Source organism: Thioclava sp. DLFJ5-1, assembly GCF_002020115.1.
Lineage (GTDB): Bacteria > Pseudomonadota > Alphaproteobacteria > Rhodobacterales > Rhodobacteraceae > Thioclava > Thioclava sediminum.
This window is the reverse complement of the sequence record NZ_MPZU01000001.1, coordinates 1233467-1288303: the sequence shown is the minus strand read 5'-3', so window position 1 is coordinate 1288303 and position 54837 is coordinate 1233467. Positions and strand designations below refer to the sequence as shown.

General features: G+C 65.3%; 58 protein-coding genes, 2 tRNA genes and 2 pseudogenes (2 of these 62 only partly in view). 44 read left to right on the top strand and 18 right to left on the bottom strand.

The window, feature by feature from the left end; all coding sequences use genetic code 11:
* The 9 genes from BMI86_RS06140 to BMI86_RS06100 all read left to right on the top strand — a co-directional run.
* Positions 1–260, top strand: partial view of a replication-associated recombination protein A gene (locus BMI86_RS06140; protein WP_078540197.1) — the 3' portion only. 1057 nt of this gene lie to the left of the window's left edge; 260 of the gene's 1317 nt are visible here — the last part of the coding sequence; its start codon lies beyond the left edge, outside the window; its stop codon occupies positions 258–260.
* Positions 261–304: 44 nt separating this feature from the next.
* Positions 305–682: a fluoride efflux transporter CrcB gene (crcB, locus tag BMI86_RS06135; RefSeq protein ID WP_078521781.1), complete on the top strand. Its 378-nt coding sequence runs from the start codon at positions 305–307 to the stop codon at positions 680–682.
* Positions 679–1719: an RluA family pseudouridine synthase gene (locus BMI86_RS06130; RefSeq protein WP_078540196.1), complete on the top strand. Its 1041-nt coding sequence runs from the start codon at positions 679–681 to the stop codon at positions 1717–1719. The genes crcB and BMI86_RS06130 overlap by 4 nt, the downstream gene beginning before the upstream one ends.
* Positions 1716–2381, top strand: a complete 666-nt coding sequence (locus BMI86_RS06125; RefSeq protein ID WP_078540195.1) for an HAD-IA family hydrolase — start codon at positions 1716–1718, stop codon at positions 2379–2381. Before BMI86_RS06130 ends, BMI86_RS06125 begins: the two co-directional genes overlap by 4 nt.
* Positions 2378–3088 (top strand): ATP12 family protein, encoded by a 711-nt coding sequence (locus BMI86_RS06120; protein ID WP_078540194.1) that lies wholly within the window; start codon positions 2378–2380, stop codon positions 3086–3088. Before BMI86_RS06125 ends, BMI86_RS06120 begins: the two co-directional genes overlap by 4 nt.
* 219 nt (positions 3089–3307) lie before the next feature.
* On the top strand, positions 3308–4324 hold the full coding sequence (locus tag BMI86_RS06115) for an amino acid ABC transporter substrate-binding protein (protein ID WP_078521773.1): 1017 nt from the start codon (positions 3308–3310) through the stop codon (positions 4322–4324).
* A gap of 137 nt (positions 4325–4461) precedes the next feature.
* On the top strand, positions 4462–5724 hold the full coding sequence (locus BMI86_RS06110; protein ID WP_078540193.1) for an ABC transporter permease subunit: 1263 nt from the start codon (positions 4462–4464) through the stop codon (positions 5722–5724).
* A 1-nt stretch (position 5725) separates the two neighbouring features.
* Positions 5726–7045, top strand: a complete 1320-nt coding sequence (locus BMI86_RS06105; protein WP_078540192.1) for an amino acid ABC transporter permease — start codon at positions 5726–5728, stop codon at positions 7043–7045.
* Between the two features lie 16 nt (positions 7046–7061).
* Positions 7062–7853, top strand: a complete 792-nt coding sequence (locus tag BMI86_RS06100; RefSeq protein WP_078540191.1) for an amino acid ABC transporter ATP-binding protein — start codon at positions 7062–7064, stop codon at positions 7851–7853.
* A gap of 130 nt (positions 7854–7983) precedes the next feature.
* Here the strand turns inward: BMI86_RS06100 and BMI86_RS06095 are convergent, their stop codons facing one another.
* The 4 genes from BMI86_RS06095 to argB all read right to left on the bottom strand — a co-directional run bounded on the left by BMI86_RS06095 (position 7984) and on the right by argB (position 11098).
* Complete coding sequence (locus tag BMI86_RS06095; protein WP_078540190.1) at positions 7984–8967, bottom strand: malate dehydrogenase; 984 nt, start codon at positions 8965–8967, stop codon at positions 7984–7986.
* 106 nt (positions 8968–9073) lie between these two features.
* On the bottom strand, positions 9074–9592 hold the full coding sequence (locus BMI86_RS06090) for a histidine phosphatase family protein (RefSeq protein WP_078540189.1): 519 nt from the start codon (positions 9590–9592) through the stop codon (positions 9074–9076).
* Positions 9589–10227 carry a ferredoxin gene (locus BMI86_RS06085; protein ID WP_078540188.1) on the bottom strand — a complete coding sequence of 213 codons (639 nt, stop codon included), beginning with the start codon at positions 10225–10227 and terminating at the stop codon, positions 9589–9591. The genes BMI86_RS06090 and BMI86_RS06085 overlap by 4 nt, the downstream gene beginning before the upstream one ends.
* A complete protein-coding gene (gene argB / locus BMI86_RS06080; protein ID WP_078521759.1) occupies positions 10220–11098 on the bottom strand; it encodes an acetylglutamate kinase in 879 nt (292 codons plus the stop codon). The genes BMI86_RS06085 and argB overlap by 8 nt, the downstream gene beginning before the upstream one ends.
* A gap of 149 nt (positions 11099–11247) precedes the next feature.
* On the opposite strand from argB, the gene BMI86_RS06075 reads away from it, so the two are divergent.
* A complete protein-coding gene (locus tag BMI86_RS06075; RefSeq protein ID WP_078540187.1) occupies positions 11248–11979 on the top strand; it encodes an SDR family oxidoreductase in 732 nt (243 codons plus the stop codon).
* 18 nt (positions 11980–11997) lie between these two features.
* Here the strand turns inward: BMI86_RS06075 and plsY are convergent, their stop codons facing one another.
* From plsY to BMI86_RS06055, 4 genes are read right to left on the bottom strand one after another with little or no spacing between them, the layout of a single operon-like run.
* Entirely contained in the window at positions 11998–12606 is a 609-nt protein-coding gene (plsY, locus tag BMI86_RS06070) for a glycerol-3-phosphate 1-O-acyltransferase PlsY (RefSeq protein WP_078540186.1), read from the bottom strand.
* Positions 12607–12625: 19 nt separating this feature from the next.
* On the bottom strand, positions 12626–13906 hold the full coding sequence (gene pyrC / locus BMI86_RS06065) for a dihydroorotase (protein WP_078540185.1): 1281 nt from the start codon (positions 13904–13906) through the stop codon (positions 12626–12628).
* 10 nt (positions 13907–13916) lie between these two features.
* A complete protein-coding gene (locus tag BMI86_RS06060) occupies positions 13917–14402 on the bottom strand; it encodes a hypothetical protein (protein ID WP_078540184.1) in 486 nt (161 codons plus the stop codon).
* Positions 14395–15360, bottom strand: a complete 966-nt coding sequence (locus BMI86_RS06055) for an aspartate carbamoyltransferase catalytic subunit (protein ID WP_078540183.1) — start codon at positions 15358–15360, stop codon at positions 14395–14397. The genes BMI86_RS06060 and BMI86_RS06055 overlap by 8 nt, the downstream gene beginning before the upstream one ends.
* Positions 15361–15458: 98 nt before the next feature.
* Here BMI86_RS06055 and BMI86_RS06050 point away from each other — a divergent pair, with 98 nt between their 5' ends.
* The 3 genes from BMI86_RS06050 to BMI86_RS06040 all read left to right on the top strand — a co-directional run bounded on the left by BMI86_RS06050 (position 15459) and on the right by BMI86_RS06040 (position 21276).
* Entirely contained in the window at positions 15459–16283 is an 825-nt protein-coding gene (locus BMI86_RS06050) for a uracil-DNA glycosylase (protein WP_078540182.1), read from the top strand.
* Positions 16284–16445: 162 nt separating this feature from the next.
* Entirely contained in the window at positions 16446–17906 is a 1461-nt protein-coding gene (locus tag BMI86_RS06045; RefSeq protein WP_078540181.1) for an HlyD family efflux transporter periplasmic adaptor subunit, read from the top strand.
* Between the two features lies 1 nt (position 17907).
* On the top strand, positions 17908–21276 hold the full coding sequence (locus BMI86_RS06040; RefSeq protein ID WP_078540180.1) for an efflux RND transporter permease subunit: 3369 nt from the start codon (positions 17908–17910) through the stop codon (positions 21274–21276).
* A gap of 25 nt (positions 21277–21301) precedes the next feature.
* On the opposite strand, the gene BMI86_RS06035 is transcribed toward BMI86_RS06040, so the two are convergent.
* Positions 21302–22159: a protein-disulfide reductase DsbD domain-containing protein gene (locus tag BMI86_RS06035; RefSeq protein WP_078540179.1), complete on the bottom strand. Its 858-nt coding sequence runs from the start codon at positions 22157–22159 to the stop codon at positions 21302–21304.
* Positions 22160–22332: 173 nt separating this feature from the next.
* On the opposite strand from BMI86_RS06035, the gene BMI86_RS06030 reads away from it, so the two are divergent.
* Entirely contained in the window at positions 22333–22893 is a 561-nt protein-coding gene (locus tag BMI86_RS06030) for a YqgE/AlgH family protein (RefSeq protein WP_078521749.1), read from the top strand.
* A gap of 75 nt (positions 22894–22968) precedes the next feature.
* Here BMI86_RS06030 and BMI86_RS06025 read toward each other — a convergent pair whose 3' ends face one another.
* Positions 22969–23931, bottom strand: coding sequence for an L-threonylcarbamoyladenylate synthase (locus BMI86_RS06025; protein WP_078540178.1), 963 nt, complete (start codon positions 23929–23931; stop codon positions 22969–22971).
* A gap of 114 nt (positions 23932–24045) precedes the next feature.
* Here BMI86_RS06025 and BMI86_RS06020 point away from each other — a divergent pair, with 114 nt between their 5' ends.
* The 3 genes from BMI86_RS06020 to BMI86_RS06010 are packed head-to-tail and all read left to right on the top strand — an operon-like array spanning position 24046 to position 27157.
* On the top strand, positions 24046–25737 hold the full coding sequence (locus BMI86_RS06020) for an acyl-CoA dehydrogenase (protein ID WP_078540177.1): 1692 nt from the start codon (positions 24046–24048) through the stop codon (positions 25735–25737).
* A complete protein-coding gene (locus BMI86_RS06015; protein ID WP_246831641.1) occupies positions 25734–26786 on the top strand; it encodes an MBL fold metallo-hydrolase in 1053 nt (350 codons plus the stop codon). Before BMI86_RS06020 ends, BMI86_RS06015 begins: the two co-directional genes overlap by 4 nt.
* Positions 26783–27157, top strand: coding sequence for a hypothetical protein (locus tag BMI86_RS06010; protein ID WP_078521745.1), 375 nt, complete (start codon positions 26783–26785; stop codon positions 27155–27157). Before BMI86_RS06015 ends, BMI86_RS06010 begins: the two co-directional genes overlap by 4 nt.
* A 24-nt stretch (positions 27158–27181) precedes the next feature.
* Here the strand turns inward: BMI86_RS06010 and BMI86_RS06005 are convergent, their stop codons facing one another.
* Positions 27182–28459 (bottom strand): RNA-guided endonuclease TnpB family protein, encoded by a 1278-nt coding sequence (locus tag BMI86_RS06005; protein WP_078521744.1) that lies wholly within the window; start codon positions 28457–28459, stop codon positions 27182–27184.
* Between the two features lie 36 nt (positions 28460–28495).
* On the opposite strand from BMI86_RS06005, the gene tnpA reads away from it, so the two are divergent.
* From tnpA to BMI86_RS05990, 4 genes are all read left to right on the top strand, one after another.
* Entirely contained in the window at positions 28496–28897 is a 402-nt protein-coding gene (tnpA, locus tag BMI86_RS06000) for an IS200/IS605 family transposase (RefSeq protein ID WP_078522116.1), read from the top strand.
* 67 nt (positions 28898–28964) lie between these two features.
* Positions 28965–29087 carry a hypothetical protein gene (locus tag BMI86_RS21550; protein WP_256376240.1) on the top strand — a complete coding sequence of 41 codons (123 nt, stop codon included), beginning with the start codon at positions 28965–28967 and terminating at the stop codon, positions 29085–29087.
* Positions 29088–29148: 61 nt separating this feature from the next.
* Positions 29149–29283: an aa3-type cytochrome c oxidase subunit IV gene (locus tag BMI86_RS05995; RefSeq protein WP_078521743.1), complete on the top strand. Its 135-nt coding sequence runs from the start codon at positions 29149–29151 to the stop codon at positions 29281–29283.
* A gap of 52 nt (positions 29284–29335) precedes the next feature.
* Positions 29336–29971, top strand: a complete 636-nt coding sequence (locus BMI86_RS05990; RefSeq protein ID WP_246831640.1) for a hypothetical protein — start codon at positions 29336–29338, stop codon at positions 29969–29971.
* Between the two features lie 8 nt (positions 29972–29979).
* On the opposite strand, the gene BMI86_RS05985 is transcribed toward BMI86_RS05990, so the two are convergent.
* Entirely contained in the window at positions 29980–31014 is a 1035-nt protein-coding gene (locus BMI86_RS05985) for an AbrB family transcriptional regulator (protein WP_246831639.1), read from the bottom strand.
* A gap of 308 nt (positions 31015–31322) precedes the next feature.
* Between BMI86_RS05985 and BMI86_RS05980 the strand changes: the two genes are divergently transcribed.
* The 5 genes from BMI86_RS05980 (at position 31323) to BMI86_RS05960 (ending at position 37897) form a co-directional block, all read left to right on the top strand.
* On the top strand, positions 31323–32273 hold the full coding sequence (locus BMI86_RS05980) for a TAXI family TRAP transporter solute-binding subunit (RefSeq protein ID WP_078521742.1): 951 nt from the start codon (positions 31323–31325) through the stop codon (positions 32271–32273).
* A 72-nt stretch (positions 32274–32345) separates the two neighbouring features.
* A complete protein-coding gene (locus BMI86_RS05975) occupies positions 32346–34427 on the top strand; it encodes a TRAP transporter permease (protein ID WP_108722363.1) in 2082 nt (693 codons plus the stop codon).
* The gene (locus BMI86_RS05970) at positions 34424–34807 is read left to right on the top strand and encodes a DUF1850 domain-containing protein (protein ID WP_078540176.1); all 384 of its coding nucleotides are present in this window, start codon (positions 34424–34426) and stop codon (positions 34805–34807) included. Before BMI86_RS05975 ends, BMI86_RS05970 begins: the two co-directional genes overlap by 4 nt.
* A 22-nt stretch (positions 34808–34829) precedes the next feature.
* Positions 34830–36593 carry an ATP-binding protein gene (locus BMI86_RS05965; RefSeq protein ID WP_078540175.1) on the top strand — a complete coding sequence of 588 codons (1764 nt, stop codon included), beginning with the start codon at positions 34830–34832 and terminating at the stop codon, positions 36591–36593.
* A complete protein-coding gene (locus BMI86_RS05960; RefSeq protein WP_078540174.1) occupies positions 36590–37897 on the top strand; it encodes a sigma-54 dependent transcriptional regulator in 1308 nt (435 codons plus the stop codon). Before BMI86_RS05965 ends, BMI86_RS05960 begins: the two co-directional genes overlap by 4 nt.
* Before the next feature lie 28 nt (positions 37898–37925).
* On the opposite strand, the gene BMI86_RS05955 is transcribed toward BMI86_RS05960, so the two are convergent.
* Positions 37926–38000: transfer RNA gene (locus BMI86_RS05955), tRNA-Thr, on the bottom strand.
* Positions 38001–38118: 118 nt separating this feature from the next.
* Here BMI86_RS05955 and BMI86_RS21210 point away from each other — a divergent pair.
* The 6 genes from BMI86_RS21210 to BMI86_RS05930 all read left to right on the top strand — a co-directional run bounded on the left by BMI86_RS21210 (position 38119) and on the right by BMI86_RS05930 (position 42474).
* Positions 38119–38289 carry a hypothetical protein gene (locus BMI86_RS21210; RefSeq protein ID WP_165756964.1) on the top strand — a complete coding sequence of 57 codons (171 nt, stop codon included), beginning with the start codon at positions 38119–38121 and terminating at the stop codon, positions 38287–38289.
* Position 38290: 1 nt separating this feature from the next.
* Positions 38291–39559 carry a UDP-N-acetylglucosamine 1-carboxyvinyltransferase gene (gene murA, locus BMI86_RS05950; RefSeq protein WP_078540173.1) on the top strand — a complete coding sequence of 423 codons (1269 nt, stop codon included), beginning with the start codon at positions 38291–38293 and terminating at the stop codon, positions 39557–39559.
* A gap of 51 nt (positions 39560–39610) precedes the next feature.
* Complete coding sequence (locus BMI86_RS05945; RefSeq protein WP_078540172.1) at positions 39611–40090, top strand: DUF2948 family protein; 480 nt, start codon at positions 39611–39613, stop codon at positions 40088–40090.
* Between the two features lie 137 nt (positions 40091–40227).
* Positions 40228–41541, top strand: coding sequence for a histidinol dehydrogenase (hisD, locus tag BMI86_RS05940; protein ID WP_078540171.1), 1314 nt, complete (start codon positions 40228–40230; stop codon positions 41539–41541).
* The gene (locus BMI86_RS05935) at positions 41541–42017 is read left to right on the top strand and encodes a UPF0262 family protein (protein ID WP_078540170.1); all 477 of its coding nucleotides are present in this window, start codon (positions 41541–41543) and stop codon (positions 42015–42017) included. Before hisD ends, BMI86_RS05935 begins: the two co-directional genes overlap by 1 nt.
* 4 nt (positions 42018–42021) lie before the next feature.
* Positions 42022–42474 (top strand): low molecular weight phosphatase family protein, encoded by a 453-nt coding sequence (locus BMI86_RS05930; RefSeq protein ID WP_078540169.1) that lies wholly within the window; start codon positions 42022–42024, stop codon positions 42472–42474.
* On the opposite strand, the gene BMI86_RS05925 is transcribed toward BMI86_RS05930, so the two are convergent.
* Entirely contained in the window at positions 42475–42849 is a 375-nt protein-coding gene (locus BMI86_RS05925) for a helix-turn-helix domain-containing protein (protein WP_078540168.1), read from the bottom strand.
* 111 nt (positions 42850–42960) lie between these two features.
* On the opposite strand from BMI86_RS05925, the gene BMI86_RS05920 reads away from it, so the two are divergent.
* From BMI86_RS05920 to BMI86_RS05870, 12 genes and pseudogenes are all read left to right on the top strand, one after another.
* Positions 42961–43791, top strand: a complete 831-nt coding sequence (locus BMI86_RS05920; protein ID WP_078540167.1) for an NAD(P)H-binding protein — start codon at positions 42961–42963, stop codon at positions 43789–43791.
* 76 nt (positions 43792–43867) lie between these two features.
* Positions 43868–44200 (top strand): annotated as a pseudogene (locus tag BMI86_RS05915) (nuclear transport factor 2 family protein); the annotation flags it as partial.
* A gap of 51 nt (positions 44201–44251) precedes the next feature.
* Positions 44252–44887 carry an IS607 family transposase gene (locus BMI86_RS05910; RefSeq protein WP_078540451.1) on the top strand — a complete coding sequence of 212 codons (636 nt, stop codon included), beginning with the start codon at positions 44252–44254 and terminating at the stop codon, positions 44885–44887.
* Positions 44877–46148 (top strand): RNA-guided endonuclease TnpB family protein, encoded by a 1272-nt coding sequence (locus BMI86_RS05905; protein ID WP_210402697.1) that lies wholly within the window; start codon positions 44877–44879, stop codon positions 46146–46148. Before BMI86_RS05910 ends, BMI86_RS05905 begins: the two co-directional genes overlap by 11 nt.
* Positions 46149–46156: 8 nt before the next feature.
* Positions 46157–46237 (top strand): annotated as a pseudogene (locus BMI86_RS20935) (isopropylmalate/homocitrate/citramalate synthase); the annotation flags it as partial.
* Positions 46237–46818: a GNAT family N-acetyltransferase gene (locus tag BMI86_RS05900; protein WP_143594730.1), complete on the top strand. Its 582-nt coding sequence runs from the start codon at positions 46237–46239 to the stop codon at positions 46816–46818. The pseudogene BMI86_RS20935 and the gene BMI86_RS05900, both read left to right, overlap by 1 nt.
* 8 nt (positions 46819–46826) lie before the next feature.
* Positions 46827–47720, top strand: a complete 894-nt coding sequence (locus tag BMI86_RS05895) for a carbon-nitrogen hydrolase family protein (RefSeq protein WP_078540449.1) — start codon at positions 46827–46829, stop codon at positions 47718–47720.
* 82 nt (positions 47721–47802) lie between these two features.
* Positions 47803–48021 (top strand): translation initiation factor IF-1, encoded by a 219-nt coding sequence (gene infA / locus BMI86_RS05890; RefSeq protein ID WP_010397442.1) that lies wholly within the window; start codon positions 47803–47805, stop codon positions 48019–48021.
* Entirely contained in the window at positions 48018–48587 is a 570-nt protein-coding gene (locus BMI86_RS05885; RefSeq protein WP_078540164.1) for a Maf family protein, read from the top strand. The genes infA and BMI86_RS05885 overlap by 4 nt, the downstream gene beginning before the upstream one ends.
* A complete protein-coding gene (locus BMI86_RS05880) occupies positions 48587–49639 on the top strand; it encodes a ribonuclease E/G (RefSeq protein WP_078540163.1) in 1053 nt (350 codons plus the stop codon). The genes BMI86_RS05885 and BMI86_RS05880 overlap by 1 nt, the downstream gene beginning before the upstream one ends.
* A complete protein-coding gene (gene yacG, locus BMI86_RS05875; protein ID WP_078540162.1) occupies positions 49636–49827 on the top strand; it encodes a DNA gyrase inhibitor YacG in 192 nt (63 codons plus the stop codon). The genes BMI86_RS05880 and yacG overlap by 4 nt, the downstream gene beginning before the upstream one ends.
* A gap of 98 nt (positions 49828–49925) precedes the next feature.
* Positions 49926–50001 (top strand) — tRNA-Phe (locus BMI86_RS05870).
* A gap of 112 nt (positions 50002–50113) precedes the next feature.
* Here the strand turns inward: BMI86_RS05870 and BMI86_RS05865 are convergent.
* From BMI86_RS05865 to BMI86_RS05850, 4 genes are all read right to left on the bottom strand, one after another.
* Complete coding sequence (locus tag BMI86_RS05865) at positions 50114–50818, bottom strand: hypothetical protein (protein WP_078540161.1); 705 nt, start codon at positions 50816–50818, stop codon at positions 50114–50116.
* 133 nt (positions 50819–50951) lie between these two features.
* Complete coding sequence (locus BMI86_RS05860; protein WP_078540160.1) at positions 50952–53306, bottom strand: Tex family protein; 2355 nt, start codon at positions 53304–53306, stop codon at positions 50952–50954.
* A 180-nt stretch (positions 53307–53486) separates the two neighbouring features.
* Positions 53487–54455, bottom strand: coding sequence for an oligopeptide/dipeptide ABC transporter ATP-binding protein (locus BMI86_RS05855; RefSeq protein ID WP_078540159.1), 969 nt, complete (start codon positions 54453–54455; stop codon positions 53487–53489).
* On the bottom strand, positions 54452–54837 hold the 3' portion of the coding sequence (locus BMI86_RS05850) for a dipeptide/oligopeptide/nickel ABC transporter permease/ATP-binding protein (RefSeq protein ID WP_078540158.1). It continues 1501 nt past the right edge of the window; the window shows 386 of its 1887 coding nt (coding positions 1502–1887); its start codon lies off the right edge, out of view — the gene reads right to left on this strand; its stop codon occupies positions 54452–54454. Before BMI86_RS05850 ends, BMI86_RS05855 begins: the two co-directional genes overlap by 4 nt.

Below are 54837 nucleotides of genomic sequence, written 5' to 3'. Positions count from 1 at the left end.
GGGCGCAGGCGCAGAAGACCGGATCGGAGCCGCCGCCCAAACATATCCTCAACGCCCCGACCAAGCTGATGTCCGAACAGGGCTATGGCGCGGGCTATGCCTATGACCACGACGCAGAGGACGGTTTCTCCGGGCAGAACTATTTCCCTGACACGATGAAGCGCCCGGTCCTCTATCAGCCCGTCGAGCGTGGCTTCGAGCGCGAGTTGAAAAAGCGGGTCGACTGGTTTGCCAAGCTGCGTGAACAGCGCAAATCTTGACATTCAGGCCTGTGAACGCTCTTAGGGCGCCAAAGGAGACAGCGATGCTTTCTACGATCTTGCAGGTCGCGCTAGGCGGCGCGATGGGTGCATCGGGGCGCTACCTCGTTGGCGTCGGAATGATGCGCAGCTTCGGCGCGCAGCCTTTCCCGCTGGGCGTCATCACCGTGAATATCCTCGGCTCGTTCCTGATGGGCGCGCTCGTGGTGTTCCTCGGTGACAAGCAGCTGACCCATTGGAATGCCTTCCTCGCGACCGGCTTTCTTGGCGGCTTCACCACCTTCTCCTCCTTCTCGCTCGAAGCCTATCGCTTGATCGAGAAAGGCGATGTCACATTGGCAGTCAGCTATATCGGACTGTCGGTCGGCGCGGGGCTTCTGGGCCTCGTCGCGGGCGTTCTATTGATGAGGGCCATGCTATGAGCGGCGTCCAGCATATCACCGTCACCGAGGACGAGGGCGAACAGCGCCTCGACCGGTTCCTCAAAAAGCGGTTTCCGCACCTGTCCCAAGGCATGATCGAGAAGTTCTGCCGCAAGGGCGATCTGCGCGTGGATAAAGGCCGGGTGAAGGCCAATTCGCGCGTCGCGCCGGGGCAGGAAATCCGGGTGCCGCCGATCCCGGACTCCGCGCCCGCACCGAGGACCGAGGGCATCTCGGAGGAGGATGCGAAATTCATCCAGAGCTGCGTGCTGTGGAAGGATGAGCATATCATCGCGCTCAACAAACCGCCGGGGCTGCCCTCGCAGGGCGGCTCGGGGCAGGGCAATCGCCATGTCGACGGGCTGAGCGAGGCGCTGACATTCGGCTACAAGGACAAGCCGAAGCTGGTGCATCGCCTGGACAAGGACACCTCCGGCGTTCTGCTGCTCGCGCGCACCGACCGCGTCGCGCGCCGCCTGTCCGAGGCGTTCCGCGGCAAGACCACGCGCAAGATCTATTGGGCGGCCGTCGCAGGCGCGCCCGAGCCCAAGACCGGCACGATCCGCTTCGGTCTCGTGAAAGCGCCGGGTCACGGGCGCGGTGGCGAGGGGGAGAAGATGCTCTGCGTGCATCCCGCCAAGGTCGACAAGACCGAGGGCGCCAAACGCGCGACCACCGATTACTTCACGCTGCACATCCTCGGCCAGCGGGTCAGCTGGGTCGCGCTGGTGCCGATCACCGGGCGCACGCATCAGCTGCGCGCGCATATGGCCGAGATCGGCAGTCCCATCATCGGCGACGGCAAATATGGCGGTTCGAGCCAGGAGAACATGGGCGATGGATGGGGCGCGCAGCTGGGCGGCGAGATTTCCCGCAAGCTGCACCTGCATGCCCGTCAGATCAGCTTCGACCATCCGATCAGCGGCAAGCGTATCACGCTGACCGCGCCGCTGCCCGAGCACATGAAGCGGACCTGGGACCTGCTGGATTGGCACGAAAAAGACGTGCCCGCCGACCCGTTCGAGGATCTCGCATGAAGCTCGCGATCTTCGATGTCGATGGCACGATCTCGGACAGCCAGAACCACATCACCCACGCGATGACGATTGGGTTCGAGGCGGCGGGTCTGCCGGCCCCGTCGGCCTCCGCCGTGTTGCAGATCGTCGGTCTGTCGCTGCCGCTCGCGGTGGCGCGGCTTGCGCCGGAGCACGATGCCGAGACGCAGGCGCGCATCGTCGAGGGCTACAAGCAAAGCTACAAGACCGCCCGCGCGGCCTCGCCCGCGCCGCTCTATCCCGGGGCCGAGGCGCTGCTGCGCAAGCTCGCCGCGCGCGACGACATGCTTCTGGCGGTCGCTACGGGTAAATCCCGCCGCGGACTGCGGGCACTGATCGAGTATCACGGTCTGGAAGGTCTCTTCGTCAGCCAACAGACCGCCGACGATCACCCGTCGAAGCCGCACCCGTCGATGATCGGCGCGGCGTTGAGCGAGGCGGGTGTGGACGCGCGCGACGCGGTAATGATCGGCGATACCAGTTTCGATATCGAGATGGGCCGCGGCGCGGGCGTCGCGACCATCGGCGTGCGCTGGGGCTACCACGCGCCGCACCTGCTCGAAGCGGCGGGCGCGCATCAGATGGTCGATGATTTCGACGGGCTGGAAACGACACTTCTGGATCTGTGGGAGATGAGCGCATGAGCGAATGGGCGGCGAAGCGGTTCTGGAAAGAAACCACCGTCACCGAGCACCCCGAGGGGTTCGGCGTGGCGCTGGACGGGCGTGCGGTGAAGACGCCGGCGAAAGCCGCGCTGACCGTGCCGACCCGTGCCTATGCCGAGGCTATCGCGGCGGAATGGGACGCGCAGGACGGCGCAATCAAGCCCCATACGATGCCCGTCACCCGCTCTGCCAATGCGGCGATCGACAAGGTGGCGCATCAGCATCCCGAGGTCGTCACCCATGTCTCCGAATTCGGCGGCACCGATCTTCTGTGCTACCGCGCCGAGGCTCCGACGGAACTGGTCGAGCTTCAGAGCGCGAAATGGGATCCGCTGCTGGAATGGGCAGCGCAAACCTATGGCGCGGAGCTGAAGGTCACGACGGGAATTCTTCCGGTGGATCAGCCTGCCGACCATCTGGCGCGGCTGGAGGCGGAGGTTGCAAACCTCGACCCCTTCGCGCTGGCGGCTCTGCATGATCTCGTGGGCATCACGGGCTCCCTCGTGCTGGGGCTGGCCGTCACCCGCGGCAGGCTCTCGGCCGAGGAAGCGTGGGAGCTCTCGCGGCTCGACGAGGACTGGCAAATCGCTCAATGGGGCGATGACGAAGAGGCGGCGGAGATCGCCGCACACAAGCGCGAGGCGCTGTGTGACGCGGCTCGAATCTGGACGCTCACCGAAAGGTGACCGCCGCGGATTCTCACGCCGCTTATTGACCTGCCAAAAGCATCATCACTTGCTGACGATTTACGCAGGGGCCCTCACGAATTCCGGAAACTAGCCTTGACCTTCTTTGATCGGATGGACCAAACTTTCGTTACTCCGTGTCATGGAGACACGATCGACCAGGTCCGTGAGGGACCAAGAACCGCTCTGTCAGAGCGGCGACAACAGGAAGAGGTAAAAATGAAGAAATCCGTCTTTTTCGGCGCGCTGACGGCTGCGACGCTGACTGCCGGTCTGGCTGGCGCGGCCACGCTCGATGACGTGAAATCGCGCGGAGAGCTGATCTGCGGCGTTAACACCGGTCTCGTGGGCTTCGCCGCGCCGGATGCCAACGGTAACTGGTCCGGCTTCGACGTCGCGGTCTGCCAGGCCGTCGCCGCCGCTGTGCTGGGCGACCCCTCGAAGGTTAAATACGTCCCCACCTCGGGCCAGACGCGCTTCACCGCGCTCGGTTCGGGCGAAGTGGACCTGCTCGCACGCAACACCACCTGGACCTTCTCGCGCGACACCGACCTGAAGCTCCAGTTCACCGCGACCAACTACTATGACGGTCAGGGCTTCATGGTCCGCAAGGATTCGGGCGTGACCTCGGCCAAGGAACTCGACGGTGCGTCGATCTGTATCCAGACCGGTACCACGACCGAGCTGAACCTCGCCGACTACTTCAAGGCCAACAACATGTCCTATCAGCCCATCACGGTTGATTCGAACGCCGAAGGCGAACAGCAGTTCCTCGCCGGCGCTTGTGACGCCTACACCACCGACGCGTCCGGCCTCGCAGCCACCCGCGCCGCTTTCGCGAACCCTTCCGACTACGTGATCCTGCCGGAAATCATCTCGAAAGAGCCGCTGGCTCCGGCCGTCCGTCAGGGCGACGATCAGTGGACCGACATCGTCCGCTGGACCGTCTTCGCGCTGATCGGCGCTGAAGAATACGGCGTGACTTCGGCCAATATCGACGAGCTGGCCAAAGGCACCGACAACCCGGAAGTCAACCGCCTGCTCGGCACCGAGGGTGACCTCGGCGCGATGATCGGCCTCGACAAGGACTGGGCCGTCAAAGCCATCAAGGCCAACGGCAACTACGGTGAAATCTTCGCCGCGACCATCGGCGAGCAGACCCCGATCGGTCTGGCCCGTGGCCTGAACGCTCAGTGGACCCAAGGCGGTCTGATGTACGCTCCTCCCTTCCGCTAAGAAGGGCCCGGCAGGGGCGCGGTTTAATCCGCGCCCCTGTTCCGTTTTCAAGAGACCGTGCGTAGGGGAGACATCCCCACTAAGGCCCGCAAGAATGGCCAGACAAAAATAACGACGCGGCAACAGGGGAAATAAGAATGACAAGCGCGCCCGACGCGCCGGAGCAGGGCTTCCGGCTCAGCCAGCTTATCTATGACACGCGTTATCGCTCCCTGACGATTCAGGCGATCGTCTTCATCCTCGTGATGGGCGGCGCGGCATGGCTGGTGGACAATGTGATCCAGAACCTCAACGACCTCGGGAAGGATTTCAATTTCTCCTTCCTCGGGCAGAGGGCCGGTTACGATATCGGCAATGCGATCATCCCGTATAACAACGACATGAGCCACGGACGTGCGCTGCTTGTCGGCCTCATCAACACGCTCTGGGTGTCCTTCCTGGGCTGCGTCGCCGCGACGATCATCGGGATCTTCGTGGGCGTGCTGCGCCTGTCGAAGAACTGGCTCGTGGCGCGGCTGATGACCGTCTATGTCGAGGTCTTCCGCAACATTCCGGTGCTGCTGTGGATCCTCGTGGCGATCGCGTTGCTGACCGATGTGGCCCCGTCGCCCAACGCCTACAAGGTGAACCAGCAGACGGGCGAGGCGCAGGCTTCGATGCTGCTCGACTCGGTCGCCTTCACCAACCGCTACACCGCGATCCCGTCGGTGCATTTCGATCGCTCGCTCGGCTCGCTCGACACGGCGCTTGCACCGATCTCGCTCAACTTCCTTGCGCTGGTGATCGTGCTGATCGCCTCGATCTGGGTGAACAAGCGGATGCTGACCCACGCCGCCAAGGTGCAGGAGGCGACCGGGGTACGACCTACAATGTGGTGGAAGAGCGCGCTCGTGCTGATCGCGCCCGTCGTGATCCTCGCCATTGCGCTCGGGATCAATCCTGAGGAGCCGCAGATCAAGGGCTTCAACTTCGTAGGCGGCACGAATGTGTCGAACTCCTTCGTGGCGCTCTGGCTCGGCCTGTCGCTCTATACGGCGGCCTTCATCGCCGAGATCGTCCGCGCCGGTATCCTCGCCATCTCGAAAGGCCAGACCGAGGCCGCCTTCGCGCTGGGTCTGCGGGCCAATCGCACGATGAGCCTCGTGATCCTGCCGCAGGCGCTGCGGGTCATCATCCCGCCGCTGATCTCGCAATATCTGAATCTGACGAAGAACTCCTCGCTCGCGATCGCCGTGGGCTATCTGGAACTGCGCGGAACGTTGGGCGGCATCACCCTGAACCAGACCGGGCGCGAGCTTGAGGCGATCACGCTGATGATGCTGATCTACCTCGCGATCTCGCTGTCGATCTCGGGCGTGATGAACGTCTACAACAATCGCGTGAAGCTGAAGGAGCGGTGAGATGAGCGATACCGAAGCCCATTCCGTCGCCTATGTCCGCGACACGATGCTGCCGCAACAGCCTGCCCCCGCAGGGCAGTCCGGTGCGGTCCAATGGCTGCGCGAGAACCTGTTCTCGGGCTGGTTGAACACGTTGCTGACCCTTCTGGGCGTGGCCTTGATCTACACGCTGGTCATGCATTTCCTGCCTTGGTTCCTGCATGGCGTCTGGGACGCCAACTCGATCAAGGAATGCCGCACGATCATCACCGACCGTTACGGCGAAGGCGCGACCGGCGCCTGCTGGGCGGTGATCCGCGAGCGTTGGCACCAGTTCATCTTCGGCTTCTACCCGCCGGAACTGTACTGGCGTCCGATCCTGACCTTCCTGCTGCTCTTCGTGGCGGTCGGCCCGCTTCTCTTCACCTGGGTTCCGCGCGTGCTGGCCTGGTTCACGCCGGTCTACCCGTTCCTTGCCGTCTGGCTGCTCTGGGGCGGCTCGGGCTGGACGCCGATCATGATCTTCGCAGGCTTCGTGCTGGGCGCGGCGATCCTGTTGCTGCTGTCACCGCGGCTTGGCTCGATCATGGCCTTCTCGATCGGCGCTTTCGTCGCGATCCTCTACTTCCTCTTCGTGGTGGGCCCGCTCATCGGCGGGTTGCAGGCGATCCTGCCCTGGGGTCTGGAATCTGTGGACTCCGCCAAGTTCGGTGGCTTCCTGCTGGCGATCACGCTGGGCGTGGGCGGCATCATGATGTCGCTGCCGCTGGGGATCGTGCTCGCGCTCGGGCGGCAATCGGACATGCCGCTGGTCAAAGGCTTCTCGGTGATCTTCATCGAGTTCATCCGCGGCGTGCCTCTGATCACGCTGCTGTTCGTGGCCTCGCTGCTGCTGAACTACTTCCTGCCGCCGGGCACGAATTTCGACATCATCCTGCGGGTGATGATCCTCGTGACCTTCTTCGCTGCGGCCTATATCGCCGAGGTGATCCGCGGCGGTCTGGCAGCACTTCCGCGGGGCCAATACGAGGCGGCGGATGCGCTGGGTCTCGATTACTGGAAGGCGCAGCGGCTGATCATCCTGCCGCAGGCGCTGAAGATCTCGATCCCGGGCATCGTCTCCACCTTCATCGGCATGTTCAAGGATACGACGCTGGTCGTGTTCGTGGGTCTCTTCGACCCGCTCAAGGGCATCCCGGACTTCATCCGCGCCGACTTCAACTGGAAAGGCATCTACTGGGAGCCCTTCATCTTCGTCGGCGCCATCTTCTTTATCCTGAACTTCGCCATGTCGCGCTACTCGATGTCTCTCGAGCGTCGACTGCAGCGTGATAACCATTAATCGGGGACTAGACACAATGACCGAACCGCAATTCGAACGTCAGGTCGACCGCAGCCATATGCAGGTCTCCGACGAGGTCGCGATCCAGATCGAGAACATGAACAAGTGGTATGGCCAGTTCCACGTTCTGCGCGACATCGATCTGACCGTGCAACGTGGCGAGCGTATCGTGATCGCCGGGCCCTCGGGCTCGGGGAAATCGACGTTGATCCGTTGCATCAACCGTCTGGAGGAACACCAGGCGGGCAAGATCGTCGTCGACGGGATCGAACTGACGAACGACCTGAAGAACATCGACAAGGTCCGCCGCGAAGTCGGCATGGTGTTCCAGCACTTCAACCTGTTCCCGCATCTGACCATTCTCGAGAACCTGACGCTGGCCCCGATCTGGGTGCGCAAGACGCCCAAGAAGGAAGCCGAAGCGACGGCGATGCACTACCTCGAGAAGGTGAAAATCCCCGAGCAGGCCGACAAGTATCCCGGCCAGCTTTCGGGCGGTCAGCAGCAGCGTGTGGCGATCGCGCGCTCGCTGTGCATGAAGCCGCGGATCATGCTGTTCGACGAGCCGACCTCGGCGCTCGATCCGGAGATGATCAAGGAAGTGCTCGACACGATGATCGAGCTGGCCGAAGAGGGGATGACCATGCTCTGCGTGACCCACGAGATGGGCTTCGCGCAGGCGGTGGCGAACCGGGTGATCTTCATGGCCGACGGTCAGATCGTCGAGCAGAACAACCCGCATGACTTCTTCAACAACCCGAAATCCGAGCGGACCCAGCAGTTCCTGAGCCAGATCCTCGGGCACTGAGAAAAGGCTGGGGGACAGGCTGGGGGTTTCACACCCCCAGACCCCCGTGGGATATTTCCGCCAAGGCGTAGAATTAAAAAAGGGGCGGCGCGAATACTCGTGCCGCCCCTTTTCTATATTCGCGTCTGATTTAAAGAAGGTCGGAAACCGCTTCGCGCTCTTCTTCCAGTTCGCCGACGGTGCGGGCCATCATCTCTTTCTGGAAATCGTTGAATTCCAGACCTTCGACGCGCTCGTAATGACCGTCCTTGCAGATCACCGGCAGGCCGACCATCAGCCCCTCGGGGATGTCGTAGAGGCCGGTCGACGGCACGGCCATCGACACCCATTTGCCGTCGGTCCCGTGGATCCAGTCATACATGTGATCGATCGCGGCATTGGCGGCGGAGGCGGCCGAAGAGGCGCCACGCGCTTCGATGATCGCGGCGCCACGGGTGGCGACCTGCGGGATCAGCGTCTCGCGATACCAAGTCTCGTCGCCGATGATTTCGGAGAGCTTGCGGCCCTTCGCTTCGGCTTCGGTCCAGTCGGCGAACATGGTGGGCGAGTGGTTGCCCCAGACCACGAAGCGCTCGATGTCGTCGACATGCAGATCGGCCTTCGACGCGAACTGCGTCAGCGCGCGGTTATGGTCGAGCCGGATCATCGCGGTGATGTTCTCGGTCGGGAAGTTCGGCGCGTTGGCCGCAAGGATCATCGCGTTGGTGTTGGCCGGGTTGCCGACGACCACGCATTTCGCGTCGCGCTTGGCGGCCTTGTCGAGCGCTTCGCCCTGCACGCGGAAGATCTCGGCATTGGCCGACAGCAGATCGCGACGCTCCATGCCTTTGGTGCGCGGGCGCGAGCCCACGAAGAAGGCGGCATCGATATCGGTGAAGGCGGTCACCGGATCATCGGTCACAACGGTGCCGGCGAGCAGCGGGAAAGCACAGTCTTCCAGCTCCATCACCACGCCACGCACCGCGTCGAGCGCCTGCGGCAGGTCCAGAAGCTGCAAGATCACCGGCTGATCGGGACCGTAGACATCCCCCTTGGCGATGCGGAACAGCAGCGCGTAGCAGATCTGACCGGCAGCCCCGGTGACGGCGATGCGTTTCGGCGTTTGAGCGGACATGGAAACCCTCCTGTGATGATTACGCCAGAGAGATAGGGCACAGGCGCGCGGCTGGCCATAGAAAACCGTGCCCTAACGTCACGATCTTGGGAGGGAAAAGCTGCGTTCAGCCGCGCCGGGTCGGCGTGAAGAAATCGAGCACCGATCCCTGTCCCGGCTGCACCTCGTCCCAGCTGTCGATCTGGAAATCGACGATCAGCGTGGCGCAGGTCGGGAAGCGGCGGAAGTCGGGATCATGCAGCGCGCGTGCGGGCAGGCGGTGCGCGAATTCCGCGATGCCCGGGTTATGACCGAGCATCATCACCGTCGGCGCCGTAGCGGTCCGCAGGACCTGCAGCATCATCTCGGGGGCTGCATGGTAGAGGTCTTCGACATAGCTCACCTCCGGCCGCGTCTCGATCACCGCGCGCTCCACTCGGTCCCATGTCTCGCGGGTGCGAGTCGCCGAGGAGCAGAGCACCTCTTCCGGCTCCAGCCCGCGCGAGGCGAGAAAATCGCCCAGTTCAAGCGCGGCCGCGCGTCCGCGCGCATTGAGCGGGCGATCGCGATCCTCCATCGCCGGGTCGTCCCAGCTGGATTTGGCATGGCGGGTCAGGATCAGGCGGCGATAGCCGAGCGGTGTCATGGGTGGAACTGCCTCATATGCCATGCGGATTGCTGAGGCAGCCTGCCATAGCTTTCACCTGCCGGGCAAGCGCGTCTTGCAAGACAGCCGTGATCGCTACAGGCCGCACCTTCGGGGCGGTCGAGATGCGCGTGACAGCTTTCCGTATCGTAACCGTCGGGTTTGAGCGCATCGACCGGGCAGGCGGTGGCGCAGGGCGCAGGGCATCCGATGCAGGGATTGACGGCGGGCGCGGGCAGGGGAAGCAAGCCAGGCAGGGCCAGCGCGCCCCGCACCGAGGCCCAGAGGCCCATATGCGCATGGCACATCAGATGGACCGGCGAGGCGAAGCTCTGTCCGCTTTTCACGGCCCAGCTCACGAAAGGCTGCCAGGGCGGGCCGGTGAAGGGGAAAAGCGCGCGGGCTTCAAATTGCCGTGCGAGGGCGCCGATCACCCGCTCCGACCAGCGGTCCAGCGGATCGGATGCGACCTCGGCGAATTCCGGCTGAGCGGTGACGTGATCCCAGAAACCCGGCTCATCGGGCGAGATCAGTGCGATCGTCTCACCATCCTCATGCAACAGCCCCGACACGAAGAGCCGGTGCGGGACCAGCGCCGCGGCGAGGGTGGAGATCACCGGGGGCGTCTCACTCACTGCGCGGTTTCACGCGCGGCTCGGTCGAGCGGATCATCGAGCCCGCGCCATGTTCGGTGAACAGTTCCAGCAGGCAGGCATTGGCGACGCGCCCGTCGACGATGACCACCGCGCGCACGCCCTCGTCGACCGCTTTCAGCGCGGTCTCGACCTTGGGGATCATGCCGCCCGCGATGGTGCCGTCTTCGATCAGGGCGGTCACGTCCTCGGGGGTGAGCTGGGTCATCACCTCGCCCGCCTTGTTCTTCACGCCCGCCACATCGGTCAGCAGCAGCAGGCGATCGGCGCGCAACGCGCCCGCGATGGCGCCAGCTGCGGTGTCGCCGTTGACGTTGAAGGTCTCGTTATCGGCCATGCCGGTCGCGACCGGGGCGATCACCGGGATCATGCCCGCGTTATAGAGGTCGCGGATCACCTGCACGTTCATCTCGACCGGGCGACCGACAAAGCCCAGTTCGGGATCGTCCGCCTCGCAGACCATCAGGTCGTCATCCTTGCCCGAGATCCCGACCGCGCGGCCGCCTTGGTCGTTGATCGCCTGCACGATGCGCTTGTTGACGAGGCCCGAGAGGATCATCTCGACCACTTCCACGGTGGCCTTGTCGGTCACGCGCTTGCCGCGGACCCATTGGCTCTCGATGCCGAGCTTGCCCAGCATCTCGTTGATCATCGGCCCGCCGCCATGCACCACGACCGGGAAAATGCCGACCTGACGCATCAGCACGATATCGCGGGCGAAATCGGCCATCGCCTCTTCGTCGCCCATCGCGTTGCCGCCGAATTTCACCACGACCACGGCGCCGGAATAGCGTTGCAGGTAGGGCAAGGCTTCCGAGAGGGTGCGGGCGGTGGCGATCCAGTCACGATCCATGGTCTGCTTTCTCATCTGGCTGGTCCTCGGGCAGGGTGGTCCCATCTTGCTAGACCGTTCGCGCCGGGTTTGGAAGGGCGCAATCGGGGCCGTTGCGCTCGGAATAAAACCGACTAGGGTCGGGAGCGCGCTGACGGGGAGTTCGAGTAATGGATGATCGCAAAGTAATGCTGCTGACGGGGGCGAGCCGGGGCATCGGCCACGCCACGGTGAAACGCTTCGCCGCCGAAGGGTGGCGCGTCATCACCTGTTCGCGCCAGCCTTTCCCCGAGCAATGCCCGTGGGGCGGCGGGCGCGAGGATCACATCCAGGTCGATCTCGCCAAGCCCGACGAGGTGATCGACGCGATCGCCGATATTCGCAGCCGGATCGACGGGCGGCTGCATGCGCTGGTGAACAATGCAGGCATCTCGCCGAAAGGGCCCGAGGGCGAGCGGCTCAATACGCTCGACACCGATCTGCGCACCTGGGGGCAGGTGTTCCACGTCAATTTCTTCGCCTCCATCGTGCTCGCACGCGGGCTGGTCGAGGAGCTGTCGGCCGCGCAGGGCGCCGTGGTCAACGTGACCTCCATCGCGGGGCTCAGGGTGCATCCTTTCGCGGGGGCCGCCTATTCCACCTCGAAGGCCGCGCTCAAGGCGCTGACGCGCGAGATGGCGCATGATTTCGGGCCATTGGGCGTGCGCGTGAACGCCATCGCGCCGGGCGAGATCGAAACCTCGATCCTCAGCCCCGGCACCGAGAAGATCGTCGAGAATCTGCCGCTGCGCCGCCTTGGGCAGCCGTCGGAAGTGGCGGATGTGATCTGGTTCCTGTGCTCGGACGCGTCAAGCTACGTCACCGGCACCGAAATCGAGGTGAACGCGGGCCAGCACGTCTGAGGTCGCGTCCGAGACGGCTCAGGTCTTCTTGCCGATCTTCGGCTCCGTGCCCATCGCGAGACGCGCGATATTGGTGCGGTGCCGCCAGAAGATCAGCACCGACAGGCCCGCCGCCAGCATCATCAACTCGCGATAGCCGAGGAAATAGGCCAGAGGCACCGTCGCCGCCGCCGAGACCAGCGCCGCGAGCGAGGAAATCCGCGTCAGCAGCGCCGTGACCAGCCAGACGGCGCAGGTCGCAAGGCCGACGGGCCAAGCCAGCGCGATCATCGTGCCGAGGAAGGTCGCCACGCCTTTGCCGCCCTGAAAGCGCAGCCAGACCGGATAGATATGGCCGATGAAGGCCGCCGCGCCCGCCACTTGTGCGGCGGTTTCGCCCAGCGTGTAGCGTGCGACGAGAACCGCAATCGCGCCTTTGCCGCTGTCGAGGAGCAGGGTCGCAAGGGCCGCGCTCTTGCTGCCGGTGCGCAAAACATTCGTCGCGCCGATATTCCCGGAGCCGATCTTGCGCAGGTCGCCCAGTTTGAAAAGCTTGGTGATAACGAGCCCAAACGGCACAGATCCGAGCAGGTAGCCCAGTGCAGCCACCAGCCCGAGCCATGCTGACCCGTTCTCAATTCCCGGCATATGCCTGCCCTCGCCTCGTTTATGAGTCGTTATTGTTGTTATAAACCTGCACCCCTGCGACGAATGTGGCAAGCGTTTTGCCTTCCATTCGAGCAGTATCGAAGGGGGTATTCTTCGATTTTGAGCGCAGTTTGAAGCGATCGAGCACGAAAGGCGCATCCGGATCGAAGAGCACGAGATCGGCCGGAGCCCCCTCGCAAAGCCGCCCCTGCGGCAGTCCCAGACGCTTCGCGGGGTTCAGCGACATCGCCCGGAACAGCTGCGGCAGGGTCAGCTGACCGGCATGGTAAAGGCGCATCGCGGCGGGCAGGATCGTCTCGAGACCGACCGCGCCGGAGGCCGCTTCCTCGAAGGGCAGGCGCTTGGATTCCTCATCCGCCGGCGTGTGCAGCGAGCAGATCACGTCGATCGTGCCGTCGGCCACCGCCTCGATCACAGCAAGCCGGTCTTCCTCGTCGCGCAGCGGCGGCGTCAGTTTGAAGAAGGTCCGGTAATCGCCCACGTCGAGCGCGTTGAGCGTCAGGTGATGGATCGAGACCCCGGCGGTCACATCGAGCCCGGCCTCTTTCGCACGCGCCAGCGCGGGCAGGGCCTTCGCGGTGGTGATCTGGTCGGCGTGATAGGCGAGGCCGGTCATCTCGACCAGCGCCAGATCGCGGTCGAGCCCCATCCGCTCGGCCATCGGGGACACGCCCGGCAGACCCCGCAGCGAGGCGAATTTGCCCGAAGTCACGGCGGAGCCTTTCGACAGGGCCGGCTCTTGCGGATGGCCGATCACCAGAGCGCCCAGATGGGCCGCATAGGTGAAGGCGCGTTGCAGCACCTTCGTCTGATCCGAGACGCGGGTAACATCGGTGAAGGCCACCGCGCCCGCATCTTTCAGAAAGCCGATCTCGGTCATCTCCTGCCCGTCGCGGCCCTTGGTCAGCGCCGCCATATGCAGGATGCGCACCGGCGCGTCCGCCGCACGGCGGGTGACGAATTCCAGCGTCTCGGGATTGTCGATGGCGGGCTGCGTGTCGGGACGGGCGATGATGGTGGTCACGCCCCCGGCTGCGGCGGCAAGCGCCGCCGTGCGGAAGCTTTCCATGTGGCGCTCGCCCGGCTCACCGATCTTCACGCCCAGATCGACGATCCCCGGCGCGAGGTATTTGCCGCCGCAATCGATCACCTCGGCATCGGCGGGGGCGGACATATCGCCGATCGCCGCGATCAGGCCTCCGTCGATCACCACGTTTCCGGTGGTTTCGGTCAGCGCTTCGGGGTCGATCAGTTTGGCATTTTCGAGGAATAGGGTCATGCGTCGTGCCTCACTTCGCCACCAGTTTGCGCGCGGCCTGCGCGCTCTCGATCTCACGCACCACCGGGCCCGCATCGGCGAGGTGGCGGATCAGATGCTTGTCGCCCGCCGTCGTAACGACCTGCACATCGCCCATCAGCGAGCGCACGCCGGAGATTTGCAGAAGCATCACCTGCTTGCCCTGCGGTCCGATCAGCCGCTTGTCCGTCAGCTGCCAGCGCCGTGCAAAGGCCTCCGAGCGGAAATAGAGCCCGCGCGCCGCCATACCGACCACGACGGCGAAGCTCGCGATCACCACCTGATCGGGCTTGCCGAGCCAGAACAGCACCGTCGAGATCAGCACCGCGCCGATCACCGCCAGCACCGCGTGATCGGTCCAGTAGCGTTTCTTGTCCGCCGTGAAGACGGCCAAAACCTTCTCGCCCTCGTCCAGCGGCAATTCGCTTTCGGGGCCGGGGCGGTAGTTGAGAACTTCGTCACGCTCGATCTTAGACATAGGTGCCCTCCGTGAGCGCGCGCCCGCGCTCGGCCCGCAAGTTGCGCGCCAAGAGGTCCATCACCGCCATGCGCACCGCCACGCCCATCTCGACCTGTTCCTGAATGACCGAGCGGTTGATGTCGTCGGCGATCGTGCCGTCGATCTCGACGCCGCGGTTCATCGGGCCGGGATGCATGACGATCGCATCTTCCTTGGCGAAGGCGAGCTTCTCGGCATCCAGCCCGTAACGGTGGAAATATTCGCGCTCGGAGGGGATGAAGCCGCCATCCATGCGCTCTTTCTGAAGCCGCAGCATCATCACCACATCGGCGTCGCGCAGCCCCTCGCGCATGTCGTGATAGACCTCGCAGCCGAATTCGGACACGCCCGAGGGCATGAGGGTCGGCGGCGCGATCAGGCGCACGCGGTTTTCCATCTTGCCCAGCAGGATCAGGTTGGAGCGTGCGACGCGGCTATGGGCGACATCGCCGCAGATCGCGACGGTGAGGCGTTTGATCCGGCCCTTCTCGCGCCGGATCGTCAGCGCATCCAGAAGCGCCTGCGTGGGATGTTCATGCTTGCCGTCGCCTGCATTGATCACCGCGCATTCGACCTTCTGCGCGAGAAGATCGACCGCGCCGGACGAACCGTGCCGCACCACCAGCAGATCGGGATGCATCGCGTTCAGAGTCAGTGCGGTGTCGATCAGGGTCTCGCCCTTCTTCACCGACGAGGTCTGCATCGACATATTCATCACGTCCGCCCCGAGCCGCTTGCCTGCAAGCTCGAAACTGGATTGGGTCCGCGTCGAATTCTCGAAGAACATGTTGATCGCGGTCATCCCGGCCAACGCGTCGGTCTTTTTCACCGTGCGACGGTTCAGATCCACATATTTTTCGGCGAGGTCGAGAACGGTGAGGATATCCTCGGGGCTCAGATGTTCGATCCCCAGCAGGTGCCTTGGGCGAAAAGCCATTGCGCGATGCTCCGGTTAGACTTCGATGCTTATGGCAAACGGGGGGGCGGGCGTCCAGCCGCTTTACCGTCGCAGCACCCATGAGGTAGGGTCGCGCAATGGAGACTCAGCCGACACCGGAACTCGACTATCACGCCGCTCTGGCCGCCCTCGAATGGCAGCTGGAAATGGGCGTCGATACGGTCATCGGCGATACGCCTGTCGATTGCTACGAGCTGCCCGACAAATCCGCGCAGGCCAAGGCGAAGGCGCCCGAGGCCGCGCCCGTGGCGGACCGGGAGTTGCCGCCGGTCGCGCAGATGGCGAAAATCGAGGGTCCCGATCCGGTCGTCGTCGCAGGCGATGCGGCGGGCAAGGCCGACACGCTCGAAGCGCTGCGCGCCGCCATCGACTCCTACGATATGTGCGATCTGAAGCTCGGCGCGCGCAACACTGTCTTTGCCGATGGCAAGCCTGCCGCGCGGGTGATGATCATCGGCGAGGCACCGGGGCGCGAGGAGGACCAGAAAGGCCTGCCATTCGTGGGCCGCGCCGGTCAGCTTCTCGACAAGATGTTCGGCGCGATCGGCCTCTCGCGGCAATCGCCCGATGCCGAGGCGGCACTCTATATCACCAATGTCCTGCCCTGGCGTCCGCCGGGCAATCGCGATCCCTCGCCTGCCGAGATCGCGCAGATGCTGCCCTTCCTCGCCCGCCATGTCGATCTGGCCGATCCCGACCTGATCGTTCTGATGGGCAACGCTGCCTGCGCCGCGGCGTTGGGCAAGCGCGGCATCTTGCGGTTGCGGGGCACCTGGGCCGAGGCCTTCGGGCGGCCCACGCTGCCGATGACGCACCCGGCCTATCTGCTGCGCAATCCGGCCGCCAAGCGCGAAGCCTGGGCCGATCTTCTGCAAATCCGCGCCCGTCTCGACCAGGCGTAAACCGCGCCAAACGGTCGCGCATTCGTGAAAAAGTGACGGACGTGGCGCCGTGACGCGTAGAGATAACCATTCCCTGCACCTATTTCGGCAAGGTAACATGGAAATCGCGCGACCGTGGGCAATTGCGAGCGCCCGCAGCACTGACGACAGATCGGAGACGCCATGCGCTTTCTCACCCGCTCCCTGATGGGGCTGTTTCTTCTGGCGCTGACCGTCGGCCTGCTGGCGATCGGCGGCTTCTCGATCTTTCAGGCGATGCAGGCCCGCAATGCCGAGAACGGGCGCGCGCCGACCGCGCGCGAACGGGTTTTCGCGGCCAATGTGATCCCGGTCGCCTTCAAGACGATGTCGCCGGTGCTGACCGCCTATGGCGAGGTGCGCTCGACCCGCGAGCTGGAGCTGCGCGCCTCGGCAGCGGGCACGATTGTCGAGCTTGCCTCCGATTTCGAGGATGGCGCGGAGGTCGAGAAAGGCGAGCTTCTGGTCAAGCTGGACCCGGCAGAAGCGCAGGCGGCGCGCGACAGCGCCGCGGCGACCGTGGCTGAGGCAGAGGCCGCGCTTGCGCAGGCGGAACGCGCTTTGGCCATATCGAAGGACGATGTGACAGCGGCGCAGCGGCAGGCGGACCTGCGGCTCAAGGCGCTCGACCGGCAGCGCTCGCTCTCGGAGCGGGGCGTCGGCTCGGCGGCCAATCTGGAGACCTCGGAACTGGCGGCCTCGGCGGCCGATCAGGCGGTGCTGAACCGCCGCTCGGCATTGTCGACCGCGCAGGCGCAGCTCGATACTGCGCGCACCTCGCTGACCCGCGCCAAGATCAGCCTGACCGAAGCCGATCGCAAACTGGCCGATACCGAAATTCGCGCCGAGTTCCCGGGGCGTTTGGCCGAGGTGAATGCGGTCGCGGGCGGGCTGGTGTCGAATAACGAGATGCTGGGCAAGCTGATCGATCCCAACGCGCTGGAAATCGCCTTCCGCGTCTCCACCGCGCAATTTGCGCGCCTGACCGACAATCGCGGCGCGCTGCGCGATCTGCCCGTGGGCGTGGAACTGGTCGCGGGGGAGGAGACGCTGACCGCCAAGGCCGAGCTGTCGCGCGTCTCGGCGGCGGTCGATGACGGGGTGACGGGGCGCCTGCTGTTCGCGCGCGTCACCGACGGTCTGGGCAATCTGCGTCCGGGCGATTTCGTGACCGTCCGCCTGAAAGAGCCCGCGCTCGAGAATGTTGCGGAGATCCCTGCCGCGGCGGTCGATGCGGAGAGCACGGTTCTCGTGCTCGGCCCGGAGGATCGTCTGGAAAGCGCCGATGTCACCGTGCTGCGCCGTCAGGGCGACGCGGTTATCATCCGCGCCAAATTCGCGCCCCGCACCGAGATCGTGGCCGAGCGCACGCCGCTTCTGGGCCGCGGGATCAAGCTGCGCCCGATGCGCCCCGGCCAGCCGCAGGCGGCCACCGAGCCCGAGACGATCAATCTCGATCCCGAGCGCCGCGCCAAGCTGGTCAGCTTCGTCGAAACGAACACCGCGATGCCCGACAACGCCAAGAAACGCTTCCTTGCCGAGCTGAAACAGGACGAGGTGCCCGTCGCGACCGTCGAGAAGCTCGAATCCCGGATCGGAGGCTGAGATGGCGTCTGGCCTCGATCCCAGAGAACTGCCGCCCGGCCGCGGGCTGATCGGTCTCTTCACCCGCCACGCGACGCTGGCGAATATCGTGCTGGTCGTGATGATCTGCGCGGGGCTCGTCGCCCTGCCGCGGATGCGCGCGCAGTTCTTCCCGGACTCGGTCGAGGAATCGATCACCGTCTCGGTGCAATGGGACGGCGCAGGCGCGGAGGAGGTCGACCGAGCGATCGTTCAGGTGCTTGAGCCCTCGCTGATTTCGGTTGAGGGTGTGGAAGCCTCGGACAGCCGCGCCTCGGAAGGCTCGGCGCGCATCAGTCTCGATTTCGAACCCGACTGGGACATGTCCCGCGCGGTCAATGATGTCGAGAACGCGCTGGCCTCGGCAGGCGATCTGCCCGAAGGCGCGGAGGATCCGGAAGTGGCGCGCGGCGTCTGGCGCGACACGGTGACCGATCTGGTGATCACCGGGCCGCTCTCGCCCGAGCAGCTGGGCCGGTTGGGCGACGAGGCCGTCGTGCGGCTCTACCAGCAGGGCGTCACGCGCACCTCGCTTGCCGGGATCGCCGCGCCGGAGACGGTCGTCGAAGTGCCGACCGTCTCGATGATGGCGCATGACGTGACGCTAACCCAGATCATCGACGTGATCTCCGCCGAGGCGAATACCGATCCGGCGGGCGAAGTGGCGGGCGGGGCCACGCGGGTGCGCACGGGCGAAGAGCGCCGCTCTGCGCCCGAGATCGAGAACCTCGTGATCCGCACCGAACCGGACGGCTCGCAGCTCACCGTGGGCGATGTCGCCAATATCCGCGTTGAAGGCGGCGACCGGAACCGGGCCTATTTCGTGGGCGACAACGCGGCGGTGGTGATCAATGTCGCGCGCTCGGCGGCGGGCGATGCGATCGCGATCCAGCACAAGGTCGAAGGCGTGATCGACCAGATGCAGCCGACCCTGCCTGCGGGCACCACGATGGATCTGGTGCGCACGCGGTCCGACGCAATCACACAGCGCCTCGATCTGCTGGTGGGCAACGGGGTGCTGGGGCTGAGCCTCGTGCTGGTGCTACTGTTTTTGTTCCTCAACGCGCGCACGGCCTTCTGGGTGGCGATGGGGATCCCGACATCGATGGCTGCGGCGCTGGCGGTGATGTATTTCACCGGCATGACGCTGAACATGATCTCGATCTTCGCGCTCATTCTGACGCTGGGGATCGTGGTCGATGATGCGATCGTGGTGGGCGAGCACGCCGATTTCCGCGCGCGCCATCTGGGCGAGCATCCCACGCTCGCCGCCGAGAACGGCGCGCGGCGCATGGCCGCCCCGGTCTTCGCCTCGACCCTGACGACCGTGATCGCCTTCGCAGGGCTGACCGTGATCGGCGGGCGCATGGGCAATATGATCGTCGACATTCCCTATACGGTGATCGCGGTGCTCGCCGCCTCGCTGATCGAGTGTTTCGTGATCCTGCCCAACCACATGAGCCACGCGCTGCGCCACACCTCCGAAGGCAAGTGGTACGACTGGCCCTCGCGGCAGGTGAACCGCGGGCTCGACTGGTTCCGCCGCGTGGTGATGAAGCCGCTCACCCGGCTGATCGTCATCGGGCGCTACCCGGTGATCGCGGCGGCGATCGCGCTGCTGCTGTGGCAGGTCAGCTTCGTGATGTCGGGCAAGGTGCAGTGGCGCTTCTTCAACCCGCCCGAGCAATCGACGGTGAACGGCGCCTTCTCTATGGTCGAGGGCGCGACCCGGGCCGATACCGAAGAGATGATGCGCACGATGCAGGCGACCGTGACCATGGTCGCCAAGGAATTCGAGGACGAATACGGCGTGAACCCCGTCGAATACGCGATCGGGCAGATTGGCGGCGCATCGGGCCGGGGGCTGGCCTCTGCCGATACCAAGGATGCCGATCTTCTCGGCTCGCTTTCGATCGAGGTGATCGATCCCGATTACCGGCCCTATTCCAGCTTCGATTTCGTCTCGCGGCTGCAGGCCGAAACGCCGCGCCTGCCGCTGGTCGAAGAGATCAGCTTCCGCCGCTTCCGCTCCGGCGGGGCCGGGGACGGGATCGCGGTGCAATTCTCGGGCAACGAGACGCGCATTCTGAAAGACGCCGCCGAAGACCTGAAGACGCAGCTTGCGCAATTCCCCGAAGTCTCGGCGGTGGAGGACAATCTTGCCTATGACAAGCAGGAGCTGATCCTCGATCTCACCCCGCAGGGCGAGGCGCTGGGCTTCGACATCGCGACGCTGGGCCGCGAATTGCGCGCACGTCTGAACGGCACCGAGGCTGCGAGCTTCCCCGACGGGGTGCGCTCGGCCACGATCCGTGTGGAACTGCCCGAGGAGGAGCTGGCCGCCGATTTCATCGACCGGATGCAGCTGCGCGCACCCGGCGGCGAATGGGTGCCGCTGGCCGATATCGTCTCGGTGCGCAGCCAGACCGGCTTCTCGACGATCCGGCGCGAGGATGGCGTGCGGCAGGTCTCGGTCACGGGCGATGTCTCCGAAGACGATCCCGCGCGAGCCAACGAAATTCTGGCGCGCATCTCCGACGAAATCCTGCCGCGGATCTCCGAAGAACGCGGCGTGGCCTATACGCTCACCGGGCAGGCCGAGCAGGAACGCGACTTCATGAACGACGCGATGATCGGCCTGATCATGTGTCTGATCGGAATCTACATCGTGCTCGCGTGGATCTTCGCGAGCTGGACAAGGCCGATCGTGGTGATGTCGGTGATCCCCTTCGGCGCGGTCGGCGCGATCTGGGGCCACTATGTCTGGAACCTGCCGATGTCGATGTTTGCCGTAGTCGGCGGGATCGGGATGATCGGGATCATCATCAACGACGCGATCGTGCTGATCTCCACGGTCGATGAATATGCCGAGAAGCGCGGGATCGTGCCCGCCATCGTCGATGCAGTCTCGGATCGCCTGCGCCCTGTGCTGCTGACGACGCTGACGACGGTTCTGGGTCTCGCGCCGCTCCTCTACGAGCAATCCAGTTCGGCCCTGTTCCTGAAATCCACCGTCATCACGCTGGTCTACGGTCTGGGCTTCGGGATGGTCATCGTGCTGCTGGTCGTGCCCGCGGTGCTCGCGGTGCAGCTCGATTTCGGGCGTCAGGTGCAGGCGGTGCGTCACGGCGTGCGGGTCGTGCGGCTGCGTGGCGTGCTGGCCGGCGTCGCGGCGCTGATGATCGTGGGCTTCGCGCTCACGCTGGGCCGTGCGATGTGGGAGGGTCAGGCGCTGATGCCCGCCTTCGGAGGCTTTGCGCTGATCGCGGGGATGGTGGCGATGGGGGCGGGGCTGATCGCGCCGCGGCTGTTGCGCGGCCATATCCGCCACCGACCGCCGCCGGAAGTCTGACACGCCTGATCTCTGAGAGAGCTGATTACTCGGTGCAGCCCATGATCTCGACCGCGCCGCGATCCGAGAGCACGGTGATGCGCAGATCGCTGGGGTCGAGGTCGAAGGGCTTCGCGTCCGGCGGCACGAAGTCGGCGCTGGTCACGAGGGTATCGCCTTCGCGGTGACTGTCGGCCTCGGACACCCAGACCGGGCGCGAGGCGAGTTCCAGAAGCGCGTTTTCCGTGCCGATCGCGGGCGGCAAATCGACCCGCGCCGTCAGTCGGACTCCATCCTTCATCGGCTCCGTCTCGCAGCGCGTCTGCGGGTCGATCTTGCGCGGCTCGCGGGCGAGCGCCGCCTGAATTTTCGCATCGGGCGTGCCGTCTCCGGTGACCTCGGTCTGCAGATGCAGGCTGACCGGCACGCAGATATTGTCGCAGATCCCGATCATCACATCGGCTTTCAACTGCACCGGCTTGCCCGGATCCTTCGGCGTCACCGAGATCGGCAGCACGACGCCGTCGTGATAGCCGACGGTGCGCATGCCGGAGGACAGGAAGACTTCCGGCGCGGGCCAGTGGACCACGGCCGAGGCGAGGTTGCTTGATCCAGTGAACTGAATCTGCGGCGGGATGCCCGCATCGCCCGGCGAGCGCCAATAGGTTTTCCAGCCGGGCGCGAGCGCAATCTCCAGCGCCGCCATGCGGGTGCCGTTGGCGCCTTTTCCGCCTGCGCGCAGCTGCGCCTGCTCCAACCCCGGGGGCGTCGGCAGTGCGGGCATCGACGCGTCTTGCGGCGTGACCTGCTCTTGCGCTGCGATCTGCGCGACAGCTTCCTGGGCCGCCACGCCGAGCGGGCAGCAGCCAAGCAGGATCCCCATGACTGGTAACAAACGTGTCATATGTTTTACCTAGTCGCTTCCCTGCACGTTCAGAAGTCACAAACGCGACAGAAGCGTGCAACATTTTGTCCCGGCGCGCGGCAATGCGAAACAATTCCTGCGTCTGGCTTGAATAGACGCGCCCCTCGCGCCACCTTGAATAGAGATGGGATGCAACTGCGAAGGGGAGCGAGATGGACCTGACAGGCAAGTTTCTGATCGCGATGCCCGGTATGGGCGATCCGCGATTCGAGCATTCGGTGATCGCCGTCTGCGCCCATTCTGATGAGGGTGCGATGGGCCTGATCATCAACAAACCCTTGCCGACGCCCGCCTTCTCGGACCTTCTCGAAAGCCTCGATATCGAACGGCCCGGTGCGGATATCCGCTTCGATCAGCCGATCCTCTTTGGCGGTCCGGTCGAAACCGGGCGCGGCTTCGTGCTGCATTCGCCGGACTGGACGACCGGCGAGGGTCAGATGGAAGTCACCGACCGGCTGCGGATGACTGGCACGCGCGACATTCTCGAAGATATCGCGATGGGGCGTGGCCCGAACCAGGCGCTGATGGCGCTGGGCTATGCGGGCTGGGGGCCGGGTCAGCTGGAGGAGGAAATCCTCGACAATGGCTGGCTCACTGCCGACAGCGACGCCGACCTCGCGCTCGATGCCGAGCATGAGACGAAATGGGTGCGCGCGCTCGAAGGCATGGGGATCGACCCGCGAACGCTTTCGGCTGCGGCGGGGCATGCGTAAGGGGTGAACGGGGAGGGGGCGTTGCCCCCGCGCTTTCGCGCCCCCCGGGATATTTAAACCAACACGAAGAGGCGATCAGTCGCGCGGAGCTGCCGCGCGGCGCAGGCGGTCGTTGATCGCGCGGCCGAGGCCGGTTTCCGGGATCGGGGCGAAGGCGAGCGTGGTGAGGCCGCGCGTCCGGGCGAGCGCGTCGCCCTTGCGCAGCATCGCGAAGAGGTTCGCCGCCGCCTCGGTTAGATCGCCCGAGGGCGAGAGGTTCAGATCGGCGGTCGGGCAATCGCCGCCGAAGCCGATCCAGACCGCATCCGGGTGCGGGGCGGTCACATCCAGCAGCACGGCGGCGCCCGGCGCATAATGCGATTTGAGCTGCCCCGGCGCGTTGGGCTTGGCCGCGTCGCCGCCGGTGGGCAGTGGCTGGCCGATCAGCGTCTCGATCTCTTCGGCAGCGACTCCGCCGGGGCGCAGCAATGCGGGCGGGTCGAGCGCAAGAATGGTGGATTCCACCCCGACCTCGCAGGGGCCGCCATCGATCACCGCCGCGATCTTACCGCTAAGCCCGTCCATCACATGCTGCGCCGTGGTCGGGCTGATCTTGCCTGATGGGTTGGCCGAGGGCGCGGCCAGCGGCCCACCGAATTCCATCAGCAGCGCGCGGGCGACCGGATGCGCGGGCAGGCGGATCGCGACCGTGTCATGTCCGGCCGTCACAAGATCGGAGAGCCCGGCCTCGGGGCGCAGCGGCAGGACCAGCGTCAGCGGTCCCGGCCAGTAGCGCGCGGCGATCTGGCGGGCGGCGTCGGAGACCACGGCGATCTCTTCCGCAGCCTCGATCGACGGCAGATGCACGATCAGCGGATTGAACTTCGGACGCCCCTTCGCCGCGAAGATCGCCGCCACCGCGCGGTCGTTGCGCGCATCGCCTGCAAGCCCGTAGACCGTCTCGGTCGGCATCGCGACCAGTTCGCCCGCGCGCAGCAAGGCGGCTGCCTGCGCATAGCCCTCGGCATCGGCGGAAAGGAGTTTCGTGTCTTGGCTCATGCAGTCGTGACGCAGCGTTGGAGTTGAAGGGGGCTGCCCTTGCGGTAGGGTATCGGCAACCCGACAGGACATAGACGCGCGCGCGGCAATTGCCAAGCTGCCCGGAGGAGACCCATGACTTACCGTTCCCCCGTCACCGATATTCGCTTCATTCTCGACCACGTCGTGCCGCTCGCACCGGTCGCGGCTACCGAGATGTTTGCCGAGGCGACCCCCGATATGGTCGAAGCGATCCTCACCGAAGGCGGCAAGCTCTGCGACGAGGTGATCGCGCCGACCAATCGCGACGGCGATCTGACGCCCGCGAAACTGGAGAACGGGGTGGTGCGCTCGCCCGCCGGCTTCAAGGAGGCCTTCGCGGCGCTGGCCGAGGGCGGCTGGATCGGCATCGCGGCGGACCCGGAGCATGGCGGGATGGGCCTGCCGCAGGCGCTGAACGTCGGCTTCAACGACATGCTCTCGGGCGCGAACCTGTCGCTGCAACTCAACCCGCTGCTGACGCAGGGCCAGATCGAGGCGCTGGAGCATCACGCCTCCGACGAGATCAAGGCGCTCTATCTGCCCAAGCTGATCTCGGGCGAATGGTCGGGCACGATGAACCTGACCGAGCCGGGGGCGGGCTCCGATGTGGGCGCGCTGAAGACCAAGGCGGTGCCCAATGATGATGGCACCTATGCGATCTCGGGGCAGAAGATTTTCATCACCTGGGGCGACAATGACTGCGTCGAGAACACCTGCCATCTGGTGTTGGCGCGTCTTCCCGATGCGGCCCCCGGCACGAAGGGCATCAGCCTCTTCATGGTGCCGAAGCTGATCCCGGATGCCGACGGCAAGCCGGGCGTCGCCAACTCGCTCAAAGTGGTCTCGCTGGAGCACAAGCTGGGCATCCACGGCTCGCCCACCTGCGTGATGAGCTATGAGGGCGCGACTGGCTGGCTCGTCGGCGAAGAGAACAAGGGCATGGCCGCGATGTTCACGATGATGAACAACGCGCGTCTGAACGTGGGTGCGCAAGGTATCGGCGTGGCCGAGGCCGCCTATCAGCAGGCGCTGGCCTATGCGAAGGACCGGGTGCAGTTTGCGCCGATCGTGGAGCATGCCGATGTGCGCCGGATGCTGGCGGGCATGAAGGCCGAGATTTTCGCGGCACGTTCGATCGCGCTGGCCTGTGGCGTCGCGATCGACATGGGGCGTGCGACGGGTGATGCGAATTGGCAGGCCCGCGCGGCGCTGCTGACGCCGATCGCGAAGGCTTACGGCACCGATATGGGCATCCGCGTGGCGTCGACCGGCGTGCAGGTGCATGGCGGCATGGGCTTCATCGAAGAGACCGGTGCAGCGCAATATCTCCGCGATGTGCGGATCACCACGATCTACGAGGGCACCAACGGCATTCAGGCGATGGACCTTGTGGGCCGCAAGATGATGGACGAGGGCAAGGCCGCTTTCCGTCTGCTGCAGGAGATCGAGGACGAGGCGCAGGGCGCGCGGGGCGATTTCCCGGTGCTGGCCGAAGACGTCTGGCAGGCGGCCGAGGAACTGCGCGAGCACACCGAATGGATGGTCAGCCAAGGCATGCAGGACCGCTTCGCGGGGGCCGTGCCCTATCTCGACGCCTTCGCACGGGTTCTGGGCGGCTATTACCACCTGCGCGCCGCGATGGCCGAGGGGCGTGATTCCGCGCGTGGCCACCTGGCTGCCGTCTATATTCGTCGCCTGATGCCCGCCTATTCGGCCTCGCTGGCCGAGGCGAAGGAAGGGGCGGAAGGGCTTTACGCGCTCAGCGTCGAAGACCTCGAGGCATGAGGGGCGAGGACGCCCGCGTGTCGATGAATGGCATCCGCTATCCTTGGGGGGAACCGCCCGAGCCGGGCGGGGCAATCGAGGTTGCGCCTGGGGTGATGTGGGTGCGCCTGCCGCTGCCGATGGCACTCGACCACGTCAATTGCTTCGCGCTCGATGAGGGCGATGGCTGGGCGCTGGTCGATCCCGGGATCGACACGCGCAAATGCCGGACGGCGCTGCAGGCGGCGATGGATGGGCCGCTGGGTGGCAAGCCGGTCACCAAGGTTCTTGTGACGCATTACCACCCCGATCACATCGGGCTGGCGGGCTGGCTGCAGGAGCAGGGGGCCGAGCTGATCACGACCCGCACCTCGTGGCTGTTCGCGCGGATGCTGCAACTCGACCCGCAGGACCGGCCCGTGTCCGAGACGCTTGATTACTACCGGCGCGCCGGGATGGACCCGGCGCTTCTGGACAAGCGCGCCAACGAGCGGCCCTTCAACTTCGCCGATTGCGTCCATGCGCTGCCGCTTGGCTTCACCCGGATCGTGGAGGGCGACGAAATCACCCTCGGCGGGCGGCGTTGGGCGGTGAAGATGGGTGACGGGCACGCGCCCGAACACGCGACGCTGTGGAGCTTGGACGACGATCTGGTTCTGGGCGGCGATCAGCTTCTGCCGTCGATCTCGGCCAATCTGGGCGTCTATGCGACCGAACCCGAGGCCGATCCGCTGGCCGACTGGCTGACCTCCTGCGCGCGCTTTACCGAGATCGCGGAGGATCGTCACCTCGTGCTGCCCGGCCACAAGCTGCCCTTCACCGGGTTGCCGCTGCGGCTGCGCCAGATGATCGAGAACCACGAGGGCGCGCTGAAACGTCTGCGCAAGCATCTCGACACCCCGCGCACCGCCTGCGAGTGCTTCCCGCCGCTGTTCAAACGCCAGATCGACGAGAGCACCCACGGGCTCGCGATGGTCGAAGCGATGGCGCATCTCAACCATCTTTGGCACAAAGGGGAGGTGAGCCGCACCTTGCGAGAGGACGGCGCCTGGCTCTGGAGCCTGACATGACCGAGATACGCACCACCGCCGAAGCCCATGAGGAAGCCGCCCTTCCGAATGCGAAAGTGGTGCATACCTCGGAGAACGCGCCGAAGACCGCCGAGGTCAAACCGCTTCCGCCCGAGTTGGCGCGCGGACGGCCCGAGGATAAGAGCCCGGCGCAATGGGCCTATGAGCGGGTTCTGCTCTATATCCAGAACTTCGAAGAGCAGTTGCAGGAAGACGAGGAGGTCGTGCTTGGCCTCACCGGCGGCGAGGCGGGCGTCCTGCAGATCGAGGGGATCGGCTTTTTCGACCCCGACATCCTCACTTTCGACGGCACCGACGAATACGGCGCGCGCACGCAGCTCATCCAGCATTTAACATCTTCCCCTCCCTGAAGGGCGGGGATTTCCACTTCGGCCCTATGCGGCATCGAACCGCTCCGGGCCGAGATGAGTTGACGCTTCATGGGCGGCTGATGCCTGAGCCTCCACGTCCAGCAACGGAGCGTTCCCCCGCTGATCCTCGTCCCGGGCGAGAGCCCGGGCCAGGATATTCTTCGCCGCGTTGATATCGGCATTGGTTTGCGCGCCGCAGGCGGTGCATGCGAAGAGAGCTTGGCTCTCGCGGCTCCTCGCATCCACATGGCCGCATACGGCGCAGGTCTGGCTGGTGTAAGCGGCCGGGACCTTGATCAGGATCCCTCCCGTTTCCTCGAGCTTGTAGCCGAGCATGCGCTCCAGCGCATGCCAGCCGACGTTCAGAATCTCCCGGTTCAGCCCGGCTTTTTGCGCCACGTTACGCCCCGGCGCCTCCGCCGTGCCGCGCGCAGAGCGGGTCATGGCGCCGATCTTGAGATCCTCGATCGCCACCAGCCCATGATCCCGCGCCAATCGGCGCGACAGCACATGGGCCAGGTGGGCCCGGACCCGGGCGTCCCGCGCCCGCAGGGTGGCCAGGCGGCGGCGCGCCCGCGCATAACGGGCCGATCCCCGCTTGCGGCGCGACAGCGTCTTCTGGGCGCGGCGGATCGCGGCCCGGCGCCGCTTCACCGTCTTCGGAAGATGGACCATCTCCCCGGTCGAAAGCGCGTAGGGCACGGCCACGCCGCGATCGATGCCCACGGCGGCGGCCGGAACCAGCCGCTCTTCAATCTCGCAGCGGGTTGCGATCGAGATCTCCCAGCCGCCGTCGGGGCGGCGCCGGAGCGTCGCGTTGCGGATCTCGACCGTGCCATCGGCCCGGGCGCGCAGCGGACGGGTGTCGCGATAGCGGATCCAGCCGATCTTCGGGATGCGGACCTCTGACCATTTTGCGTTCAATTTTCGCAGCGCGATCTCGCGGCCAACATGGCGGAAACTGTCCGCCGCGCCCCGCTTGCGCGGGCGCGGATATCCGGCCCGCCCCTCGAAAAAATTCGCATAGGCTCGATCGAGATCGATCAGGGCCTGGTTCTGCGCAGTCTGGCTGATGGCACGGATCCAGTCGAAGTCGCTACGAAGCTCTGAAAGCTCGCGCGAAAGACCTTTAGCACCGAAATTCCTTGGATCGCCGCCGGCAAAAGGCCGGCCGCCCCATGTTCGCCGCTGCTCTAGCGCCAGATTGTAGACTAGGCGCGTGACGCCAGCCGTCTGCGCGAGCAGGACTTCCTGCTCCGGCGTCGGCTTGAGCCGGTAGACATGGCCACGGATCGTCTGCATAGTCAAATTATAACATTTGGTCTTAGGGTTCTCAATATGGAATATAGATCGGGAAGACAAGTTGTTAGCGACCTCCATGTCCACTTGGTCTTTGTAACCAAGTCCCGGCGTGGTCTTCTTGACGCTGATGCTCATCAGCGTCTTAAAGGTGCCTTCGAGAAAGTCGCCGCAGGCTTCGGCGCCACTGTGGTTGAATGCGATGGCGAGGACGATCACATGCATCTGTTGCTGGAGTATCCAGCAACAGTGCCGGTTGCGAAGCTTGTCAACTCATTGAAAGGGGTCGGGTCGCGGCTATTGCTGCGCGACCGTGAAGATTTGCGGCGCCGCAGCCCGAAGGGCCTTTGGTCGCCGAGTTACTTTGCCGCCAGCTGCGGCGGGCCGCCCCTCGATGTCATCCGCGACTATGTGCGGAAACAGAGAGCGCCGACGGCATAAAACTGCCTTATCCCTCCCCGCCCTAAAGGACGGGGTTCCCGGGCATTGGGCGAACCAGCTCAACGTGATGCTGATCGCGCAGCCGAAACCGGTCGCGGACGAAGCGGCGCGCCGTATCGGCTTCCGGCTCGCCCGCGCGCTGGAAGAAGAAAATGCATCTGACAGCGCGAACCCTCAAGACGAGGCGTGACAGCTTGTCGCGGCTCGGCTAGTTTTCCCTCTGGGAGACAGCGCAAAAGGGAGAACGCGCAATGGCCGAGTATAAACCGGGCAATATGGACATTCGTGACCAGGAGAGAACATTCAGCGGTTTTGTTCGCTTCGTCACGATTTCGGTGATTGTGATCATCTGCTTTCTGGTGTTTCTCGCTCTCGTAGGCGGCTGACGCGACCGGCGGCGGCTGAAAAAGACATGCTTGGGAACGGGAGATCGGGCAGATGATGCGCGTGCTTCTTGTCTGCCTGATGCTGCCGCTTCTTCTGGCTGGCTGCGGGGCGGATAACATCTATGCCTCGGATGCCGAGGTCGCCAAATATCGCTATGTTTCCGACGAACCGCCTTCGGTCACGCTTTATACCGTGATCTCGACCAATACCGGCTCGGGCGGGCATTCGGCGCTGCTGATCAACGGGCGTGAGCGGATCATCTTCGATCCGGCAGGCACCTGGAATCATCCCTGGGCGCCCGAGCGCCACGATGTGCATTTCGGCATTACCGAGAAGATGCGGAAATTCTACATCGACTACCATGCCCGCGAGAGCTGGTATGTGCGCGCCCAGAAGCTTCCGATCACGATGGCGCAGGCCGATCAGTTGATGGCCCGCGTGGAGCGCAACGGCTCGGTCAACAAGATGATGTGCGCGGATTCGGTGTCGAGCGCGCTGCGCGACATGCCGTGGCTGCACGACAAGGTGCCCTTCACCTTCTCGCCGCTGAAACTGTCGAAGGCGTTCGGGCAGTTGCCGGGCGTGACCGAGAAGGATCACTACGACAACGATCCCGATGACAATTCGGGCGTGCTGATGATCCAGCAGCAGCCCTACAATCACGGCGACACCCAGTTCAGAAACTGAACGTGCCTTCAGACATCGCCTCGCCTGCGTGACAATGCGCGGGCGAGTGCGGGACCTGCGATCAGCACCAGCAGGAAGCGGCCGATCTGCATCGCCATGACGAAGGGCACATCTACCTGTGTGCCCGCCGCGATGATCGCCACCGAATCCGCGCCGCCCGGGCTGGTGGCGAGATAGGCGGTCACAGGCTCGATCCCGGCGAAATAGACCAATCCCATCGCGAAGGCCGCGCAGAGGGCGATCAATGCGATGATCGAGCCGAGGATGCGCGGCAGCAGCCGTGCGGCATGGCGCAGCACGGCGCGTGTGAAGCGCATCCCGATCCCCCAGCCGACCACCGCATAGCTGATCGCGAGCACGGTCTGGGGTAGCGTGATCGTCAGCAAGCCGGAGGCGCTTGCGATCAGTCCGAAGGCCATCGGCAGCAGCAGGCCGCCACCCGGAATGCGCAGCCGCACGCCCAGAAAGGCAGCCCCGATCCCGAGCGCGAGCGTCTCGACCGCGGCGAGGACGTCCATCGGGCCTTGCTCGGCGAGTGCCGCGCCGACTTCCCTAGCCTGCGCCACGCCGAAAATCTGCACGACAGCGGTGGCGGCGATCGCACAGCAGGCGACGCGGGTATATTGCATGACGGCGACGAGCCGCATGTCAGCGCCGTAATCGTCCGACATCAGCGTCATCGCGGTCGCGGCTCCGGGGGAGGAGCCCCAGATCGCCGTCGTGCCCGGCAAGCCGCCCGCCCGCGCCATCACCCAGCCGAGCGCGCTCGCCCCCAGCACGGTGGAGAGCGTTCCGGCAAGGAAGATCGGCCAGTCGCGGGCGATCTCGGGCAGGATCGAGGCGGGAAGCTTCGAGGCGATCATCACGCCCACGACACCCTGCGCCGCGATGAAGCCCAAAGGCGGCAGCCGCACCGCCCCGCCGCTCGCGGCAAGCGCGATCGCGACCGCCATCGGCCCCAGAAGAAGCGCCGCCGCGAGATGCGCGAGACTCAGAGCGAAGGCCAGAAGCGCAGAGCCCGCGAGGAGGACCGCCCAGCGCAATGCAGGGGGCCAGTGGTCGGGGGCGTATCGGAAGGGAGGCAAAGAGCGCATGGGGACTTTGAAGACGAAAATCAGGTATTTCCGAGCAGATAGGGCGATGCGCGTCAAGCGCCCAGCGAAATAGGGGCGGAAATTGCCCGGCATATCGGCTTTGCGCGGCGCTCGTGGCAGAACCCCGCCAGAGCCCGCGCAGAGATCTGCCAGCTTTCTTGTCGCAGCGGTGTGAGTTGAATTGATCCCTGCGCGAAACCGGGCACCCTAGAGCCAGTCCCGCTTTCAATGCGGGCAATGTCATATGGGAGGAAAGGATGTTCCAGAACATCAAGCTCGGCGCGCTGATCGCCGGGGCCGTGGCGCTGAGCGCGCCCGTCGCGAAGGCCGAGAACTTCATCAACATTCTCACCGGGGGCACCTCGGGCGTCTACTATCCGCTCGGCGTGGCGCTGTCGGAAGTCTATGGCGAGACGATGCCTGACGCGCGCGTGCAGGTGCAGTCGACCAAGGCCTCGGTCGAGAACCTCAACCTGCTCCAGCAGGGCCGGGGCGAGCTGGCCTTTGCGCTGGGGGATTCGGTGAAGGACGCCTGGGAGGGTAACCCCGAGGCAGGCTTCAAGGCGCCGCTGGGCAAGCTGCGCGCCATCGCGGCGATCTACCCGAACTTCATTCAGGTCGCGGCCCTCAAGGATGCGGGTGCCACCACGATCACCGATCTCAAGGGCAAGAGTCTCTCTGTCGGCGCCGCGAAATCGGGCACCGAACTGAACGCGCGCAAGATCTTCGACGCGGCGGGCATGAGCTATGACGATCTGGGCAAGGTCGAGTATCTGCCGTTCTCGGAATCGGTCGAACTGATGAAGAACCGCCAGCTCGACGCGACCTTCCAGTCCTCGGGCCTCGGCAACGCGGCGCTGAAGGACCTCTCGACCACGCAGGACGTGACCTTCGTCGCGATCCCGGCCGATATCGCCGAGAAACTGGGCGCGCCCTACAAGGCGGGCGTGATCCCGGCGGGCACCTATCCGGGCCAGGACGCGGATGTGCCGACCGTGGCGATCACGAATATCCTCGTGACCCGTGAAGGCGTGTCCGACGAGGAAGCCTACCAGATGACCAAGCAGCTCTTCGAACATCTCGACACGCTCAAGGCGGCGCATTCGGCGGCCAATGGGATCTCGGCCGAGGCGGCGGTGCAGGGTCTTCCGATCCCGCTGCATCCGGGCGCCGAGCGTTACTACAAGGAAATCGGTATCCTGAAGTAACGCCGCGCAGACACATGGGCAGGGCGGCGCGCTCGGGCGGGTCGCCCTCGCCTTTCGAGGGAGGAGAGAGTGATGGATATGGATAAGGAAGCGGCGGTCGATGCCGTGGTGCATGACCCGCTGGCAGACGGGTTCCCGCATAGCCGCGAGGGGCGCGTGCTGTTCTGGCTCGCGGTGGCCTTCTCGGTCTGGCAGATCGCCTTCGCCGCGCATGTGATCAACCCCTCGAGCCAGATCGCGCGGGCGGTCCATGTGGGCTTCCTGCTGGCGCTTGGCTTCCCGCTCCTCTCGCTTGCCAAGGGCTATGGCCCGCTCGGGCGTTCCGTCGCCTACCTGCTCGCCGCCGGTGGCGTGGCCGTCGCCGCCTATCAATGGATCGAATACACGCCGCTCCTGTTGCGCGCAGGCGATCCGAACACGCTCGATCTCGTGGTCGGCGTGGTGCTTCTGATCACCGTCTTCACCGCTGCCTGGATGCTGATGGGGCCAGCGCTGCCGATCATCGCGGGCACGTTCTTCGCCTATGCGATGTTCGGGCAATATCTGCCCTCGCCGCTCAACCATCGCGGCTACGCGTTCGAGCAGGTGATCGAGCAGATGAGCTTCGGCACCGAAGGGATTTACGGCATCCCGACCTATGTCTCAGCGACCTATATCTTCCTCTTCATCCTCTTCGGCTCGTTCCTTGAGAAAGCCGGGATGATCAAACTCTTCACCGACGTCTCGCTTGGCATGGTCGGCCACAAGATGGGCGGTGCCGCGAAAGTCTCGGTGCTGTCCTCGGGTCTGATGGGCACGATCTCGGGGTCCGGCGTGGCGAATGTCGTCACCACCGGGCAATTCACCATCCCTCTGATGAAGCGCTTCGGCTATCGCCCGGCCTTCGCGGGCGGCGTCGAGGCGACCTCGTCGATGGGCGGGCAGATCATGCCGCCGGTGATGGGGGCGGTCGCCTTCATCATGGCCGAGACGCTGGGCGTCGATTATGTCGAGGTGGTGAAAGCCGCGCTGATCCCGGCGATCCTCTATTTCGCGGGCGCCTTCTGGATGGTGCATCTCGAGGCTGGCAAGCGCGATCTGCGCGGTCTTGCCAAATCCGAACTGCCTAGCCCGCGCAAGGCGCTGAAAGAGGGCTGGTATCTGCTGTTGCCGCTCGCGGTGCTCGTCTACCTGCTGTTCTCGGGCTACACGCCGCTGTTCGCGGGCACGGTGGGTCTGTCGTTGACGGGTCTGCTGATCCTCGGCGGCTCGGTCGCGCTGGGCCTGCCGAACCAGGTGCTGCGGATGATCTTCTGGGTCGTGATCGCGCTGGTCGCAGCCGCCTTCTTCGAGATCGGCATCTGGGCGGTGCTGGGCGCGGTGGCGGTGCTGGTCGCGATCAACGCCTTCAACAAGGGCGGGCGCGAGACGCTGGCGATCTGCCGCGACAGCCTTGCCGATGGCGCGCGCACCGCACTGCCCGTGGGGATTGCCTGCGCGCTGGTCGGCGTGATCATCGGGGTGATGACGCTGACGGGGGCTGCCACGACATTCGGCCAGTTCATCGTGGGCGTCGGCAAGTCGAGCCTGTTCCTGTCGCTGATCCTGACGATGATCACCTGTATCGTGCTCGGCATGGGGATCCCGACAATCCCGAACTACATCATCACCTCCTCGATCGCGGGCCCGGCGCTTCTGGACCTCGGCGTGCCGCTGATCGTGAGCCACATGTTCGTCTTCTATTTCGGCATTCTCGCGGATCTCACACCACCCGTCGCGCTTGCCTGTTTTGCCGCTGCGCCAATCGCGAAGGAAAGCGGGCTGCGTATCAGCTTCGAGGCGATCAAGGTCGCCGCCGCAGGCTTCGTCGTGCCCTTCATGGCGGTCTATACGCCCGCGCTGATGCTGCAGGATGGCGGCCCGCTCGCCGCCGAGATCGGCTACTGGCCCGCGGTCGCCTATGTCATCATCAAGGCGCTGCTGGCGCTCGCGCTTTGGGGTGTCGCGGTGATCGGTTGGCTGGGCCGTCCGCTGGCGCTTTGGGAGCGGGCACTCGCCATGGTCGCGGGCTTTACCCTGATCGCGGCGCTGCCGCTGACCGATGAGATCGGCTTCGCGCTGGTCGCGGGCTTTGGCGCGACCCTCTGGTTGCGCCGCACGCGGGCGGCGGCATGAGCGCGACCTGCCTCATGGTCGGGGCTGCGATGATCGCGCTGGCGCCCTCGGGCCAGTTTTCGCTGGAATGGACCCATTCGGTCGAGAAAGAGGGCTGGCGCGAACATTGGCAGGTGACCGACCACGACACGCTGCGCCTCGTCGGCGCGGCAGTGAAAGGATCGGGCGCGGGGATGGAGCCGGGCCCGGGCGGTCATTTCGAGGATGGCTGGTGGGTCTGGAGCACGACCGGCCCCGAAGTGCCCGATCTGGAACTGGCAGCCTCGGGGGCGACGGTCTCGGGCTGGACTTTGTGCTCGGTCGATTGTCAGGTGATCGGAGCCGTGCGCGAGGCACCGATCCGGATCGCGCCTTGCCCCGCCGAGCCGGGCGACGGCTAAGAGCGATCGAGAGGGAGGGCGCATGGCCAAGCCTGCCGCGCGCATGACATTCTGGCGGGTGATCGCGGTCTGCGCGATCTCCGTCGCGGCGGCGGTGGGCGCATGGCGCATCGCGCTGTCGGGCATCGACGCGCGGCTCGATCGCAGCCTGATCCTGACCCTGCGCGCGCTGGAAACCGAGATCGACCGCTTCCGCTACCTGCCCGCCGTGGTCGGGCAGGATGCCCGCATCCGCGCGGTGATCGGCACGCCCGATGCGCCCGGCGCGGATCTCGCGGCGAACCGCTACCTTGCCGAGGTTCTGGAGCTTTCGGGGGCTGATCAGCTTTACTTGATGGACGGGCAGGGGGTGACGCTGGCGGCCTCGAACTGGGACAGCCCGGCCTCTTTCGTAGGCCACGACTACAGCTTCCGCCCCTATTTCCGCGATGCGATCGCCACCGGGCAGGGTGCCTTCTACGCGATCGGCGTGACCACCGGGGTTCCGGGCTATTTCCTCTCCGCGCGGATCGGAGGTCGCGGTGGTCCGCCCGGTGTGGTGGTGGTGAAGGTCGATCTCGACCCGCTGCAACAGGCCTGGGCGCAGGCGGGGCAGGCGGTGGCGGTGGCCGATCCCGATGGGGTGGTGTTCCTCTCGGGCAATCCCGACTGGCTCTATCACCCGCTCCATCCGCTCGCCCCCGAGGCGCGCGCGCGGCTCGCCGATCTGAAGACCTATCCCGGGCGCGATCCCGCGAAACAGGGGCCGCTGATGCAAGGCAGCGCCGCGTGGATGTTCGATGCGAGCGGCGCGCGGCTGCGCAGCCAGACCGCAGCGTTTGGCGAGGGCTGGACGGTGGTGGCCGCAGCCCCGGTGCAGCCCGCGATGCTCTCGGCGCTGATCGCGGGGGTGACGGCGGCGCTGGCCTCGGTGCTGGGTCTGGCGCTGGCGAAAACACAGGCGCAGCGGCGGCAGCTCGTGGCGCTGCGCCTGCGCCAATCCGAGATGCTGGAACGCAAGGTGGCCGAGCGCACCCGCGCCCTTGGCCGCGAGATCGAGGCCCGCCGCCAGACCGAGGCGGAACTGCGCGCCGCGCAGGAGGGGCTGATCCATTCCGAGAAGATGGCCGCGCTTGGCCGGATGTCGGCCGCGATCGTGCATGAGGTGAGTCAACCGCTCGCCGCGATGGAGGCGACTCTTGCCGCCGCCGAGATGGGCGCCGCGCGCAGCACCGAGAAGACGGTCGCCCGCATCGAGACCGCGCGCAACCTGATCCGCCGGATGCAGCGCACGATCAAGCACCTGAAAAGCTTCTCGCGCAAAGACACCGCTGATCTGGAGCGGATCGAGATCGGCGCCGTCGCAGCAAGCGCGCTGGAACTGGTTGCACCGCGGGCTAGAGCGCTCGGGATTAAGCCGCGCGTGGTTGTCCCCGATGGTCCGCTTTTCGCCAATGCGGGACGGGCGCGGCTGGAACAGGTGTTGGTGAACTTGCTCTTGAATGCGCTCGATGCGGTCGAGGGCCAGCCCGCGCCCGAAGTCGAGCTGCGTCTGGAAGGCGCGGAAAATGAACTGAATCTGAGCGTCCGCGACAACGGTCCCGGCATCGCGCCCGAAGACGTGCCGCGCGTGACAGAACCGTTTTTCTCTACGAAAGACGACGGGGCGGGGCTGGGTCTCGGGCTTGCGATTTCGCAGGCGATCCTGTCCGAGATCGGCGGGCGGCTCGATACCCGCTCGACGCCGGGGGAGGGCACGCAGATGATCGTGACGCTCACACGGGTGCGCGAAAAGGAGCCGGTATGACCGCACTGATCCATGTCGTGGAAGATGATGACGACCACCGCGCGGCGCTCGCCGATCTGATCGAGGCGGGCGGCTATGACTGCGAAGGGTTCGCCAATGCGCAGGCGGCGCTCGATGCGCCCGCTTTGCCCGATCTGGTAGTCAGCGATCTGCGGATGCCGGGGATCGACGGGTTCGGCCTGCTCGAGGCGCTCAAGGCGCGCAGCCCCGATTTGCCGGTCCTGATGATCACCGGGCATGGCGATGTCTCGCACGCGGTGAAGGCGATGCAATTGGGGGCGGAGGATTTTCTCGAGAAGCCCTACGACGCGCAACATCTGCTGGCGGTGGTCGACCGGGCGCTTCGGGCCCGCGCGACCCGGGCCGAGTTGGGGCGGCTGCAAGACGAGATCGCGCGGCGCGACGGGGCGGAGATCCTCGGCCAGTCGGCGGCTATCGCGGCGCTGCGCGCGCGAATCGCGGCGCTCGGCCCGCTGGAGATCGACCTCGTGGTGACTGGCGAGACTGGGACCGGGAAGGAGTTGGTCGCCCGTGCGCTTCATGCGGCCAGCCCGCGCGCGCAGGGTCCGTTCGTAGCGCTCAATTGCGCGGCGCTGCCCGAGACGCTGTTCGAGATCGAGATCTTCGGCCATGTCGCGGGCGCTTTCCCCGGCGCTCAGGATAAGCCCGGCAAGCTGGAGGCGGCCTCGGGCGGCACGCTGGTGCTCGACGAGGTCGAGGCGATGCCGGCGGCGGTGCAGCCGAAATTGCTGCGCGCCTTGCAGGAACGCCAGGTGGAGCGGCTGGGCGAAAACCGCGTGCGCCCGCTCGATCTGCGGATCATCGCTCTGACGAAATCGGACCTGCGCGCGCGCACGCTCGATAACAGCTTCCGCGCCGATCTGTTCTATCGCCTCGCCGGAGCCGAGATCACGCTCGATCCGCTGCGCTCTCTGGGCGAGGATATCGTCCTGCTTTTTCGCCATTTCGCGGAGCTTGCCGCACGCCGCTATGGCCGCGAGGTCCCGGACCTGCCCTATAGCTTGCGCGAACAGGTCAAGCGCCGCCCCTGGCCCGGCAATGTCCGCGAACTGAAAGCGGCGGCGGAACGCTTCGCGCTGGGCCTTGATCTTCCCGATGCGCCGACCGAGGCACCCTCGGCCCCGCAAAGCCTCGCCGACAAAGTCGCGGCCTATGAGGCGCGCGAAATCAGCGCCACGCTCGAACGCTGCCGGGGCAATACCGAACGGGCCGCCCAGGCGCTCGGCATCGCGCGGCGCACGCTCAACGACAAGATCAGCCGCTACGGGATTCGCGCCGATTAGTCGGTGATTTTAATCGGGGAGGGGGAAGTGGTGCTGCTGGAGAGACTTGAACTCTCGACCTCTCCCTTACCAAGGGAGTGCTCTACCGCTGAGCTACAGCAGCGCCGGTTTCGGTCCGTCGCTTCGACCGTGGCGGGGATTTAGACGCAATCGCGCGGGGGTGCAAGGGCAAATCTTGCTCTCTCTCGACAGGATTTCACAGGCGGGTTAAACGAGGCGCCATGACAGGCGGAAAGAAAGATGGATCGGGCACGTCCCGCGATGCGGAATTGAGCCGCGAAGAGCGTCGGGCGCAGGCGCTGCGCGCGAATCTGCAGCGGCGCAAGGCGCAGGCGCGCGCCCGCAAATCCGAATCCAAGCCGCCGAATAACAACGAATCCGAGGGCAGTTGATATGGACAGCATCGTCGTGCGCGGCAACGGGCCACTTTCCGGCCAAATCCCGATCGCGGGGGCGAAAAACGCCTGTCTCGCGCTGATGCCGGCCACGCTCTTGAGCGATGAGCCGCTGACCCTGACCAATGCGCCGCGCCTGTCGGACATCCGCACGATGACCGAATTGCTGGCGAGCCTCGGCGCGGAAGTGACTGCGCTGCAGGATGGCAAGGTTCTGGCGACCTCGTGTCATGGCGAGATCAACCCGGTCGCGGATTATGAAATCGTGCGCAAGATGCGCGCCTCGAATCTGGTGCTCGGGCCGCTGCTGGCACGTCTGGGCCATGCGGTCGTGTCGCTGCCGGGCGGCTGTGCGATCGGCGCGCGCCCGATGGATATCCATGTCGATGCGCTTGCCGCGCTCGGGGCGGAGATCGAGCTGAAGGACGGCTATCTGCATGCCGAAGCGAAGGGCGGGCTGAAAGGCGCCACCCACGAGATGCGCTTCGCTTCCGTTGGTGCGACCGAGAACTTCCTGATGGCCGCCTCGCTCGCCAAGGGCACCTCGGTGCTGAAGAATGCCGCCCGCGAGCCGGAAATCGTCGATCTGGCGAAATGCCTGCGCGCGATGGGCGCGCAGATCGAGGGCGACGGCACCTCCGAGATCGTGATCGAGGGCAAGGACCGTCTGCACGGCGCGACCCACCCGGTCGTGGCGGACCGGATCGAGCTGGGCACCTATATGCTCGCGCCCGCGATCTGCGGCGGCGAGGTGGAGTGCCTGGGCGGTCGAATCGATCTGCTGGAGAGCTTCTGCGAGAAGCTCGATGCGGCGGGAATCTCGGTCGAGCAGACCCATACCGGCCTCAAGGTGGCGCGCAAGAATGGCCGCATCCGCGCGGTCGACGTGACGACCGAGCCGTTCCCCGGCTTCCCGACCGACCTGCAGGCGCAGATGATGGCGCTTCTTTGCACCGCCGAGGGCACCAGCGTGCTGGAAGAGAAGATTTTCGAGAATCGCTTCATGCATGCGCCCGAACTGGTGCGGATGGGGGCGAATATCGACGTCCATGGCGGTCATGCGACGGTCCATGGCGTCGAGAAGCTCAAAGGGGCGCCGGTGATGGCGACCGACCTGCGCGCCTCCGTGTCGCTGATCCTTGCAGGGCTGGCCGCGGAAGGTGAGACCGTCGTCAGCCGTGTCTATCACCTCGATCGCGGCTATGAGCGCGTCGAGGAGAAACTGGCGGGCGTCGGTGCGCATATCGAGCGCGTGAAAGCGAGTTGATCGGCTGGCAATTCCCGCCGTCTTCCCCATATCGAATGCAGAGGTGACCCAATGACCCGTGATGCGAAATTCGAAGAGGGTGGCGAAGGCGCGATCGCGCTGCGCGCCGAGACCAAGGACGACCTGCCCGTCATTGCGGCGCTGGTGCAGGACGCCGTGCTCCCGATCACCGAGATCGCCTGGGAGGCGAAATCCCGTCGTCTCGCGCTGCTGATCAACCGGTTCCGCTGGGAAGACAAGGCGCAGGCCGAGGCCGAGAAGCGCCCCTATGAGCGTGTGCGGTCGCTGCTGGTGATTTCGGATGTCACCCATGTCGCGAGCATGGGGATCGATCGTTCGGATCGCGACGTGGTGCTCTCGATCCTCGATATCACCTTCGAGGAGGCCGAAGACGGCGCGGGTCGCGTTACGGTCACGCTGGCGGGTGATGGCGCGTTGGCGGCGGATGTCGAATGTCTCGATGTTGATCTGCGCGACGTCGAGCGTCCCTATCGGGCGCCCTCGGGGCATGCGCCGCATCATCCCGAGTAAGCCGCGTTTTGCGACCGGGGATGCCTCCGGCGGGGATATTTACGCCAAGTCGAAGTGGAATTGCCCTTGCGGGCAGGGTCGTGCTTGCGGGGCAGGGCGGGAGTCTCTAATCCGAAGAACGGAATAGGAGACTGTCGATGCCGCACTTTCTGGACACGCGCGAAGAGGGCTTTGAGGCCCGGTTTGTCGAACTTCTGGGGATGAAGCGCGAGGACAGCCCCGATGTGGATGTTGTCGTGGCCGATATCATCGCGGATATCCGCAAGCGGGGCGATGCAGCGCTGATCGAGCTGACCGCGAAATTCGACCGTCTGGAGCTGACACCGGAGACGCTGGCTTTCTCTCCCGAGGAGATCGAGGCCGAGGTCGCGAAAGTGCCCGCCGAAGAGCGCGCGGCGCTGGAACTGGCGGCCGGGCGCATCCGTGCCTATCACGAGCGCCAGATGCCGCATGACGCGCGTTGGATCGACGCGAGCGGGGCGGAGCTTGGCTGGCGCTGGGGGCCGGTCTCGGCGGCGGGGCTTTACGTGCCCGGCGGGCTGGCGAGCTATCCCTCTTCGGTGCTGATGAACGCGATCCCGGCAAAGGTCGCGGGCGTGGAGCGTCTGGTCGTGGCTTGCCCGACGCCGGGCGGGGCGGTGAACCCGCTGGTGCTGCTGGCCGCGCAACTGGCGGGCGTCGATACGGTCTACCGGATGGGCGGCGCGCAGGCGATTGCCGCGCTGGCCTATGGAACCGAGACGATCACGGCGGTCGACAAGATCACCGGGCCGGGCAACGCCTTCGTGGCGGCGGCCAAGCGGCGCGTGTTTGGGCGCGTGGGCATCGACATGATCGCGGGGCCGTCGGAAATCCTCGTGATCGCGGATGGCACGGGCGACCCGGACTGGATCGCGCTCGATCTGATGAGCCAGGCCGAGCATGACGAGAGCGCGCAGGCGATCCTGATCACCACCGACGAGGCTTTCGGCAAGGCGGTCGTGGCGGCGGTCGAGAAACGGCTCGAGACGCTGGAGCGCCGTGCGATTGCGGGCGCGAGCTGGCGCGACTTCGGGGCGGTGATCGTCGCGCGCGACCTGATGGAAGCGGCGGAACTGTCGAACCGGGTCGCGCCCGAGCATCTGGAGCTGTGCGTCGCCGATCCCGATTGGCTCTCCGAGGCGATAACCCATGCCGGCGCGATCTTCCTTGGCGCCTACACGCCCGAAGCGATCGGCGACTATATCGGCGGGCCGAACCACGTTCTGCCCACGGCGCGCTCGGCGCGGTTCTCCTCGGGCCTGTCGGTGATGGATTTCATCAAGCGCACGACGCTGGCGAAGATGACGCCCGGCGCGCTGAAGGCGATCGGCCCGTCGGCGGAGGTGCTGGCGAAGTCGGAAAGCCTCGAGGCGCATGGGCTGTCCGTGCGTGCGCGGCTCGATGCGCTCAATGACGAAGGGGAGGGGTGATGGCCCGGATTTCGCATATCCAGCTGGACACGGGCGGGCTGCCCGCGCCCTCGCCTGAAATCGAGCAGGAGCGCAAGGTCGCGATCTACGATCTGCTCGAGGATAACAGCTTCAACATCCCGGGCCGCGACGGGCAACCTGCACCCGAAGGGCCGTTCGCACTGACGCTTGGCGTGCGCGACCGGCGGCTGGTTTTCGACACCGAAACCGAGTGCGGCGCGAAAGTGGCGGAGTTTCATCTGTCCTTCGGCCCGTTCCGGCAGGCGGTGAAGGATTACTTTCAGATCTGCGAGAGCTATTTCGAGGCGGTCAAGAAACTGCCGCCGAGCCAGATCGAGGCGATCGACATGGCCCGGCGCGGCATCCACAACGAAGGCGCGCGCATTCTGCAGGAGCGTCTCGAAGGCAAGGCCGAGATCGACATCGACACGGCGCGGCGCCTCTTCACCCTCGTTGCCGTTCTCGCCCCGAGGTAAACGGATGGGCGAGATCCCCAACTCCGTTCTTTTTGCGTGCGATCATAACTCCACGCGCTCCCCGATGGCCGAGGGGATGATGAAGAAATTCTACGGCACCGAATGCTATGTGCAGTCGGTGGGCGTGAAAGCCGATCTGGAGATCGACGGCTTCACCATAGCGGTGATGGCCGAGATCGGCGTCAATCTGGAGCGTCACCGCGCGCGGTCTTTCACCGAGCTGCAGGAATGGGGTGATGATCTGTCGGCTTTTGACCTAGTGATCGCGCTCTCGCCCGCCTCGCAGCGTCAGGCGCTGGAGCTGACCCGGTTCTTCCATCTCGACGTGGAATACTGGCCGATCCTCGATCCGACCGGGATCGGCGAGACGCGCGAAGCCAAGCTCGCCGCCTATCGCGACACCCGCGACCAGATCCGCCGCCATCTCATCGACCGTTTCGGAGAGCCGACCGCCTGATCAGTCGCCCGACTGTGCAGGCTGCGTGCCAAGTCGGTCCAGATTCGCCTCGATCCAATGCGCAAGCTCGAAATAGCGGATCGCGATCGCCTCTCCCGCCTCGGTCAGGCAATAATCCACGCGCGGCGGCACCTCGCCATGATCGCGCCGCGAGATCAGCCCATCCGCTTCGAGCACCTGCAAGGTCTGGGCCAGCATCCGCTCGGAAATGCCGCCGATCCTGCGACGCAGCTCGGAAAAGCGCAGCCGCCCGTCGCGCAGCGCGACCAGAACCAGCCCGCCCCAGCGCGAGCTGACATGCGACAGGATCATGCGCGAGGGACAATCGGCGTTGAACACATCGGCGACGGGCAGCGCGGGGTCGGTCTGTTGCATAATGCGGAGGCTCCTGTGCGGGGCTGCTGAACACTTACCAGAATGTAGGTACTTCCTTTTGCGCAGTAAAGGGCGCAGCTTCCCGTCAGCGAAAGACAAAAGGAGGTCGCCATGACCATCGCCGTTACCGGAGCCACCGGCCATCTTGGCCAACTCACCCTTGCCGCACTGGCCGCGCGCGGCGCGACCGACGTGATCGGGCTGGCACGCAGCCCTGAGAAGCTGCCGGGCGCCGCGCGGCGTTTCGACTATTCCGACCCGAACAGCTTCGACGCGCTGGCAGGTGTCGACACGCTGATCCTGATCTCGTCGAGCGAGGTCGGCCAGCGCGCGCCGCAGCATCGCAACGTGATCGAGGCCGCCAACGCGCATGGGGTTGGCCATATTCTTTACACGTCTCTGCTGCATGCCGACCGTTCGAAGATGCAATTGGCCGAAGAGCACGTGGCGACCGAGTCGACGCTGGCCGCATCGGGACTGAGCCATACGCTGCTGCGCAATGGCTGGTATGGCGAGAATTACGACAGCGCGATCGGCTATGCTGCGCAGTCGGGCACGATCGCCGGGGCGTCGGGCGCAGGCCGGATCGCGGCAGCGGCGCGCGCGGATTATGCCGAGGCGCTGGCCGCCGTCGCGCTCGATCCCGGCTTGCAGGGCAAGACCTATGAGCTGGCGGGCGATGCGGGTTTCACCCTCGACGAACTGGCCGCCGAGATCGCCGCACAGGCCGGTCGCGAGGTCGAGGTCTCGCACCTCGCCGAGGCCGAGTATCGCGCGTTGCTCGAGACGATGGGCCTGCCCGCCCCCTTCGCCGCGATCATCGCGGATTCGGATGCGCAGGCCGCCAATGGCGCGCTGTTCGATGACAGCGACGACCTGTCGCGGCTGATCGGCCACCCGACCACGCCGCTGGCCGGGATCGTGCGCGCCGCATTGGGGTAACCCGCGACGGTGCCTATGACCGCGTTTGACGCGGCGTGTGGCGCGTGGCACTCAAGGCCAGACTGCTTTACGGAGAATGGCCATCCCGCGCGCCCGCACTCTCGACACGATCAGCCGCTATTACGATGCCTTCAATGCAGGCGATACGGCAGGGATGGAGGCCCAGCTGGGCGAGCCTTTCGCGCATCATGTGAACGAGGGAAAGATCCGCCACGGGATCGAGGCGTTCCGCGAATTCAACAAGCATATGAGCCGCTGCTATCGCGAGCAGCTGACCGATATGGTCATCATGGCCAATGAATCAGGCACGCGGGCGGCGGCGGAGTTCATCGTGAATGGCGTCTATCTGGAGACGGATGACGGGCTGCCCGAGGCGCATGGGCAAAGCTATGTTCTGCCGGCGGGGGCTTTAAAATCTTCCATTTGACTTATGCTTTTTGCATCATATATTGTCTAAATGATGAAGAGGCTTGTAAGTATTGGCGAGGCCGCAAAGGCCCTGGGCGTGACACCCCTCACCCTGCGCAGATGGGATGAGAGCGGCAAGCTCAAACCCGACCTCGTAACCGAGGGTGGGCGGCGCCGCTATGACCTCGCCAAACTGCAGCCGGAGCTCCATAGGCAGCAGGATAACGCTGCCCGGCGCACGGTTGCCTACGCACGCGTTTCCTCCCATGACCAGAAACCTGACCTGGAGCGCCAGGCGCAGCTTCTCGAGGCCTATTGCGCCGGGCAGGGCTGGACCTACGAGGTGCTCACCGATCTCGGCTCTGGCATGAACTATCGCAAGAAGGGCCTCAAGCGCCTACTCGAAGACATTGTCGAGGATCGCGTCGGCCGACTGGTCATCACCCACAAGGATCGTTTGCTGCGCTTCGGCGCTGAGCTCGTCTTCGCGATCTGCGAGGCGAAGAACGTCGAGATTGTGATCCTGAACCAGGGCGAAGACACCAGCTTCGAAGAGGATCTTGCCCGGGATGTGCTCGAGATCATCACGGTGTTCAGCGCACGGCTCTACGGGGCGCGCTCCCGCAAGAATTCGAAATTGATCGCCGACATTAAGGCCGCGGCTGAAGGAGGCGATGATGGCGCTTGATGGAGCAGCGATCTCTACCCGGATCATGACAGTTCACCGCATCGCCCTCGATGTAGACAAGGCGCAGGACGCACTGTTTGCGCAATGCGCCGGCATCGCCCGGTTCAGCTGGAACTGGGCTCTCGACCGATGGAAATCCCAATATACCGCGCATTGCGAAAACAATTCCCTGCCCAAGCCTTCCGAGGCTGCGCTGCGACGCGAACTCAATGCCATCAAGCGGGCTGAATACCCCTGGATGCTGCAGGCGCCCAAGGCGGTTCCACAGCAGGCGATCAAGAATCTTGGTGCCGCGTTCAAGGGTTTCTTCGAGGGGCGCTCCCGCTATCCCAACTTCAAAGCAAAAGATCTCTGTCGTGAAAGCTTTCGGCCGGACAATGGCCCCGGGACATTCCGTGTCGAAGGGCGACGCCTGAAACTGCCGCGCATTGGCTGGGTGTCTATGCGGGAGGCCCTGCGCTTTGGTTCCGACATGAATCCAACCTTGAAATCCGTCACCATCTCGCGGGAGGCGGGCCGGTGGTTCGCGGCGATTGCGGTTGAGATCGATCACAGCTTTACACCTCGCCCCGAAGGGGCGGTCATCGGCGTCGATCTCGGCGTTACGGATCTGGCCACCTTGAGCGACGGCCGCAAGTTCTCCGGTTCAAAATCCCTGGGTCGCAACCTGAAGCGGCTCGCACGACTGCAGAGATCTCATGCGCGAAAACAAAAGGGCGGGAAAAATCGGGCACGGTCTCGTGCCCGGATTGCAAAGCTCCATGCACGTATCCGCAATATCCGTCAGGACGGGTTGCACAAGCTCACGACCCGGTTGGCGCGTGAAGCCGGCACCGTGGTCATCGAAGACCTCAATGTTCGGGGCATGATGGCGAACCGGCATCTTGCCCGCGCCATTTCCGATATGGGGTTTTTCGAGTTCCGTCGGCAGCTGAGCTACAAGCTCGCGCGCCTTGGTGGCACTCTTGTTGCCGCCGACAGGTTCTTTGCGTCCAGCAAGATCTGTTCGGCATGTCACACCAAAGCGGAGGTTCTTCCGCTCTCGGTCCGCTCATGGACCTGCGCCAATTGCGGCGCGCAGCACGATCGCGACATCAATGCGGCGATCAACCTCAAGAATCTGGCCGGTAGCGAGGACCTCAAGGTCCGTCCGGTGTCAGCTTGTGGAGTGGAAGGCTCTGGCGGCGGGACTGATCTTGCCGTGAAACCGGCCACGATGAAGCAGGAAAATGGACCTGATCAGGAAAGATCGGCTCCATGAAAGCGGCGTTCTTCACGCTCGACGAGGGCAAGATCACGCGCGTCGTCACCTATTACAACCTCGCCGACTGGATCGCGCAGGTCTCATGATGGAGGTGCGGCGGTTGACCGGAGAGGCGCTGGATGGAGCGCTCGAAGACGTGGCGCGGCTGCGGATCGCCGTGTTTCGGGACTGGCCATATATCTATGACGGATCGCTGGAGTATGAGCGGCGCTATATCCAGAGCTATCGGGAAAGCGATGCGGCGGTGGTCGTCAGTGCGTTCGACGGGGCGCGACTGGTGGGCGCTGCGACTGGCACGCCGCTGGAAGATCACGCCGGTGATTTCGCGGCCCCCTTTGCAGGCACCGGGCTGAAACTGGAAGACGTGTTCTACTGTGCCGAGTCGGTCCTTCTGCCCGACTATCGCGGGCAGGGCCTCGGGCACGCCTTCTTCGACCACCGCGAGTCCCATGCGCGCGAGCTGGGGCGCAGCCAGTCAGTCTTCTGCTCGGTGATCCGGCCCGAAAATCATCCCTTGAAGCCCGCCGATTACCGCCCGCTCGACGGGTTCTGGCGCAAGCGAGGCTATGCACCGATGGAGGGCGTGGTCGCGCGGTTCAAATGGATCGATCTCGGTGAGGACGAGCAGACCGAGAAGGCGCTGCAATTCTGGGGACGCAAGCTGTGAGCCGCGAGGTGATGATCGCGGCGGCGGCCTATCCGCTCGACTGGTTCGACGTCTGGGAGGGCTATGCGGCGAAGGTCACGGCTTGGGTGGCTGAGGCCGTAGGGCAGGGCGCGCAGCTTCTGGTCTTTCCCGAATATGGCGCAATGGAGCTGGCGAGCCTCGGCGGGGCAGAGGTCGCGGGCGATCTGGAAGCCGCGCTGGTCCATGTGGCCGGGCTGCGGGGGGACATGGAAGTGCTGTTCGAAGGTCTCGCGGCGGAGCATGGCGTGCATATTCTCGCCCCCTCCGGACCCGTCATCGACGGCACCAAACGCGTGAACCGGGCGAGCCTGTTCGGTCCCTGCGGGCTGATCGGGCATCAGGACAAGGCGATCATGACGCGGTTCGAGCGAGAGATTTGGCATGTCGATGCAGGCGAGGGGCTGGTGCTCTTCGACACAGCACTCGGCAAGATCGGCGTCACGATCTGCTATGACAGCGAATTCCCCCTGCTGGCCCGCGCGCTGGCCGAGGCCGGGGCGGAGATCATCCTCGTGCCCTCCTGCACCGACACGTTCGCGGGCTATAATCGGGTGCGGATCGGCGCGATGGCGCGCGCGCTGGAAAACCAATGCGTGACCGTGCAGGCGCCCACCGTGGGCGACGCGCTCTGGTGTCCGGCTGTGGACGAGAACCGCGGCACGGCTGCGATCTTCGCGCCACCCGACGGGTTCTGGCCGGAAAGCGGGATCGTGGCCGAAGGGGCGCCCGACTCACCCGGCTGGACCTTCGCGACGGTGGACTTGGATCGCGTCGCGCAAAGCCGGACTGCAGGAACTGTTTTGCCCTACAAACATTGGTCCGAGCAGTCTGATGCGGCCCAAATTATCCGGATCGCCTCGGAAAACCCCGCCCAGCCTTGACATTGCCCTTGAATTTCGCGGCTTACGGGCGCATTTAAACGCTCGCCCGCAGATGGCGCGGGTAACCATTTACGGAGTGACCATGGCCAAGGAAGAAATGCTCGAATTTCCCGGTGTCGTGAAGGAACTCCTGCCTAACGCGACGTTTCGGGTCGAGCTTGAAAACGGCCATGAGATCATCGCGCATATGGCAGGCAAGATGCGTAAGAACCGCATCCGTGTTCTGGCAGGCGACAAGGTTCAGGTGGAAATGAACACCTACGACCTCACGAAGGGTCGTATCAACTACCGCTTCAAGTGAAGCTGATCCTCGGCTCGGCGAGCCCGCGACGGCGAGAGCTTCTGGCCCAGCTCGGGCTGGAGCCTTTTGACGTGCGCCCAGCCGATATAGACGAGACGCCTTTCAAGAGCGAGGCCGCGCGCGACTATGTCGCCCGCATGGCCCGCGAGAAAGCGATGGCGCTCGATGTGGCCGATGACGAGGTGCTGCTGAGCGCCGATACCACGGTGACCTGCGGGCGCCGTATCTTGGGCAAACCCGAAGACGAGAAAGAAGCGGCGGAGTTTCTCTGGCTGCTCTCCGGGCGTCGGCACCATGTGTTCACCGCAGTGGCGGTGCGCACGGCGCAGGGCCTGCGCGAACGGCTTGTCGATACGGTGGTGAAGTTCAAGCCGCTCAGCGACGAGGACGTGAACGGCTATCTCGCCTCGGGCGAATGGCACGGCAAGGCGGGCGGCTACGCGATCCAGGGACGCGGCGGCGCTTTCGTCCCGTGGATCCAAGGGTCCTTCACCGCAGTCGTCGGGTTGCCATTGGCTGAAACCGCAACGCTGCTCGCAAGCGCGGGCATTCGAGGGGAAATGTAATGCAGGGGCGCGTGGTTCTGCTGGACGAGATAGCCGGTCGCGAAGCGGCGGCGCTGATGGTCGACGGCCAACTTGAAGACCTGATCATCGATACCTCCGACGAGATCAGCTTCGCCCCCGGCGCGATCCTTCGCGGCACGATCGGTCGCCAGATGAAAGGGCAGGGCGGCGTCTTCGTCGATCTGCCAGAAGGCGCGCGCGGCTTTCTGAAAGAGGTGAAGGGGCTCGCCCCCGGCCAGACCGTGATCTGCATGGTCTCTGGCGGCACCGAGCCCGGCAAGGCGTTGCCGGTCACGCTGCGCGTGCTGTTCAAGTCGCGCTACGCCATCGTCACGCCCGGCGCGCCCGGCATCAACGTCTCGCGCCGGATCCATGAAGACGATCTGCGCGCCGATCTGCAGGCGGCGGCTGAGGCGGTGATGGAAGGCTCGGATATGGGCGTGATCCTGCGCTCCGCCGCGGCCCATGTGCCGCTCGAAGAAGTGGCCGAGGATGTCGCCGCGATGCGCGAGCTGGCCGAGGCCGTGACTAACGATACTAAAGGCGGGCCGGAGCTGCTCGTCGACGCCCCCGATCCGCATGAAGAAGCCTGGCGCGACTGGGCCGAACCCGTGCCAGATGAGGTTATCGAAGGCGGGTTCGACGATCATGGCGTCACCGACGCGATCGAAGCGCTTCTGCACCCGCGTGTCGACCTGCCGGGCGGCGCGCATCTGATGATCGAGCCGACCCGCGCCCTGATTGCGGTCGACGTCAATACCGGCAACGACACGACGCCTGCTGCGGCGCTGAAGGCGAATATCGCCGCGGCCCGCGAATTGCCTCGTCAGCTGCGCCTGCGCGGCCTCGGAGGGCAGGTCGTGATCGACTTCGCTCCGATGCCCAAGCGCGACCGTCAGGCGCTTGAGCAGCAGCTGCGCCGCGCCGTCAAAGGCGAGCCCGAGACCTCGCTGGCAGGCTGGACGCCGTTGGGCAATTTCGAGATGCAACGCAAGCGCGACCGCGTCCCGCTCGTGCGCCTGCTGCGGGGCCAAAACAGGGAGGCGAAATGAGCTGTCCGATCTGCGGCAAGGATGCCGACCCGAAATATCGCCCCTTCTGTTCCAAGCGTTGCGCCGACGTCGATCTGGCGCGCTGGTTGAACGGATCCTACGTCATTCCCGGCGATATCGCCGGGGAAGAAGAGCGTGCGCCGACCGGTCCCGCAGGCGATGATACGCCCCCCGGCAAGCCGCACTGAGACGTTTCGCAAGTTCGCGTAATTTTCTGCGAAATCCCTCTGGACACCCCCCGCGCCCTCGTCTAGTAACCGCTCCACCAAGACCGAAAGGTCGCAGTGCCCGGATAGCTCAGTTGGTAGAGCAGCGGATTGAAAATCCGCGTGTCGGTGGTTCGAATCCGCCTCCGGGCACCACTAAAATCCTCGAAAAGACAATATGTTTTGGCCCGGCTTCGCTCTATTTTTAGCGTGGCTTCAAACGGTTCTACGTCGACGAACGCCCGTCCTCCGCCCCCGAAGGAATAACCTAGCGCGGAAACTGCGGCTTGGGCGTGCGCGCGACCTCGTCAGCAGTCGCGGTGTGATTCAGCACGTAATGCGTCGCGACGACGTCGCCGATCAGCCCGACAGCAGCTTCCGAAGCCGGATCGAAACCGCGCTCCACTGCCTGACCCAGCAGCGCCGCGTCATAGCCGGTGGCGATGAGTAGCCACGGCAGTGGTGTGTCGGCGCCGCGCAGTGCTTGCTCGCGAGTCATCGGCGGCGGTGCAGTCGCGCGGAGCAGCTGAACGCTGGCGACACCCGGGCGATAGGCGATCTCCTGCAGCACCTCCTGCGCGATCCAGGACGCCGCAGCGTCTTCGTGTCCGGGGCCGGGTTGAAAGCGGAAGGCTGTGGCGAAACCGCCCAAGCCATAGCCCTCGCTCGCCGGAATCGTGCAGAAACCGCGCATCATGCCGCGAAACCGCGGCATGACCGCACCGGTCCAGGATGTGGGGTCGTTCAGGCGGTCGAGGTAGCCCTGCGACGTCGCCACGTCGGTCCCGCTGACTTCATAGGTGACCATGTAGCGTGGCCCGCTCTCGGTCGCGATCCAGCGCGTCGCCCGTAGAAAGCCGGGAACCGAGAGGCGCTCATGCAGGTGCTCATGGCTGTGCCAGTGATCGTGGTCGGCGGTGTCACCGTCGATGTCATAGAACAGCACCATCGCCGCATCGCTGCAAAGCGCCATGGTCCGCCTCCCCCGCCTATGTGGTTTCGCGTGACGCTATCGGCGGGGGCCGGGGAAGGCAAGTTGTGGCGCTGTTCCTGTGTCGCAGCTCACCTCTGGTAGATCCCCGATCGTTCAACCCGCTTGGCTGGCTTCAGCGCCGGTTCATCGCATCGCGAAGCGCTGCGCCGAACGCGCCATTGCTGCTGTCCTTCGCCGGCGCCTTGCCTTGGCCCTTGCCGGGCCCTTTGCCACGGGGACCTTGCGGGCCGGGTTTGCCCCGGTCCTGTCCTGCCGGGCCTTTGCCCTTCGGGCGCTCGCCGCCTTCGGATTGCTTGCGCATCGACAGGCCGATCCGTTTGCGCGGGATGTCGACCTCGGTCACACGCACGCGCACCACATCGCCCGCCTTCACCACCTCATGGGGATCCTTCACGAAGCGATCTGCCAGCTGGCTGACATGCACCAGACCGTCCTGATGCACGCCGATATCCACGAAAGCGCCGAAGGCGGCCACGTTGGTCACGGTGCCCTCCAGGCTCATCCCCGACTTGAGGTCTTTGATGTCCTCGACGCCGTCGGTGAATTGCGCTGTCTTGAAGGTCGGGCGCGGGTCGCGGCCGGGTTTTTCCAGCTCTGCGAAGATATCGCGGATCGTGGGCAGGCCGAAATCGCCGGTGACGAACTGCTCCGCGCGCAGGTCTTTGAGCGCCGCGGGCTGGCCCATGATCTCGCGGATGTCGCGACCGCAACTTTGCACTATTTTGCGTGCGACGGCGTAGGCCTCGGGGTGGACAGAGGAGGCATCGAGCGGCTCTTCGCCGTCACGAATGCGCAGGAAGCCCGCGCATTGCTCGAAGGCCTTGGGGCCGAGCCCCGCCACTTTCATCAGCGCGCGGCGCGAGGGGAAAGCGCCGTGCGCGTCGCGATGCGCGACGATGGCCTGTGCCAGCGCGGGGCCAAGCCCGGCGACCTGCGCCAGAAGCGGCGCGGAGGCCATGTTGAGATCCACGCCCACCGCGTTCACCGCATCCTCGACGACAGCGTCGAGCGCCTGCGACAGGCGGCGCTGGTCCACGTCGTGCTGATATTGGCCGACGCCGATGCTTTGCGGTTCGATCTTCACCAGCTCCGCCAGCGGGTCCTGCAGGCGCCGCGCGATCGAGACCGCCCCGCGCAAGCTCACATCCAGATCGGGGAACTCGCGCGCGGCCAGTTCCGAGGCCGAATAGACCGACGCACCGGCCTCCGAGACCACCACTTTCGTCGGTGTGCGCACGCCCGGCGGCAGCAGCTTCAGCGTGTCGGCGACCATCCGTTCGGTCTCGCGGCTGGCGGTGCCGTTGCCAATCGCGATCAGCTCGACCCCGTGACGCTTGACCATGTCGATGATCTTCGCCTCCGCGCCGCGCAGATCCATCTTCGGCTGGAACGGGTAAAGCGTTGCAGTCTCCAGAACTTTGCCGGTCGCATCGACCACCGCCGCCTTCACGCCCGTCCGGATGCCCGGATCGAGGCCCAGCGTGGCGCGCGGACCGGCGGGGGCTGCCAGCAGCAGATCATGCAGGTTGCGCGCGAAGACCTTGATCGCTTCGTCATGCGCGCGCTGGCGCAGCTCGCCCAGCAGATCGACATAGAGCGAGACCGAGAATTTCACCCGCCAGGCCCACCGCGCTACATCGCGCAGCCACAGATCGCCGGGACGCCCGGCCTGCGTGTCGAAGGTCGCCGCGATTTTGCCGATCGCGCGGTCTTCCCCGGTCTCGGGATCGGGCGCGATTTCCATCGTCACGATCTCTTCCTTCGCGGCGCGCAGAATGGCGAGCGCCCGGTGGCCGGGAATGTCGGCCCATTTCTCGCGATGGTCGAAATAGTCGGAGAACTTCGCGCCCGCCTCTTCCTTGCCTGGCACGACCCGCGCGGCGATGAAGGCCTCGGCGCGCATGAAGTCGCGCAGGGTGCCGAGCAGCTCGGCGTTTTCCGACAGTTCCTCGGTCAGGATGTCGCGCGCACCGTTCAGAGCGTCCTTCGCCGTGGGCACGGCCTCGGTGACGTAACCCTCGGCCAGCGCCTCGGGCGCGGCGCTCCGGTCCTCCTGAATGGCGCGCAGGAGCGGCTCCAGCCCGTTCTCGCGCGCGATCATCGCCTTGGTGCGGCGCTTGGGTTTGAAGGGCAGGTAGATGTCTTCGAGCGTGGCCTTGCTTTCGGCCCGCGCGATCGAGCGTGCCAGATCGTCGGTCAGCTTACCTTGCTCGCGGATCGAGTTGAGGATCGTCTCGCGCCGCGCCTCCATCTCGCGCAGATAGCCCAGCCGATCCGAGAGCTGTCGCAGCTGCGTATCGTCGAGCCCGCCCGTGACCTCTTTGCGGTAGCGCGCCACGAAGGGCACGGTCGCCCCACCATCGAGAAGCCCGATCGCCGCGGTAACTTGTGCGGGCTTCGCCGCGATATCCGTGGCGATGGTCTGCGCGATGCGGGCTTGGACGGGGGCGGAATCGGTTTGGGCCAAGGCTGTCTCCTGATGCGGTCGGGTTGCCAGCAATAGCCGCCTGCTTGGCCGGGGAAAAGGGGCAAGGCTGCAGGTAGGCGGATTGCTCCGGCCTCCGCCCTCCGAAGCCGTTCGAAGCTCTTGAGGCTTCGAGCCGGGAGGCGGGCTTTCGCCGTAGCCGCGCCACGGTCCGGGCAACCGTCAGAGGGACCCGGCGGGCAGGGGGTGGTAGCAGGCGACCCGTTGATCGTCGCCGATCTCTTCCAGCGAAGGAGCCGCGTCCCGGCATTTATCGGTCGCGTAGGGGCATCGCATGGCAAAGGCGCAGCCCTTGGGCGGGTCGAGCGGGTTCGGCAGTTCTGCCTGGCCCTGCTCCGGGTCCGAGAGCGCACGCCCCACGACCGGCGCGCTTTCCGCCAGCAGCTTCGTGTAAGGGTGGCGCGGATGGGCGAAGATTTCTTCGGCGCGGCCTTCCTCGACCACCGAGCCGAAATAGAGCACCGCGATCCGGTCAGAGACCGCCTCGACCACCGCCAGATCGTGACTGATGAAGAGGTAAGTCAGGCCGAATTCGCGTTTTAGGTCTGCCAGCAGGTTCAGCACCTGCGCCTGCACCGACACATCGAGCGCCGAGACGGGTTCATCGAGGATCAGGATGCGCGCCTGCGCCGCCAGTGCCCGCGCGATGCCGATGCGCTGCGCCTGACCGCCGGAGAACTCATGCGGGTAGCGGTCGAGGAAATCGGCGCGGAGGTTCACACTGTCAAAGATCTCGAGGATACGCTTCTCGCGCGCCTTGCGGTCCATCCCGTGCAGCAGCTTCAATGGCGCATCCATGATCTGGCGGATCGTTTTGCGCGGGTTGAGGCTGCTGATCGGGTCCTGAAACACATATTGGATGCGCTTGCCGAACTCGGCCGGGTCGGCGTTATCGAGCGCCGAACCCTCGATTTCGATCGTGCCGGTCGTCGCGGGCAGGAGGCCCACCAGCATCCGCGCCAGCGTGGACTTGCCGCAGCCGGACTCGCCCACGATCCCCAGCGTTTCGCCCGTCTGGACCGAGAGGGTCATCGGATGCACGGCTTTGACCCCGCCGGTCGCGCCGCCGAACAGCTTCTTGCCGACGGGGAAGGTTTTCGACAGGTCGGTGATTTGCAAGGCGATGCTCATGCGGTTTCCTCCGCGAGAGTGGTTTCGGGATAGAGGCAGCGCACGGCGCGCGATCCGGTCCCTTCGAGCAGTATCTCGCCTTCTTTGCACGACGGTTGCGCCTTCAGGCAGCGATCGGCGAAGGCGCAGCCTGCGGGCAAATTGTCGACTGACGGCGGCAAGCCCGGGATCGCCTCCAGCTTTCGTTTGCCCGCACCCAGTTCGGGCACGCAGGCAATGAGCCGCGCGGTGTAGGGATGGGCGGGTGCGCGCAAGATCTCCATCGTCGGGCCTTCCTCGACGATCCGGCCCGCATACATCACCGCCACGCGGTCGCAAAGCTGGGCCACCACGCCGAAATCATGGGTGATGAAGATGATGGCGAGCCCGCGTTCGCGCCGCA

Bases quoted from the DNA above. Each gene is read 5' to 3' on its own strand.
- crcB (WP_078521781.1), top strand. From the start codon at position 305: ATGCTTTCTACGATCTTGCAGGTCGCGCTAGGCGGCGCGATGGGTGCA.
- BMI86_RS06130 (WP_078540196.1), top strand. From the start codon at position 679: ATGAGCGGCGTCCAGCATATCACCGTCACCGAGGACGAGGGCGAACAG.
- BMI86_RS06125 (WP_078540195.1), top strand. From the start codon at position 1,716: ATGAAGCTCGCGATCTTCGATGTCGATGGCACGATCTCGGACAGCCAG.
- BMI86_RS06120 (WP_078540194.1), top strand. From the start codon at position 2,378: ATGAGCGAATGGGCGGCGAAGCGGTTCTGGAAAGAAACCACCGTCACC.
- BMI86_RS06115 (WP_078521773.1), top strand. From the start codon at position 3,308: ATGAAGAAATCCGTCTTTTTCGGCGCGCTGACGGCTGCGACGCTGACT.
- BMI86_RS06110 (WP_078540193.1), top strand. From the start codon at position 4,462: ATGACAAGCGCGCCCGACGCGCCGGAGCAGGGCTTCCGGCTCAGCCAG.
- BMI86_RS06105 (WP_078540192.1), top strand. From the start codon at position 5,726: ATGAGCGATACCGAAGCCCATTCCGTCGCCTATGTCCGCGACACGATG.
- BMI86_RS06100 (WP_078540191.1), top strand. From the start codon at position 7,062: ATGACCGAACCGCAATTCGAACGTCAGGTCGACCGCAGCCATATGCAG.
- BMI86_RS06095 (WP_078540190.1), bottom strand. From the start codon at position 8,967: ATGTCCGCTCAAACGCCGAAACGCATCGCCGTCACCGGGGCTGCCGGT.
- BMI86_RS06090 (WP_078540189.1), bottom strand. From the start codon at position 9,592: ATGACACCGCTCGGCTATCGCCGCCTGATCCTGACCCGCCATGCCAAA.
- argB (WP_078521759.1), bottom strand. From the start codon at position 11,098: ATGGATCGTGACTGGATCGCCACCGCCCGCACCCTCTCGGAAGCCTTG.
- BMI86_RS06075 (WP_078540187.1), top strand. From the start codon at position 11,248: ATGGATGATCGCAAAGTAATGCTGCTGACGGGGGCGAGCCGGGGCATC.
- plsY (WP_078540186.1), bottom strand. From the start codon at position 12,606: ATGCCGGGAATTGAGAACGGGTCAGCATGGCTCGGGCTGGTGGCTGCA.
- pyrC (WP_078540185.1), bottom strand. From the start codon at position 13,906: ATGACCCTATTCCTCGAAAATGCCAAACTGATCGACCCCGAAGCGCTG.
- BMI86_RS06060 (WP_078540184.1), bottom strand. From the start codon at position 14,402: ATGTCTAAGATCGAGCGTGACGAAGTTCTCAACTACCGCCCCGGCCCC.
- BMI86_RS06055 (WP_078540183.1), bottom strand. From the start codon at position 15,360: ATGGCTTTTCGCCCAAGGCACCTGCTGGGGATCGAACATCTGAGCCCC.
- BMI86_RS06050 (WP_078540182.1), top strand. From the start codon at position 15,459: ATGGAGACTCAGCCGACACCGGAACTCGACTATCACGCCGCTCTGGCC.
- BMI86_RS06045 (WP_078540181.1), top strand. From the start codon at position 16,446: ATGCGCTTTCTCACCCGCTCCCTGATGGGGCTGTTTCTTCTGGCGCTG.
- BMI86_RS06040 (WP_078540180.1), top strand. From the start codon at position 17,908: ATGGCGTCTGGCCTCGATCCCAGAGAACTGCCGCCCGGCCGCGGGCTG.
- BMI86_RS06035 (WP_078540179.1), bottom strand. From the start codon at position 22,159: ATGACACGTTTGTTACCAGTCATGGGGATCCTGCTTGGCTGCTGCCCG.
- BMI86_RS06030 (WP_078521749.1), top strand. From the start codon at position 22,333: ATGGACCTGACAGGCAAGTTTCTGATCGCGATGCCCGGTATGGGCGAT.
- BMI86_RS06025 (WP_078540178.1), bottom strand. From the start codon at position 23,931: ATGAGCCAAGACACGAAACTCCTTTCCGCCGATGCCGAGGGCTATGCG.
- BMI86_RS06020 (WP_078540177.1), top strand. From the start codon at position 24,046: ATGACTTACCGTTCCCCCGTCACCGATATTCGCTTCATTCTCGACCAC.
- BMI86_RS06015 (WP_246831641.1), top strand. From the start codon at position 25,734: ATGAGGGGCGAGGACGCCCGCGTGTCGATGAATGGCATCCGCTATCCT.
- BMI86_RS06010 (WP_078521745.1), top strand. From the start codon at position 26,783: ATGACCGAGATACGCACCACCGCCGAAGCCCATGAGGAAGCCGCCCTT.
- BMI86_RS06005 (WP_078521744.1), bottom strand. From the start codon at position 28,459: ATGCAGACGATCCGTGGCCATGTCTACCGGCTCAAGCCGACGCCGGAG.
- tnpA (WP_078522116.1), top strand. From the start codon at position 28,496: ATGGAATATAGATCGGGAAGACAAGTTGTTAGCGACCTCCATGTCCAC.
- BMI86_RS21550 (WP_256376240.1), top strand. From the start codon at position 28,965: ATGCTGATCGCGCAGCCGAAACCGGTCGCGGACGAAGCGGCGCGCCGT.
- BMI86_RS05995 (WP_078521743.1), top strand. From the start codon at position 29,149: ATGGCCGAGTATAAACCGGGCAATATGGACATTCGTGACCAGGAGAGA.
- BMI86_RS05990 (WP_246831640.1), top strand. From the start codon at position 29,336: ATGATGCGCGTGCTTCTTGTCTGCCTGATGCTGCCGCTTCTTCTGGCT.
- BMI86_RS05980 (WP_078521742.1), top strand. From the start codon at position 31,323: ATGTTCCAGAACATCAAGCTCGGCGCGCTGATCGCCGGGGCCGTGGCG.
- BMI86_RS05975 (WP_108722363.1), top strand. From the start codon at position 32,346: ATGGATATGGATAAGGAAGCGGCGGTCGATGCCGTGGTGCATGACCCG.
- BMI86_RS05970 (WP_078540176.1), top strand. From the start codon at position 34,424: ATGAGCGCGACCTGCCTCATGGTCGGGGCTGCGATGATCGCGCTGGCG.
- BMI86_RS05965 (WP_078540175.1), top strand. From the start codon at position 34,830: ATGGCCAAGCCTGCCGCGCGCATGACATTCTGGCGGGTGATCGCGGTC.
- BMI86_RS05960 (WP_078540174.1), top strand. From the start codon at position 36,590: ATGACCGCACTGATCCATGTCGTGGAAGATGATGACGACCACCGCGCG.
- BMI86_RS21210 (WP_165756964.1), top strand. From the start codon at position 38,119: ATGACAGGCGGAAAGAAAGATGGATCGGGCACGTCCCGCGATGCGGAA.
- murA (WP_078540173.1), top strand. From the start codon at position 38,291: ATGGACAGCATCGTCGTGCGCGGCAACGGGCCACTTTCCGGCCAAATC.
- BMI86_RS05945 (WP_078540172.1), top strand. From the start codon at position 39,611: ATGACCCGTGATGCGAAATTCGAAGAGGGTGGCGAAGGCGCGATCGCG.
- hisD (WP_078540171.1), top strand. From the start codon at position 40,228: ATGCCGCACTTTCTGGACACGCGCGAAGAGGGCTTTGAGGCCCGGTTT.
- BMI86_RS05935 (WP_078540170.1), top strand. From the start codon at position 41,541: ATGGCCCGGATTTCGCATATCCAGCTGGACACGGGCGGGCTGCCCGCG.
- BMI86_RS05930 (WP_078540169.1), top strand. From the start codon at position 42,022: ATGGGCGAGATCCCCAACTCCGTTCTTTTTGCGTGCGATCATAACTCC.
- BMI86_RS05925 (WP_078540168.1), bottom strand. From the start codon at position 42,849: ATGCAACAGACCGACCCCGCGCTGCCCGTCGCCGATGTGTTCAACGCC.
- BMI86_RS05920 (WP_078540167.1), top strand. From the start codon at position 42,961: ATGACCATCGCCGTTACCGGAGCCACCGGCCATCTTGGCCAACTCACC.
- BMI86_RS05910 (WP_078540451.1), top strand. From the start codon at position 44,252: ATGAAGAGGCTTGTAAGTATTGGCGAGGCCGCAAAGGCCCTGGGCGTG.
- BMI86_RS05905 (WP_210402697.1), top strand. From the start codon at position 44,877: ATGGCGCTTGATGGAGCAGCGATCTCTACCCGGATCATGACAGTTCAC.
- BMI86_RS05900 (WP_143594730.1), top strand. From the start codon at position 46,237: ATGGAGGTGCGGCGGTTGACCGGAGAGGCGCTGGATGGAGCGCTCGAA.
- infA (WP_010397442.1), top strand. From the start codon at position 47,803: ATGGCCAAGGAAGAAATGCTCGAATTTCCCGGTGTCGTGAAGGAACTC.
- BMI86_RS05880 (WP_078540163.1), top strand. From the start codon at position 48,587: ATGCAGGGGCGCGTGGTTCTGCTGGACGAGATAGCCGGTCGCGAAGCG.
- yacG (WP_078540162.1), top strand. From the start codon at position 49,636: ATGAGCTGTCCGATCTGCGGCAAGGATGCCGACCCGAAATATCGCCCC.
- BMI86_RS05865 (WP_078540161.1), bottom strand. From the start codon at position 50,818: ATGGCGCTTTGCAGCGATGCGGCGATGGTGCTGTTCTATGACATCGAC.
- BMI86_RS05855 (WP_078540159.1), bottom strand. From the start codon at position 54,455: ATGAGCATCGCCTTGCAAATCACCGACCTGTCGAAAACCTTCCCCGTC.